This is a genomic window from Kitasatospora sp. NPDC085464, assembly GCF_044541955.1.
GTDB lineage: Bacteria > Actinomycetota > Actinomycetes > Streptomycetales > Streptomycetaceae > Kitasatospora.
Genome location: NZ_JBITTM010000046.1, coordinates 2262 through 59932, shown reverse-complemented (window position 1 = coordinate 59932; position 57671 = coordinate 2262). Strand labels below are relative to the sequence as shown.

Below are 57671 nucleotides of genomic sequence, written 5' to 3'. Positions count from 1 at the left end.
CGGCGGCGCGGCGTGCTGCGCGGCCGGGGCCCGTTCGAGGAGTTCCTCCAGGCCGATCTTCCGCCTCACTCTACGCTGATCTCCTCGAACACGATGGTCACGGTCTCCGACGCGGCGCTGGACTCGCCGGCGGTGAGCGTGGGGCCCTCCCAGCGACTCGCCCAGGCGTTGGTCAGCTGGATGCGCCGCAGGGTGGCACCGGTGGTGTCCTTGACCTCGATGGTGAGGTTCTGCCGCGCGGTGTTGATCGCCCCGTTGTTGAGGGTCTCCTTGATCCAGTTCGAGAACGCGCTGCTCTTGTCGAGGCCGCGGGTGATCGTCACCTCGCCGGGCATGCGGGCGCCCGGCTGCTTGCGGACGATCAGTTTCCCTTCCTGGGTCACCTGCTTGTACTCGACGACCTCCTGGTCGACCGTCAGGTTGCTGATCTCCTTGACGGACTCGACGTTGTAGCCGCCGAGTTGGACGCCGAAGATGTGTGTGGAGAGCGGATCGCCTTCAGCCATGGCTAGTTGTCACCTTCCGATGGGGTCCGACCGGGTGCCGGGTGCGGGTGCCGGTCACTCGTTGACGAGGCTCGTGCTGTCGGAGAACTGGGACAGCCGGAACACCACGAACTCCGCCGGCTTCACCGGCGAGACCCCGATCTCGCAGATCACCTGGCCGAGGTCGATGGACTCCGGCGGGTTGTTGTCGCGGTCGCACTTGACGTAGAAGGCCTCGGCCGCGGTCTGGCCGAACAGCGCCCCGCGCCGCCACTCCTCGGTGAGGAACGCGGTGATGTTCCGGCGGATGCTGGACCAGAGCCGGTCGTCGTTGGGCTCGAAGACGACCCACTGGGTCCCCAGGAGGATGGACTCCTCCAGGTAGTTGAAGAGCCGGCGCACGTTGAGGTAGCGCCAGGCCGGGTCGGAGGAGAGGGTGCGCGCGCCCCAGATCCGGATGCCGCGTCCGGGGAAGGCCCGCACGCAGTTGACGCCGATCGGGTTCAGCAGGTCCTGTTCGCCCTTGCTGAGGCGGATCTCCAGGTCCACCGCCCCGCGGATGACCTCGTTGGCCGGCGCCTTGTGCACGCCGCGCTCGGCGTCGCTGCGCGCCCACACCCCGGCGGCGTGCCCGCTCGGCGGGACCATCACGTTGCGGCCGCTCGCCGGGTCGAAGACCTTGATCCACGGGTAGTACAGGGCGGCGTAGCGGGAGTCGAAGCCCGCCTCGTCGTTGCGCCAGGTGCGCATCTGCTGGGCGTTGAGGCCGGGCGGCGGGTCCAGGACGGCGATCCGGTCGCCCATCTGCTCGCAGTGCGACATCACGGCCAGCTGGACGGTGCGCAGGCCCTCGGCGTCGATGTCGCCGCGCTGGTAGGCGCTCATCAGGTCGGGCACCGCGACCATGGTGATCTCGTCGATCGCCTCCAGGCCCGAGAAGCCGGTCCGGGCGGCGGCGTCGCCGACGTACTCGGCGGGGTCGAGGCGGGCGGCGGCCGCGACCGGCCCGGTGGCGGGCGCGGCGGCGGCGGCGAGGGCGTGGGTCCGGCGCTCGGGGCGGCTCGGCGCGGTGCCGGGCTGCTCGGCGACGGCGACCAGCTTGGACTCCCGCAGCTGGGTGACGACGTAGCCCTTGGTGCTCTTGCGGGTCGAGACGTCGTAGGTCTCGACGACTTCGGCGCCCCGGCGGACCAGGAGGCGGAAGCGGTCCTCGGGGACGTTCTCGCCCTCCACGTCGGCGACCTCGACGGAGACCTCGCCGCCGGCGCCGGGCAGCGCCGAGAAGAGGAAGCCCGAGATCGCGACGGGCGCGGGCGCGCTCACGGCGGGGGCGGCGGCGCCGGACGCCTGCCGGGCCGGGTCGCCGACCCGCACGACGTAGGCGGAACCGCCGCCGTTGGCGAAGAAGCCGTACACCGCGTGGGCGAGGTAGGTGCCCTCGGTGAACCCGCCGAACCGTTGGACGTACTGGTCCCAGTTGGTCACCAGCGTGGGCTCGTGGAAGGGGCCGGTCTCGGCGAAGCCGACGAAGGCGGCGACGGCCGTGCCGACGCCCTCGATCGGCCGGGCACCGGACTGGACCTCCTCCACGTACACGCCCGGGGTGAGGTACGACGGCATTCCTGCTCCTTCGGGTGGCCGGTCAGTCGTCCCCGAGTCTGCTGCCCGGGCACCGTCCGGGGACATGTCCGCAGGTCCCGGAGCGAGGGCAAGAACGACTGCCCCCGGCGGGCACCTCCTCGGTACCCGCCGGTAGGGTCAGCCCCGCCCGGGCTCCCCGAGGACGCCCAGCCACGGCCCGAACTCGCTCTCCAGCACCAGCCGGCCGAGCTTGCGGTACTCGCCGACCACCGCGGCGACCAACTGCGCCATGCCCAGCGGGGTGCCCGTGCCGGCGGCCAGGTAGGCCGCGGAGACCGCGCAGGCCCGGATGGAGCCGCCGGTGAGTTCGAAGTGCCGGGCGCAGAAGTCCAGGTCGAGGTCGTCCCCGCGGGGCAGCCGCGGGCCCAGACAGCGGTCCCAGAGCACCCGCCGCTGTGCCTCGTCGGGCAGCGGGAACTCCGCGATGACGTCGAGCCGGCGGGTGAACGCCTCGTCGAGGTTGGCGCGCAGGTTGGACGTCAGCACCGCGATGCCCTCGAAGGACTCCATCCGCTGCAGCAGGTAGGCCGTCTCCACGTTGGCGTGGCGGTCGTGGGCGTCCTTGACCTGGGAGCGCTTCCCGAACAGCGCGTCCGCCTCGTCGAACAGCAGGACGCCGTTCACCTGCGCGGCCTCGGTGAAGATCCGCTCCAGGTTCTTCTCGGTCTCGCCGATGTACTTGTCCACCACGGTGGAGAGGTCCACGACGTACAACTCCATGCCGAGCTCGGCGGCGACCACCTCGGCCGACATCGTCTTGCCGGTGCCCGACTCCCCCGCGAACAGGGCGATCACGCCGTTCCCGCGACCGCCGCCCGGGCGCATCCGCCACTGCCCGAGCACCTGGTCGCGGTGCCGGGCGCGCAGCACCAGCTCGCGCAGCCGGCCTGCGGTGGGCCCGGGCAGCACCAGGTCGTCCCAGCCGACGGCGGGTTCGATCCGCCGGGCGAGCCGGGCCAGGCCCGCGGCGTTCTGCGCGCGCACGGCGGCCCGTACGTCCTCGGCGCGCACCGGGCGCCGCTCGGCGGCCGCCGTCCTGGCGGCCACGGCGGCGGCCCGTTCCAGCTTCTCCTGGTCCACCCGGTAGGCGGCCACCGCCTCGGCCAGTTCCTCCGTCAGCTCCCCGGCCGGTTCCTCCGTCGGTTCCCCGCCCGGATCCCCACCCGGCTCCCCGCCCGGAGGCGTCCGGGCCCCGGCGAGCGCGCGGGCCCAGCGCTCGGCCCGGGCCTGCGCGTCCGGCGGCGGGACGGTGACCACCACCGGGCTCTCCCGCGACCACGCCGGGTCCCACACCTGCGGGCCGTGCACGATCAGCGGGACACCGGCCAGGGCCGCGCACAGTTCGCGCAACAGGGCTGCCCGCTCGGGCCGTTCGGGTTCCAGCCGGTCCAGCGGCCCGAGCACCACACCGCCCCCGCTCAGCCGGGCCTCGCGGGCGAGCACCCGGACGACGCCCGCCGACGGGTGGGCGGCCAGCGCGGCCGCGTCCACGACCAGGACGGGCCGGCCGCCGGCCGCGAGGGCGGCCGCCGCCGGCGGTCCGGCGTGCCCGTCCCGGTCCAGCAGGTGCACCGGTCCGCCGTCCGCCGCGGCCGCGCGCACCCGGTCGACGAGCTCCGCGAAGGCTCCGCCGGGGGCGACCGCCCCGGGGGCGGCTCGTCGGGCCAGCCCGGTGAGCGCGCCGTCCGGCTCGTGATCGCCGAGCAGATGGGCCGTCACCCGGTCCGGCACCCGCAGGGTGCGGGAGAGCAGCGGGCGCTCGGGCTCGGCGACCTCCAGCAGGCCACCGGCGATCAGCGGGGCCCGGGCGGCGAACCGGAAGCGGCCGGCGCCGGCTCCGGACAGCCCGCAGAGTTCGAGCGCCAGCCCGACGGTCGGCCGACGCCTGGTCAGATCGTCGTTGAGGTAGCCGTAGAACTGTTCGAAGCGGGTGTCGAGGTCGGGGGCGAGGGCCACCAGCAGGAGTTCGAGGTCCACCGGGAGCAGACCGAAGGCCGCGCAGAGCCGGGCGAGCCGCGAGCCTGGCGGCGGCGCCGGCCGGTCCTCGGGGGCATCGCCGCCGCGGAGGGCCGCGCCGGAGGCCGCGAGGATCCGCTCCACCGCCTCAGGGCTGAGGTACTGGCCGCGGTACGGGTCGTCCGGGTCCGGGTCGTCGGCCCGGCGCTCGCGCACCGCGGTCCGGATCCGTTGCTCGATCCGGTGCAGCCGTGCCCAGAGGTGATCGGCGCCGGCCGACGCGTCCGGGCTGTCCTGGCCGGCCGACACATCCGGGCTGTCCGGAACCACCGTGGCCACCGCCGCCACCGCCGCCGGCGCGGCCGGTCCGAGGTCGAGGCTCATCGCGCCCTGCCCCGTGCCCGGCGGCCGGGCGGCAGCTCGCGGTCCCGTGGCGCGGCGAAGCCGTCCGGTCCGGGGTCCGTACCGCCGTGGTAGCGCAGTCGGCGGCCGGGGCCGTCCGCGGGTGCGGTGCCCTCCCGGGGGCCGGCCCCGGCCTCCCGGCCGGTGTCCTCGACGTGCACCACCAGGCCCTCGGTGACCGGCGGCCCCGCGGGGCTGTACCCGCCGGGCAGCGGGGCGAGCGCCCTGAGGTCGATCGACGGCCGCAGCTCCCCGCCGAGCGCGGACCAGACGTCCGAGACCGACGGCAGGCCGGTGTCGCGCCCCGCGATGTCGAGCCCGACGGTGAGTCCGAGCCGGGCGAGCGCGCCGGTGAGCGTCCGGGCGGGCAGCGCGTCCACGGCGGTCAGGCACTGCAGCACCTCGGCCAGCAGCCGGTGCTCGTCCTGCGGCCGGTTGGTCCAGACGGTGACCAGGTAGGCCAGCTCGAACCACCGGGGCGCGGCCCGGTGGCCGACGACCAGGCCGTCCTCGTCGTACTCCGCGACGGCGCCGGCCTGCCGCCGGTCGGTCTCCTCGCGGATCCCGTAGAGGAAGACGCTGACCGTCGGCGCGGTGCGCCGGGCGGCGAAGTCCCGGGTGGGCGCGTCGAAGACCACCTCGACCCCGCGTTCGGGCAGCCCGGCCTCGGCGAGCAGCAGCCGCAGCGCCTCGTCGACCTCGTGGATCACCGTCGCTCCACCTCCCCCGGCGGGCCGATGTTGCCCTCCACCACGAGGAAGGGCGTGGTGACCGGCGAGAATCCGGGGCCGTCGGCGGTGATGGTCCGCGGGCCGGTCTCGTCCTTGGGGAGGATGAGCAGCTGGCCGGCGAAGGTCCCGTCGGCCCGCGGGTAGGTGGGCGCGGCGGCCGCGGTGATGCCGGGCTGCCAGGTGAACCGCACCGGCACACCGGGCGGGAAGTCCACGCCGCGCACGGAGGTGACGAAGCCGGGCTTGCCGATCGGCGGCACCGCGACGATGCGGGGCTGCAGGATGCGCAGCGGGGTGCTCGCCCGGTGCGGTCCGGGGGTGGCGTCGGTGCCGGTGGTGGTCAGCTCCGCGGTGATGGTGGTCTGCAGCGGCGCCTCGGGTGACAGCACCACCCGGACCACCTGGCTGCCGCCGGGCGCCAGGTCGGCCAGGGCGCAGCCCCCGGCACGGCAGCCGGGCGGCAGTGCCTCGGTGGGCACTGCCGCGGGCAGGCCGAGGGTCAGGCGCAGCCCCGTCGCGAGGGCCTGGCCGGTGTTGCGCACGGTGTAGCTGACGGTCACGTGGCCGCCGACGTAGCCGGGGTTCGGCTGGGCGTCGACCGATACGCCGGGGCCGGCCTGCGGCGGTGCCGGGGCGGGCGCAGGTGGTGGTGGCGGCGGTGCGGGCGCAGGCGTGGTGGACGGGGTCGGGGCCGGGGTGGGCGTCGGGGTCGGGGTCGGTGAGGCGGACGGCGACGGCGTGGGCGAGGGGGTCGGCGGGTCGAGCACCGGCAGGAAGGTGCGGGCGGAGTCGTCCCCGGGGTTCGGGTCGGCCACCGTCCCGGTGACGGTCCAGCCGAACTCCTGCGTGCCTGTGCGGGTGCCGATCAGCCGGGCGGTGACCCGGACCACCGCGCCCGGTGCCAGGGTGCCGAGGTCGCAGCGCAGAGCGCCCGCGTCGCACTGCCCGATCGGGGTGGTCAGCGTGCCGAGCCGGGCGCCGGTGGGCACCGAGGCCGTGAGGACGGTGCCGGGTGAGGGCGCCGGGCCCTTGTTGGTGACGGTGATCGTCACGTCGGTGCCGCCGTCGACGGGGACAGCGGGGGTCCGCTCGGGTGCGCTCAGTGCCAGGTCGACGGACTGCTGGACGGCCGGTTCCTTCTGGCGTCCCGGCAGCCGCCGGTCGAGCGGGGTGAGCGTGCCGGCCGCGAGGTCGTAGACGGCCAGCCCCTCCGGCGAGTTGGGCGGCAGGGCGCGGCGGGAGGTGAGCACCAGCTGCGTGCCGTTCGCCGTCCAGGCGACGTCGCGGGGCTGGAAGGGGCCGGCGTCGGAGGTCTCCGGCAGCGGCCGGGTGCAGGCGTCCTTCTGCCCGCGCAGTGCGGCGGGCAGGAGCACGGTGCAGTCGCCGCCGGTGGGCGAGACGACCAGCACGCCGTCCCGATGGTTGTTCCCGCCGTCGCCGGCCTTGCGGTTGAAGGCGATGCGCCGGCCGTCGGGCGAGAACGCGGGGCTGTCGTCGATGACGTTGCAGCTGCCCGGGCAGGCCGTCCGGCTCAGGTCGGACTGCCGGGCGAGGTCGTCGGCGGGGACGGTCCACAGGTGCAGGTTGCCCGGGTTGCCGTTGATCACCTCGCTCCGGGAGAAGACGATCAGCTTGCCGTCGGGGGACCAGAAGGGCTGGCCGTCCGAGGCGCCCGGCTCGCCGGCCGGCGGCTCGACGGTGCCGACGATCGCCCCGGTGGACACCTGGGCGATCAGGATCCGGCCCGGGCGGGCCGGCTCCTGGCCGCCGCCCGGGGAGCTGCGGCTGAACACGACCAGCCGGCCGTCCGGTGAGACGGACGGGTCGGTGTCCCGGTCCAGTGGGCGCCGCCCGGCCAGGTTCGTCGGGTGCGGGTTCGCGCCGTCGGCGTCGGCCAGCCAGATCCGCTGGATCCGCCCGGCCGGCGAGTCCTCGTAGCGGGTGACCACGATCTGCCGGCCGTCGGGCGTGTAGGCCTGCCGCTCGAACCACGGGTCGTAGCCGGGGCGGGGGTGGAAGAGCGGGTCGGCGCCCGGGGCGGGGTCGGTGTTGGTGTCGGCGGCCGGGTCCTCCCTGAGCACGCTGATGCCCAGGTCGCGCGGGTCGGCCCCGTCGGGGCGGACGTCCTGCAGGTCGGCGACGTTGGCGGCGGAGGAGCTGGTCTGCTCCACCACCGGCCCGCCGTCCTTCTGGTTGCCGAGCCAGGTCGGCGCGGCGATCAGCCGGTCGGTGCTGTAGAGCGGCTTGGGGTCGTCGCAGGAGCACGTGGGTGCGCGGTACAGGTTGACCACGGGCGGCGGCGGCGGGTCGGCCGGGGGGTTCTGGGGGAGGCGGTCGGCGCTGAGGAAGAGCACCCCGGTGCCGTCGGCCAGCCAGGCGGCGGAGCCGGTCTTCCAGGTGGAGCCGGTGCGGAGGAAGAACGCCTTGTCCCCGCCGGTGGGCGAGGTGAGCCTGAGAGTCCGGCCCTGGGCGCCCTGGTCCCAGGTGTAGACGATCTGGTTGCGGTGCTCGTCGTCGTTCAGCGGGTTCCAGGTCGGGTCGACGGCGTCACCGTCGGTCACGTCGGTGATCTTGACGGGCGCACCGCCGGCGAACGGCCGCAGGTAGATCTGACGGTGCGCCGGGTCGCCGGTGCAGGAGTACGCGACCCACTTGCCGTCGGGCGAGACGGTCGGGTGCGTCTCGTCGGCCGCGCCGTCGGTCAGCCGGCGCAGCCCGCTGCCGTCCCGGTTGACCACCCACAGGACGCTCTGGGACCTGCCGGGTGTCGCGGTGGGCTCCAGGGCGACGAAGACGACGGCCTTGCCGTCCGGGGCGAGCGCGGGCTGGGAGGTGTCCATGCCGGTGGTGAGCTTGTGCACCGCGCCGGCCGCGTCGCGGAGGTAGACCTGGGGCAGTCGGCCGTCCCGCAGGCTGGTGAAGACCAGCTCGTCGCCGCGGGCCGAGGGGTCCCGGTCGAAGTGGATCGGGCCGGGCCCGAACAGCGGGGTGCTGGCGTCGGCACCGGTCACCCGGCCGAGGCCGCGGTGGTTGGTGCCGGCGTAGACGATCCGTCCGGCGGCCGGATCGACCGCGGCGGCCGGGGCCGCGGGGACGTTCCGCCCTTCGGGCGCGGAGCCCAGGGTCAGCACGGCCGCCGCCAGGGCTAGCAGGAGCGCGACGGCGGCCCGGGCCGGCCGCCGGATGGAGCGGGGAGTGCCGGTGGCGCCGATCACGCTCGACCTCTCAGGATGGCAGGGGCGGTCTGGCCGTCAGTCTCCCCGGCCCGGGCACCCGGGAACAGAGCCCGGACACCCGAGCCGGGGGTAACGACCGGTGTCCCCGAAGGGCAGGCCGCCACGGCCCTCGGCCCCTCAGATCAGGCCGCGCCGCATGGCGTACCCCACCGCGTGCGCCCGGTTGCGCAGTCCCAGCCGCGTGATGATCTCGTGCAGAACGTTCTTGACGGTGCGTTCGGAGTAGGAGGTCTTGGCGGCGATCTCACTCGTGTCGAAGCCCTCGGCGACCAGCCGGAGCATCTCCGCCTCCCGGGCGGTCAGGGTCGACAGGGTCAGGCCCCGGCCGTCGAGCATGGTCCGCTGGAGCATCCCGATCCGGTCGAGCAGTTCGCCGAGCAGGTCCCCGGGCATCACCCCCTCGCCGTTGGCCAGGGCGGTGATGAGGTGCACCAGCCGGTCCTGGTCCGCCTCCGAGCGGCGCAGCACGGCGGCGACCCCGCACTCGACGATCGTCTGCAGCCCGCCGGCCTCGAACTGCCCCACCACCAGGCCTATCGCGCCCGAGGTGGCGAGCCGCAGCCGGCTCAGGTGCTCGGCCACCGTCTCGGTCATGGCGTCGACGACCAGCAGGGAGACCTCGGCCTGCGCCGCCTCGCTCTCGCTCAGCAGCTCCACCTCGGGCCGCTGGCGCAGCTGTTGGACCACGCCGGTCTGCAGGATGAGGTCCTCGGCGTACACCGCGACGCGCACCTGGGCCGGCTTGCCGCGGGGGTGGGAGGCGGCCCCGCCGGCCCCGGAGGTACGGGCGGTGCCGAAGGGCCGGGGGCCGCCGGTCGAACGCAGGCCACTGGTGGACCGGCCGGCGGCGGAGGGCTGCGGCGGCACGGTCCGGCGGGCGGCAACGGTTTCCTCACGGCATGGACGGGAGGTGTCGGTCGACGTCATCGAACTGCTCCAAATCTCAAGGGTAACTGCGCTGGTGACGGCCGCTCGCGGCGGGGCGGGGCCGTCGTCGGTCCGGAGGGGCGGGCGGCCGGCTGCCGCGGGGCGGAGCCGACCGCGGGTCTTCGCGGTCCGTACTCCGCCCGGGCCGGCCGGGTCGACGGGTGCGTCCGGACGGTGCCGGGCAAGGACGGTCGGTCCGTGCGGGCAAGGGGTGTGCCCACAGCTTGCCCGCACGGACCTCTCCTCGGAGCGTGACGCGGCCCTACCGTCACGCTATGACCACATCCGCCGAACTCGGCCTGCCCGCACTGACGGTGGCGCCCGGTGGCGTGGCCACCACGACCCTGACGGTACGCAACGATCTCGACATCGTTGAGGCGTACACGCTGGAGGTGGTCGGCGACTGTGCCGCGTGGACGACCGTGGAGCCGGCCCGGGTCTCGCTGTTCCCGGGGACGTCCGAGACGGTGACGGTGCGCCTGGCCCCGCCGCGTTCGCCCGCAGCGCGGGCCGGCGACTTCCCGCTCGGCATCCGGGTGCTGCCGGCCGAACGCCCCGAGCTGGTGACGGTCCCGGAGGCCACCGTCACCGTGACCCCGTTCCACGAGCTGCAGGCCGCCCTCGCACCACGCCGCCGTCGCGGCTGGCTGCGCGGACGCTACCGGACCTCGGTGCGCAACCTGGGGAACACCCCCGGCGCCGTGGCGCTGACCCCCGGGCAGGACGGCGAGGACCTGAGGTTCCGGGTCACCCCGGAACGGCTCGGCCTGCAGCCCGGTGAGTCCGGCGAGCTGCGCCTGCAGGCGCGCGCCCGCAAGCTGATCTGGTTCGGCAAGCCGACGTCCTGGCCCTTCGAGGTCACGGTCGGCCCGGCGGAGCCCGCGGCCGGCAAGGGCCCGGACGGCGCGGGCACCGGCGGCCGGGGCACGGACGGCAGGGCGGCGAACGGCCAGGGTGCGGACGGCAACGCCACGAGCGGCAGGGACGCCGCCGGGAACGGCCCGGCCGGGGCCGTCGCCCCTCCGGACTATCCGACTGTCACTCAGAAGCCTTTGCTGGACGGCGAGTTCATTCAACTGCCGATCCTCCCCAAGTGGCTGCTCGCTCTCCTGGCAGCGCTGATCGCGCTGCTGCTGGCCTGGTTCGCCCTGGTCCGCCCGGCGGTGCGCAGCTCCGCCAAGCAGGCCGCCGAGAAGGCCGTCGCCCAGCAGAGCGCCTCCCCCGCCCCGGCGCCGTCCGCCGGTGGCCCGGACGGCGGCGCACCGACGGCCCCCTCCGCCGGGAACCCGTCCGCCGGCAGTCCGGGCGGCCAGGCCAAGCCGGGCGGCGGGCAGCCGGCCCCCGGCTCCCGCGGCGGTCCGGGCCTGGCGGTGCCGGGGACGGGACTGCAGAGCTCCGCCACGATCGACGTGCAGACCGCGAACGCCGCGAACGCCGTGGGCACTTACCAGGTGCCGCACGGCAAGGTCTTCGACATCACGGACATCGTGGCCGCCAACTTCCAGGGTGACCAAGGTCTATTGACCATCACGGCGGGCAATCAGACGATCACCACCATCGCGTTGGAGACCTTCCGAAACCAGGACTACCACTGGGTGACTCCCATCCAGGTCCCCGAGGACCAGACCGTGACGGCGAACGTGACCTGCGAGTCCCCGGGCACTCCGGCCTCGGGCAAGCAGGCGTCCACCTGCCACGAACTCCTCAACCTCAGCGGCACGCTGAGCGACATCAGGCAGGGGAACTGATTCGGTGTGCAGGACTACCTTCCCTTCCCGGGCGTCCGGCCCGGGAAGGGCGCGCCGGACGACCCAACGATGTCGACGAATCCCTCACGGCCCGTTCGTCCCCGATCTCTCCCCCTCCTGTATCTCCTCCCACATCCCGTGACCATGTCAACACCCAGCGGGTTCCGTCGCTGGTCCGGGCACCCGCCGACGACCCGCCCGGGCCGCACCAGCTCTGCCCGCCTGTCCCCGTGGGGCAACCGCGCCTGCCCCCGAGGGCAACCGGTCCGTCCCCCGCGGACGGCGAAGTCTGCCCCCGTGCAACGCTGACGGCCCGTCGGGCCGGCCGTGGCGTGGTGCCCTTCCCGCACCGGGCGTCGCCGGCGGCAGCACCTGGGCCGACCAGCAACCGCCGTAACCGCCGTAACCGCCGCCAGGAGGAAGGAACCCGATCGCCGTGCGCGCTCACGAACCCGACCGACGGGCCACCCGGGCCCCCTCCCCCGCCGCCACCCGCGCCGTCCGGTCCGGCGCCGGGGCCGACGCGGCCCTCGCCCTGCAACGGACCATCGGGAACGCCGCGGTGACCCGCCTGGTCCAGCAGCGGCGCGCCACCGGCGGCAGCGCCGACCAGGACGAACTGCCGCTCCAGCGCTCCCTGGTGCACCAGGTGCTGCGGACCGCCGGACGCCCGCTGGACGGGAGCACCCGCCGCGACATGGAGTCCCGCCTCGGCGCGGACTTCTCCGACGTACGGCTGCACACCGGCAGCACGGCCGACGCCTCCGCGGCCGAGATCGGCGCCCGCGCCTTCACTTCGGGCAACCACGTGGTCCTCGGCGCGGGCGGCGGCGACCGCCACACCCTGGCGCACGAACTCACCCACGTCATCCAGCAGCGTCGGGGGCCGGTCGCCGGCACCGACCGCGGCGACGGCCTGCGGGTCTCCGACCCGTCCGACCGCTACGAGCGCGAGGCCGAGGCCAACGCCGTCCGCGTCCTGTCGGCGCCGCCCACCCGCGTGGAGGCGGAGAGCGGTGCGGACGGCGGCCCGGCCGCCCGCGCCGGGGAGGCGGTGCAGCGGATGCCGTCCAAGCGGGACGCGGACACCGCCGAGGTCAGGGGGAGCAGCCCGCCCGCCGGTCGCCGCACCCGGGGCAAGGCCCGCGCGGAGAACCTCGACATCAACCGGCCCACCCTGGAGTTCAGGTCGAGCTACGAAGGGCCGGCGACCCAGAAGCTGCACTCCGCCCAGGACATCGGCTTCCAGCAGGTCGCACGGTTGAAGAACCCGCCGGGCGCCCCGCAGCGGGTCTCCAGCAACTACCACTTCTGGCAGGAGGTCTCCGACTCCAACGTGCAGATCATCGAGTCGGAGGACGGGTACGGCGAACACCCCTCCGCCCGCGGGTGGGTCCAGGACGGCCCCTATCGGCCCAACTACACCAACGCGGTCATCACCGACGCCCAGGACAAGATCGAGTTCAACGACAATCCGGGCTTCTCCACCACGGTGAAGATGACGTCCGGGTACTGGCTGAAGGCCTACAGCGTCTCGTTCCGCTGGAAGGTCGCCCTGAACACGGGCGGCCGCTGGAACAGGAACCTGCCGGCCTGGACCAGCCCCGAGGTCACCCACACCCTGGTCTCGGAGTTCGACCCCGAGAACCCCGACAAGGAAGCACCCATCAACGCCACCCGGGCCGGGGACTTCGACTGGAACGTCGACCTGTCCGCGCTGGGCGACGGAGCGTAGGAGCCGGGCGACGGGCCCTGCGACGGTCCGGCCCCGCCGCGGGCGGTGGGGCCGGAACCGGCGTCGGGGTCAGAGGAACTGCTCGGCCCAGATGATCTTTCCGGCGGGGGTGTAGCGGACGCCCCAGCGTTCGGTGAGCCGGGCGACGAGGAAGAGGCCGCGGCCGCCCTCGTCGTCCTCGACCGCGTAGCGCAGGTGCGGAGCGGTGCTGCTGCTGTCGGAGACCTCGCAGATCAGCGTGCGGTCGTACAGCAGCCGGACCGTGACCGGCTCGGTGCCGTAGCGGATGGCGTTGGTCACCAGCTCGCTGAGCACCAGTTCCGTGACGAAGCCGGCCTCGTCCAGACCCCACGCGGCGAGCTGCCGGGTGGCCTCGGCCCGGACCCGGGCCACCGCCTCCGGAGCCGATTCCACCGCCCACTCGGCGGTCCGGTCCGGCTCCAGCACGCGGGTGCGGGCGACGAGGAGGGCGATGTCGTCGCTCTGGCGGGCGGGCAGCAGGGCGTCGAGCACGGCGTCGCAGAGTTCCTCGGGGGACCGCTCGGAGCCGCTCAGGACGCCCGTGAGGAGGTCCAGCCCGGCCCCGATGTCGCGGGTGCGGTCCTCGACGAGGCCGTCGGTGTAGAGGATCAGGCTGCTGCCCGGCGGCAGTCGCAGTTCCACGGCCTCGAAGGGCATTCCGCCCAGGCCGAGCGGCGGACCGGCGGGGAGGCCGAGCAGTTCCACCGTGCCGTCCGGGTGGACGAGCGCGGGCGGGGGATGGCCCGCCCGGGCCATCGCACAGGTCGCGGTGCTGGGGTCGTAGATCGCGTAGAGGCAGGTGGCGCCGGTGATCGCGAGCTCGCCACCGGCCGCGGCCGCCTCCTGGTCCAGGTGGGCGACCAGTTCGTCCAGGTGCCCGAGGAGCTCGTCCGGCGGCAGGTCGAGCGTGGAGAAGTTCTGGACGGCGGTGCGCAGCCGGCCCATGGTGGCGGCCGCGTGCATGCCGTGGCCGACCACGTCGCCCACGACGAGGGCGACCCTGGCGCCCGGCAGCGGGATGACGTCGAACCAGTCGCCGCCGACCCCGGCCTGGGCGGGCAGGTAGCGGTAGGCGACGTCCAGGGCGCTCTGCTCGGGCAGCGCGCGGGGCAGCAGGCTGTGCTGCAGGGTGACGGCCATGGTGTGCTCGCGGGTGAAGCGGCGGGCGTTGTCGATGGACACGGCGGCCCGGGCGGCCAGCTCCTCGGCCAGCGAGAGCTCGTCCTCCTCGAACCGGACCCGGTCCCGGCCGCGCCAGAAGCAGGCGACGCCCATCAGCACGCCGCGCGCCGTCAGCGGAACGGCGATCATCGACACCAGGCCGAAGTCCAGGACGGCCTGCGTGCGCTCGGCGTCCTGCCGGCGCCACCCGGCGTCGGTCTCCACGTCGGGCACCAGCGCGGAGTGTCCGCTGACGAAGCCGGCCGCGTGCGGGGTGCTCCCGGCCCAGGTGACCAACTCCCCCGGGCGGTACAGCGGCGAGTCCTCGCGGATGCCCGCGACAGCCACGCGCTGCAGTTCCACCGGGGTGCCGACCGTCAGGGTCCGCGGCTCCTCGCCGACCAGGACCTCCTCGGCGAGGTCGACGGTGGCGTAGTCGCAGAACTCCCGGGAGGCCAGTTCGGCGAGCTCCTCGGCGGTGCGCCGGACGTCCAGGGTGGTGCCGATGGCCATGCTCGCGTCGTACAGCAGGCTCAGCCGGCCGCGGGCGACCTCGGCCTTCCCCGCCAGGACGCGCAGCTCGGTGGAGTCCCGCAGGGTGGTGACGCTGCCGGGCGGGCCTCCCCCGCTGTCGGTCGGGCGGTTGTTGACGGCCAGCAGGCGGTCTCCGACGGGCAGCACCTCGTCGGTGACCGCGCTGTCCGACAGCAGCAGCTCGGTCGTCCGGGGATCGAGGCCGAGGTCGGTGACGGCCCGCCCCTCCGCGTCCTCCGGCAGGTCCAGCAGCCGGCGCGCCTCGTCGTTGGCGAGCAGGACCCGGCCGTCGCCGCCGACGATGGCCACGCCCTCGCGCACCGCGTGCAGCACCGCGTCGTGGTGGTCGTACATCCTGGTCATTTCCTCCGGCCCCAGGCCGTGGGTCTGCCGCAGGAGACGTCTGCCCACCAGCGCCGTCCCGGCCGTGGCCAGGCCCAGCGCGAGGGTGCCCGCGCCCAGGACGACGGGCAGCTGGCGGTCGATCGCGCTACTCACGTTGGCGACCTTCATGCCGGCGGACACGATGCCCACGACCCCACCGTGGCCGTCCTCCACCGGGACGACCACCTGGTACTCCAGGCCGAGCGGGCCGTGCACCTGCTCGACGGTGACCAGGCCGTGCAGCGAGGGCCCGATGGTGCCGACGAACTTCTTGCCGATCTGCTCCGGCTCGGGGTGGGTGTAGCGGATGCCGTTCCGGTCGGTCACCACGATGAAGTCGACGTTGGCGTCCTTGCGGGCCGCCTCGGTGAGCGGCTGCAGCACCGCACTGGGGTCGGGCCCCTGCATGGTCGCCACCAGGCCGGGGCTGTGGGCGAACGCCTCGGCCGCGGCGAGCGAGCGGTCGCGCGCCGCCGCGAACCGGTCGCTGCGGGACTCCACCAGGAGCGCCACGACCGCCGCCACCACGAGCAGCAGCACGATCGTCACCTGCAGGAGGAACATCTGACCGGCGACACTGCGGATGCTCAGCACCGACCGCAGACGCCGTACCGAAGGGTCCCCCGGGACCGGGCGTGGATGCTGCCGCCCGCGACGACCAGTCGCGGCGCCCGGAGCCCGGGGGTCGGGATCCGTGTCTTTCGCCATACACCCATGGTCCCGCCCCGGCCGGAACCGGACACGGCTAGCGGGGCACGGCCCGGATCAGCAGCAACGCGACGTCGTCCGTGCGGTACTCGCCGTGGCCGGCCCGGTCGACGAGGGCGTCGGCGAGCCGGTCGAGCGGTTCGCCGCCGTGCCGGGCCAGCGTGGCGGTCAGGTCGGCCAGCGCCCGGTCGAGGTCCGCCCCGGGCGTGTCGATGAGGCCGTCGGTGTACAGGGCCAGGGTGGTGCCGATCGGCAGGCCGATCCGGATCTGCGGGTAGTCGGCGGCGGGGTCCACGTTCAGCACCATGCCGACGAGCGGCTCCAGTGCGCGCGCCCGCCCGTTCGGGCCGTACAGCAGGGGCACGGGGTGGCCGGCGTCGGCCAGCCAGGCCTCGCGGCGGGCGAGGTCGACGCGCAGGTAGGCGCAGCTGGCCAGCAGCGAGGTGTCCAGGTCGGCCACCAGCCGGTTGGTGCGGGAGAGCACCGTGCTCGGATCGGCGTCGGCGGTGGCGAAGGCGCGGACGGCGGTGCGGACCTGGCCCATCAGCGCGGCGGCGTTGACGTTGTGGCCCTGGACGTCGCCGATCACGACGGCGACGCTGTCGGGCCCGACCCGGATGAGGTCGTAGAAGTCGCCGCCGATGTCCATGCCCTCGGTGGCGGGCAGGTAGCGGGCGCTCACTTCCAGGCCCGGGACGTCCGGCAGCGCGCGGGGCAGCAGGCTCTCCTGGAGGCCCTGGGCGAGGCCGAGCTTGGTGTCGTACAGCCGGGCGCGGTCCAGGGCCTGGGCGATCAGCCCGCCGAGCGAGGTGAGGACGGCGCGTTCCTCCAGGTCGAAGTGGTGCGGCTCGGCGAAGGCCAGCACGCAGGTGCCGATCAGCCGGCCCGAGGTCACCAGCGGCAGGTAGGCCCAGGCGGCCATCCCGTCCTGCGTCTCCTCGCGGCCCGGGTAGAGCCGTTCCAGGTCCTCGCGGGTCTCGAAGTAGGCCGGCACCGGGTTGGTGGACGCCTGGACACCGGGGGTGGACTCGGTCAGCGGGGTGCCGTCGAACCGGTCGACCAGCCCGGGCGGGTAGCCGCGGTGGCCCACGATGCGCAGGCGGCCCCCCTCGGCCAGCAGCACCGCCACGGCCTGGCCGCCGAAGGCCGGCACGATCTGCTCGGAGACCATGGTCACCACGTCCTGCACGCTGACGGCCTCGGTGAGTGCCCCGGCCAGGTGGAGGAGGTGGTACAGCGCTCCGGGCCGGGTGTGCGTCGCCCGCTCGGGCGGGGTGCCGGCGGGCCGGGAGCGGCCGGCGGCGTCGGCGGGGACGATCCGCGCGGTCAGTCCGGACGGGTCCGGGTAGAGCTCGAACGACAGCCAGCGGTCCGGCGGGCGCAGCGCGACGAAGGAGGTGGCCTGCCCGCTGATCACCGCCGCCCGGTAGTGGTACTCGTACACCGGGTCCCGCAGCCACGGCAGGACCGTCCACGGCCGAGCGCCCACCAGCCGCTCGACCGGTTCGCCCAGCAGCTCGGCAGCGGTCGGGGTGACCGCGGCCAGCCTGCCGTCCAGGTCGATGCCGCACACGCCCTCCGGGAGCCGCGCCGCCATCGCGGTCAGCGGGGCGGTGGTGCCGCGTTCGGCCGGCTCGGGGCGCGGCCCGGCCCGGGCCGGGCGGCCGGCCGCGGCCTCGTCCGCCAGCACCTCGGCCAGGCGCCCGGCGAACGCGGCGAACCGCTCCCGTTCACCGGCCGACATCTCCGGCGGGTGCATGGCCGGCCAGAGCACGAAGACGACCCCGTACACCGTCCCGCGCGAGACGACCGGAGCGGCCGCCAGGCAGAACGCGTACGGCATGGCGACCGCGACCCTCGGGTACCTGCGCGCCATGTGCGCCGTGCCGCCCACCCAGACGATCCGGCCGCTGCGCGCCGCGTCGGCCACCGGTACGGGCGCGGTCAGGCCGACGCGCTGCCACGGCCTGGTGAACTGCCGGGCGGACCCCAGCGTCACGGCGAGTTCGAGCAGCTGCCCGTCCTCCGACAGCAGGTAGAGCCCGCCGCTGTGCGCGTCGAGCCGGGCCGGCGCCGACCGCAGGACCTCCGCGGCCGCGTCCAGACCGCGTCCGGCCGGTGCCCCGGTGGCCAGGTGTCCGGGCCCCGGCGACCGATCCCGCGGCACGCCCATCACGAGCACCCCATTCGAGCCGACCAGTGGGCCCGTAGGCCCCCTCCCATAGTGGCCCGGCCCGCACCGTACGTCCCGTCGTGCCCGCCGCGTGATGACCGGAGCGGGCGGCTCCGGGCGGGTCAGCCCAGGAGGACCGGGTCCTCGGCGAGCTCGGCGAGCAGGGCGTCCAGCTTGGCGCGGTCGACCGAGGGCATCACGAACACGTGCACGTAGCTGCGCCGGGTCGACTCGTCGCCGGGGACGAGCAGCACGTCCTGCGAGGACAGCGACCACTTCGCGACCAGTTCGGCGCTCGGCTTGCGGAAGCGCACGGTGACGGCGCCCGGGGTGCGGGCCGGCCAGAGCTCGACGCCGAGCTCCTGCTCCATGGCCTGCAGGCGCCGCTCCAGGTAGTCGGCGAGTTCCTGCGCGGTCCGGATCCGGTCGACCTGGTCCTGGTAGGAGTGGCGGGACAGGTGGTCCCAGAGGATCAGCGGCGAGAAGCCGTTGCGGGAGCCGGCGAAGGTGGTGTCGGGCGCGCCCGTGTAGTCCGGCTGGGACGGCGGCGAGATCTGGTACTTCACCTTGGTCATGTAGATGCCGCACGGCCAGGGCGCGCCGGCCCACTTGTGGCCGCTCATCGCGATCGAGGAGACCATGTCGACCTCGCCGTGTCCGGCGGTGGGCAGGGCGAGGCCGAAGTCGAACTCGGGCAGCTCGGTCTCCGGCGTCCAGCCGTACGCCGGGTCCTGGGAGGCCATCCGCAGGAACGGTGCGTAGCCCGCGCCGAGCGCGCCGTCCACGTGGATCCAGAAGCCGCGGCGCACGTCGACCAGCGGCTCGCCGGTGAGCTCGTCCGTGCCGTACACCACCTCGCGCCGCACCAGGCCGTACTTCTCGAAGATCGGCAGCAGGCGCTCGCAGACCGCCCGGACGTCGTCGTGCGCGCCCTTGAAGGTGCTGCCGAGGTTGAGGTTGACGAAGACCGGGTGCCCCTTGGCGGCGAAGAACTCGACCAGCAGGGTGAGCGCGTCGACGTCGATCTCGCCGGTTCCGTCCCACGCGAACCCGGACGGGCCGGGGCGGGAGGGCACCTCGGCCGGCCACTCGCGGCGCCCGGTGGCCGGGTCGACCAGCGGGCACTCGTCCGGGTACAGCTCCAGGCCGACGGCCTGGAAGGTCTCGACGGCCAGCACGCGGACGGCCTTGGCGAAGGAGTAGTGGGTGTCCTCGGAGTAGAACGCGACCGGACGGTGCGCGTTCGGGTTGTGCCGGTCCGGCGCGGCCTGGACGTAGCGCAGCTCGTCCCGGGGGGCGGTCGGCGGGTGGATGAGCGCCTTGCCGCTGAGGTAGTCGCGGGCGTTCCAGAGCGCGTACATGTTGCCCTCGGTCGAGCCCATGGACAGCATGTAGCCCCAGTACGACTCGGGGTCGGCCGGGTCGTGCGGGCGCTCCGCGTGCCACAGCTTCGCGTAGTAGTCCAGGACGGCGCACTCGATGACCTTGGTGTTCGGCTTGTAGCCGCCGCTCTGGAACGGGTCGCCGAGGTTGTTGATGTTGTTCGGCATGAACCGGGCCAGGTCCAGCGCGGTGCCCTGCATGTCCTGGGTGGCCTGGTAGCCGACCAGGTGCTTGCGCTTGCGCGTCAGGTACTCGTCCACCGTGTCCAGGGCGCGCAGCCGCCGCTCGTCGTCCAGCCCGGTCGCGGGGAGCACGAAGTCACCGCAGTCCAGCTCCGGGCCCGGGTCGACGGCGGTCGCCGCGGCGGTCCCGGCGGCGCTGTCGGTGTCGGGTGCGGCGAAGGTGGCGGTCGGGCTCATGGGCGGGGCACTCCGGGCGTGGTGAGAGGTCGAGGAGCGGTCGCCGCTCGCGCCCAGGATGGAACTTTCCGGCGAATCCCGGAAGCTCTCCCGAAGAAGATTCGGTCGAAGCCCGAACAGGTTTGCTCATCGACGGAACCGGCTGGAATCCTGGCGGGTATGCCGAACAATCCGCAGCGCGGGCGGACCCCCATCGACGACACCGACCGGGCGATCATCCGCGCCCTGGCCGACAACGCCCGCCTCCCCAACAACGCCCTCGCCGAGCAGGTGGGCATCGCCCCGTCCACCTGCCTGGCCCGCGTCCGCGCCCTCCAGGAGCGCGACGTCATCCGCGGCTACCGCGCCGAGATCGACCCGGCGGCCATCGGCCTCCCGCTCCAGGCGATGATCTCGGTCCGGCTGCGCGCCCACACCCGCGAGCAGAACGAGAGCTTCCGCGGCACCGCCCCCGACCTGCCCGGCGTCCTGGCCGTCTTCCACATGGCCGGCTCCGACGACTACCTCCTGCACGTCGGCGTCGCCGGCCCCGAGGCCCTGCGCGACTTCGTCGTCGACCACCTCACCACCCACCCGGCGGTGGCCCAGACCCGCACCAACCTGATCTTCGAGCAGATACCGGGGCGCCGCTACCTGGAGCGCGCCTGACCACGGGGGCGCCGTCCGCGGCGGTGATCCGCCGGGTCCGGACCTCGCCGGCGGCCGCTGAACCGGCCGGGACCGCGGCCCGTCAGGCGCCGGTCGCCAGCCAGCGGCCCTCGTCCAGGAACGCCGTGACGCCCGCCACGCCGCCGAGTTCACGGATCGTCCGGGCCGCACCGAACGGCGCGTTCCAGAACCCGCCCTGCCGCGGGGTGTGCGGGCCGACGTACGCGTACGGCTCCGGCCGGGACGCGTCGCCGGGCGAGACACCGTAGTTCACGCCGTCGACGGTCACCCCGATGTCGAAGTGCTCGGGCCAGATGACCGGGTCCACACCGGGGAACAGCCCGTTCATAGCGGCGTCGCCGAGCGCGAAGCAGTGCGCGAGCCACCGGGCGGCGGTCGGGTCCACCTCGATCGTGTGGTCGCCGGCGCCGCCCGACCCCTCCCCGTACAGCCCCGCGGGCGCCCCGACCGTGATCCCGAGGGCCGCGCCGATGACGCTGCAGGTAGTCCGTTCGAGTGAAATGACCTGACCCGACGCGACCAGCTCCGCGCCGACCACCCTCAGCCTCGGCTCGACCGTCGTGGCGAAGCCGCCCGCGCAGGCGCGCAGCCGGATCGTGCCGCCGGCCCGGTACTGCGGCCCGGCCAGCACCAGCTCGGCCACCGCGTGCAGGGCGCGGCGGGTGCGTACGACCGTCTCGGTGTCCATGGGGGCCATGCTCCCCCAGGAAGCCGGTCCGGTCACGGACGCCACGTCGGCGCTCCGCCGGCACCGTGCCGGCGGAGCGCCGACGCCCGCAGGCGGCACCGCGCCGGACGGAAAACGCGTGGACTCCTCCGGCAGTCCCGCGGGAGACTGCGAACCCTTCCCTCTCCGAGCGTTCCTGACGAACAGTCACGGATGCACTCGTGAGGGGAAGTTGATGGCCTTCCGTACGACACCATGGAGTCGGGATGGGATCGTCCGAATCACTCCGGGGAGCGCCGGGCAAGCGCTCGGTCCTCCTCGCACTCCGCTACTACGGCCGGGAGCTGTTCCGGCGCCCGGGCGTGACGCTGCCCGGCATGCTGCTGCCGGCCCTGGGCAACATCGGCATCAACTACCTCGCGCCCCTGGCCGTGGCGAAGCTCGTCGGCCGGATCTCCGGCCGGAGCGGGCCGGACCTCGGCTCGATGCTGCCGTACGTCCTGGGCTTCGCCGCCGCCCTGCTGGCCGGGGAGGCGCTGTGGCGCGTCGGCCTGCACTACCTGAACCGCCTCGACGCCCTCGGGATCGAGCACCTGTACGTGATCGGCATGGACGAACTGCTCGCCAAGGACGCGGCGTTCTTCCACGACAACTTCGCCGGGTCGCTGACCAAACGGGTGCTGAGCTTCGCCTCCCGGTTCGAGGAGTTCGTCGACACGCTGACGTTCTCGGTCGTGGGCAGCCTCGTGCCGCTGCTCTTCGGCTCGGTGGTGCTGTGGCGCTACGAACCGCTCCTCGTGGTCGGGCTGCTGGCGATGATCACGCTGACGGCGCTGTGCGTGGCGCCGCTCGTCCGCCGCCGCCAGGCGCTGGTCGACCGGCGCGAGGAGTCGATCGCCCGGGTCTCCGGCCACGTCGCCGACAGCCTGATGAACATGGACACCGTCCGGGCGTTCGCGGCCGAGGAGGGCGAGGCCGCCGAGCACCGGGCCCGCGTCGCGGAGTCGCGCCGGCTCTCCCTGCGCTCGTGGGACTACGGCAACCTGCGCATCGACACCCTGGTCGCGCCGTTGTCGGTGCTCACCAACGCCCTCGGCCTCCTGCTCGCGGTGGCGCTCGGCGGGGGCGGGCACGGCGTCGAGGCGGTGGTCGTCGCCTTCACCTACTACAGCAACGCGACGCGGATCATGTTCGAGTTCAACCAGATCTACCGACGGCTGGAGCGATCGCTCACGGAGGCCGCGCAGTTCACCGAGCTATTGCTGACTCCGCCCACCGTGCTCGACCCGGCCTCGCCGGAACCGCTGCTGCACCGGGACTCGGGCATCCGCTTCGAGCAGGTGGACTTCGCCCACGCGGGCGCGAACCCGATCTTCCGGGGCCTCGACCTCACGGTGCCGGGCGGGGCGAAGTTCGGGCTCGTCGGCCGCTCCGGCGGCGGGAAGACGACCCTCACCAGGCTGCTGCTGCGGATGACGGACATCGACGGCGGCCGGATCCTGATCGGGGGTCAGGACATCAGCCGCCTGCGTCAGGCCGACCTGCGCAGCCTGATCGCCTACGTCCCGCAGGACCCGGCCATGTTCCACCGGACGCTGCGGGACAACATCGCGTTCGCCCGGCCGGACGCCACCGACGCCGAGGTCCGCCGGGCCGCCGAGGCCGCACACGTCACGGAGTTCACCGACGCCCTGCCGCACGGCTTCGACACCATGGTCGGCGAGCGCGGCATCAAGCTCTCCGGCGGGCAGCGACAGCGGGTCGCCCTCGCCCGGGCCATCCTGCGCGACGCGCCCATCCTGCTGCTCGACGAGGCGACCAGCGCGCTGGACTCGGAGAGCGAACTCCTCGTCCAGGAGGCGCTCTGGGAGCTGATGAAGGGGCGCACCGCGCTCGTGGTGGCGCACCGGCTGAGCACGGTCGCCAGGATGGACCGGCTCGTCGTCCTCGACCGCGGGCGCATCGTCGAGCAGGGCACCCACGAGGAGCTGCTCGCCTCGGAGGGCGCCTACGCCAAGCTCTGGCAGCACCAGTCGGGCGGCTTCCTCGACGACACCCGGGCGCAGGCCGACCTGCACTGACGCGCGCTCCCCGGCGGCGGCCGACCGCACCGTAGGGCGTCGACTCCCCCCGGGGCCGGTCGGCGCCGTACGGCCGTGTCGTGCTTGACTCGTGTGGTCGGCGCCAGCACAGTGCGGATCCATGACCACCGACGCGATCTTCCTGGGTCTGGGGCTGACCGTCGTGCTCGCGGTCGGCTCCCAGCTGCTGGCGAGATGGCTGCGCGTCCCCGCACTGATCGTCCTGCTGCCGGTCGGGTTCACGGCGGGTGCGCTCACCGACGACATCGATCCCGAGCGGCTGCTGGGCGCCACGTTCTCCCCCCTGGTGTCGCTCTCCGTGGCGTTGATCCTCTACGACGCGGGGCTCGGTCTGGACCTGAGACACCTCCGGGGGCACGACCGGCGCGTCGTGGTCAGGCTGCTCCTGCTCGGCGTGGTGCTCACCGGGATCCCGGCCGCCCTGCTCGCGGCGCAGTTCCTGGGGATGTCCTCCCGTGCCGCGCTGATGCTCGGCGCGATCCTCGTGGTGAGCGGTCCGACGGTGGTCGGGCCGCTGCTCAACTTCGTGCGGCCGGTGGAACGGCTCCAGCGGATCCTCACCTGGGAGGGTTCGCTGATCGACCCGATCGGCGCGATCCTGGGCGCCCTGGTCTTCCACTCGATCGTCGCGAGCACCCATGACCACTTCGGCGAGCGGGCCGGCCAGCTGCTGCTGAGCCTGGCGGTCGGATTCGCCGGCGGCCTGGTCGGATCGGTGGTGCTGTGGCTGCTGCTGGGCAGGTTCCGGATTCCCGAGCCGCTCGGTACGTCGGTGCAGCTGGCCACGGTGATCGGCACCGCGGCGGTCTGCGACACCCTCCGCGACGACACCGGACTCATCGCGGCCGTGGTGATGGGCATGGCCGTCGTCAACGTCCCGTCCTTCGACGTCCCGTCCCGCAACCCGTTCTTCGAGACGCTCGTCCAGCTGATCATCGGACTGCTGTTCATCTCCATCTCGGCGACGATCACCCCCGACACGCTCGTCGACGTCGTGCTCCCGACGCTCGGCCTGGTCGCCGTGCTGGTCGTCGTCGTCAGACCGCTGGTGGCGGCGCTGTCCACGCTCGGAACCGACCTCCCGCAGGGCCAGCGCGCGTTCATCGGCTGGATGGCCCCGCGCGGCATCGTCGCGGCCGCCACGGCCTCGACGTTCTCCACGACGCTGGTCGCGGACGGCGTCGGCGGGGCCGCGAAGATCCTTCCGGCGACCTTCCTGGTCATCGTCACCACGGTGGCGGTCTACGGGTTCACCGCGGTGCCGGCCGCGCGGTTGCTGGACGTCAGGCGTTCCGCCCGCTCCCGGCCGTTGCTGGTCGGCGGAGCGCACTGGGTGGTGGAACTCGGCCGGGTGCTCCGGTCGGCGGGCCTGGACGTGCTGATGTGGGCCGGCCTCGAACCGGAGCGCGAACGGATCAGGGAGTCCGGCCTCCAGCTGGCGCCGGGTGAGCTGCTGGCGGCGGCCACCGGGCAGGGCGCGGAACTGGAGGGCATCACGGCCGTCCTGCTGCTGACCGAGGAGGACGACTTCAACGCGCTCGCCTCGACGATCCTGCAGGGCAGCGTCGAGGGCCCCGTCTACCGCCTGGGGCCGCCGCACGGCAGCCACGGGGTGGTGGCCCCGTACACCGGCGGCGAGATCCTGTTCGGCGAAGCCCTGGTCCGGCCGGCGCTGGACCGCCGGTACGCCGACGGGGCGCCGGTGGTGGCGAGGTCCGCCGGCGGGACCGTCCCCGCCGGGTACGACCTGCTGTTCCGGATCCGCTCCGACGGCTCGCTCGCCCCGGTCGTCGGGGGCCGCGCGCCGGCCGAGGAGGCCGGGGACGTCCTGGTCCTGCTCGGCCCGGCCCGGCCTGCCGGGGCCGGGCCGGGCTGAGCCGGGCTGGGCTGGGCCGGGCTGGGCCGGGCGTCAGGCGATCGGGTCGTACCAGGCGTCGCCCGCGGGCAGCAGCGCGTCCGCCTCCCCGGGGCCCCAGCTGCCCCGGGCGTACGGGTGCACCGGGGTGGCGTCCCCCAGCACCGGGTCGACGATCCGCCAGGCGGCCTCCACCGTGTCCTGCCTGGCGAACAGCCAGCGGTCCCCGTCGAGGGCGGCGCCGATGAGCCGGTCGTAGGGGCGCATGTCCGATCCCGGCTGCTGCGCGAAGGAGAGTTCCTCGTGCTGGGCCTCCCAGCCCGCACCGGGGCGCTTCCCGGCGAGCGTGAGCGCCACCTGGGTCTCCGGCCAGACCCGGAACCTCAGGGCATTGGCGGCCGGGTCGGGCCGCAGGCCGAAGACGTCGTGGGGCGCGGCACGGAACGTGATGCGGACCTCGGTGGCGGTGACCGGCAGGCACTTGCCGGCCCGGATGACGATCGGCACGTCCGCCCAGCGCCAGGAGTCGGACGCGAGCCGGACGGCGGCGAAGGTCTCCACGGTCGACCCCGGTTCGACCCCGGGCACCTGCTGGTAACCCTCGTACTGGCCGCGCACGGTGGTCTCGGGAGTGAGCGGGCGCAGTGAGGACACCAGCTGGGCCTTCGCGTCCCGCCACGAGGACAGCCCCGGCCCGGAGGGCGGGTCGGCCAGGACGCTCGCCAGGACCTGGAGCATGTGGTTCTGCACCACGTCGCGGATCGCGCCGGTGCGGTCGTAGAACCGGCCGCGGTCGGAGACGTCGAAGGCCTCGGCCATGGTGATCTGGACGCTCTCCACGTGGGTGCGGTTCAGCAGCGGTTCGACCACCGAGTTGGCGAACCGGGCGAACAGCACGTTCTCCACCGGGTCGAGCCCGAGCCAGTGGTCGACCCGGTAGATCGCGTCCTCCGGGAAGTACTCGTGCAGGGTGGCGTTGAGCCGCCCGGCGCTCTCCAGGTCCGTCCCGAACGGCTTCTCGACCATCACCCGGGCGCCCTTGGCGCGGCCGGCCGTCGCGATGCCCCGGGCGATGCGCCCGAACAGCGGGGGCGGCACCTCCAGGTAGTACAGGGCGCTGCCGCCGGGGCCCATGGCCTCGGACATCGCCGCGTAGGTGGCGTCGTCGTCGAGGTCGCCGTCGACGTACCGCAGCAGTCCCAGCATCTTCTGCGCGGCGGCGGTGTCCGGGTCCATGCCGTTGAGGCGCAGCGAGGCCGCCGCGTAGTCGCGGAACTGCTCCAGGCCCCAGCCGCTCTTGGCCACCCCGACGACGGGGACGTCGAGCACCCCGCGCTCGACCAGGCCGACCAGGGCCGGGAAGGTCTCCAGCTTGGCCAGGTCTCCGGTCGCACCGAAGATCACCAGCGCGTCCATCCGATCGGTCGCCATCTCGGTCTCTCCTGCTCTACTTCAGTCGGGCGGCGATGAGGTCACCGACCCGGAGGGCGTTGGCGATGGCGGTCAGTGACGGATTCACCGCGCCGATGCTGGGGAAGAAGCTGGTGTCCACGACGTAGAGGTTGTCGAGGTCGTGGGCCTTGCAGTCCACGTCGAGGGCGGAGCTGCGGGGGTCGTCACCGAAGCGCACGGTGCCGGCCTGGTGGGCGGTGGCGCCGATGGGCATGCCCTTGTGCAGGTAGATGCTGTGCGGCAGCAGGTGGTGCTCGTGCATGCCGAGGTGGCCGAGCATGCCCTGGAGCTTGTGCCGGAGCCGTTCCAGCCCGGCGGTGTTGTTCTTCTCGTCGAGGGCGAGGTGGATGTCGCCGTCGCGGTCGAGGGTGACCCGGCTCCCGGGCAGCGGGAGGTCCTCCCCGCACAGCCAGAAGTCCACCGAGTGGTGCGCCAGCACCTCGAACGGCAGGTCGGGCGTGACCGTGCCCGCCCAGCGCGGCGCCTCGCCGTGGATCTGGTCGGTGTCGGACTTGCCGAGCATCTGGATGCCGCCGAGCGGGTAGTCCCAGTCGTCGGCGCCCAGGTACCAGTCGTGCAGGGCGAGGGTCTTCTGGAAGCGGGTGGGATTGGGCTCCCTGGAGACCGCCATCAGCGCCAGGTTGTTGTGCCGCATGTAGTGGCGGCCCACCACGTCCGAGCTGTTGGCCAGCCCGCCCGGATGCCGGTCGTTGGCCGAACGCAGCAGCAGAGCAGCGGAGTTGACGGCTCCGCAGGCGACCACCACGATGTCCGCGCGGAAGGTCGTCACCGTCCCGTCCGTCAGCTCGGCGACGACCCCGGTGACGGTGCGTCCGGTCGGGTCGGTCTCCAGCCGCCGTACGTTCGCGCCGGTCACCATCGACACGTTGCCGTGCTCCAGGGCGGGGTCGACGCAGATGACCTGGGCGTCGGACTTGGCGCCCAGCAGGCACGGGAAGCCGTCCACCCGGTCGCAGCGGATGCAGGCGCTGGTGCGGGTGGCGTCGCCGTCGCCGTCCTGGGTGAGGTTCACCCCGATCGGCAGGTGGAACGGGTGCAGGCCCTTCTTCTCCAGGTCGTCGCTGAGCTGCTGGATGCGGGGCTCGTGCTCCACCGGCGGGTGGGCGTACTGGGCGCTGAACGGGCCCTCGGTCGGGTCCTCACCGTGTCGCCCGTGGACCAGGTAGAGGTGCTCGGCCTGCGTGTAGTACGGCTCCAGGTCCTCGTACCGGATCGGCCAGGCGGGTGAGATCCCACCGTGGTGGCGGAGCTCGCCGAAGTCCTCGGGCCGCAGCCGGAACAGCGCGGCCCCGTAGAACTTGGTGTTGCCGCCGACGTAGTAGTTCACCTCGGGCGGGAACCGGTCGCCGTGCTTGTCGTACCAGAACTCGGGGGCGCGGTAGCGGCCCTGGACGAAGACGGCGGTGGAGTCCCAGTTGTCCCGCTCCCGCGGCAGGTAGTCACCGCGTTCCAGGATCAGGACGCGTTTGCCGGTGGGGGCGAGCCGGTGGGCGAGCGTGCCGCCGCCGGCTCCAGTGCCGATCACGATGACGTCGTAGTGCTGATCGTCGGCCACGCGGGGGTCCGCCTCTCACCGGTGGGACATGGGACATCCACTGCAAGACCGGAACGTAACGGGCGCTCGCGCGGTGCACGGCGCGACGGGCTCCAAGCGCGTCCGCGTTCACCTGTTCGTCCCCCGGCGCGGGCTCCGGCCCGGCTCGTGAGCGTGACCGGGACCGGGAGGTCGCCGGTGTGCGGCCCGCTGCGCCATACGGCGGGTGAACCACCGGAGCCCGTCGTGTCACGGCCCGTCTCCCGGGCCCCGGTGCTTGCCTGGACGAATGAGCCAGCTCGACCTCGCCCGGCTGCAGTTCGCGATGACGTCGATCTACCACTTCCTCTTCGTCCCGGTGACGATCGGCCTCGCGTTCCTGATCGCCCTGCTGCAGACCGTCTGGTACCGCACCGGGCGGCCCGACTACCTGCGGCTGACCCGCTTCTTCGGGACGCTCCTGGTGATCAACGTCGCGGTCGGCGTGGTGACCGGCCTGGTCCAGGAGTTCCAGTTCGGCATGGACTGGTCGGGCTACTCGCGCACGGTCGGGGACGTCTTCGGCGCACCGCTGGCGATGGAGGGGCTCGCGGCCTTCTTCCTGGAGTCGACGTTCCTCGGGCTGTGGATCTTCGGGTGGGACAAGCTGCCGAAGCGGGTGCACCTGGCGACGGTCTGGGCCGTGGCGGTCGGCAGCGCGCTGTCGGCGGCGTTCATCATGGCGGCCAACTCCTGGATGCAGCACCCGGTCGGCTACACGATCGACCCGTCCACCGGCCGGCCGCAGCTGAGCGACGTCTGGGCCCTGTTCACCAACCCCGTGTTCCTGCGGGGCTACCTGCACGCCCTGCTGGCCTCACTGGTGACCGGGGCCATGGTCATGCTCGCCGTCTCGGCCTGGCAGCTGCGCAAGGGGGCCGACCCCGGGCTGTTCCGGCCGTCCGCCCGGCTCGCCCTGGTCGCGCTGACGCCCGCCCTGCTGTTCGCCATGCTCGTCGGCAGCGAGCTGGGCGTCACCGAGGGCAAGTACCAGCCGATGAAGATCGCCGCGGCCGAGGCGCAGTGGGACACCTGCCAGCCGTGCGCGTTCTCGGTCTTCCAGATCGGCGGCGGGAAGAACGACGAGGACCCGACGAAGTTCATCGCCATCCCGCACCTGCTGTCGCTGCTGGCCACCAACAGCTGGAACGGCCAGGTGCTCGGGCTCAACACCGTCCAGAGCCAGTACGAGCAGGAGTACGGTCCGGGCGACTACGTGCCCAACGTCTTCATCCAGTACTGGTCCATGCGCGTCATGGCCTACCTCGCCACGCTGGCCCTCCTGGTCGGCCTCTGGGGGCTGTGGCTGCTCAGACGCGGACGACTGGGCTCGTCCCGCCTCTTCCTGCGGGTCGCCCAGTGGGCGGTCCTGCTGCCGTTCCTCATGAACACCGCGGGCTGGCTGCTGACCGAGAGCGGCCGTCAGCCGTGGATCGTGCAGGGCATGCAGCTCACCAGGAACGCCGTCTCCCCGTCCGTGGACACGACCGACGTCGTGATCAGCATCCTGGTGTTCTTCCTGCTCTACGCCGCGCTGGCCGCCGTCGCCGGCGTGCTGCTGGCGCGGTACGCCCGCAAGGAGGCCGCTGTGGCTCCGAACGAGGACCAGCCCGTCCCCGCCGTGACCTACTGAGGTCCCGACTCCCCCCCGAGGTCGTGATGGACGCACTCGCCGTCTTCTGGTTCATCCTGGTCGCCGCGCTGTGGACGGGTTTCTTCGTCCTGGAGGGCTTCGACCTCGGCGTCGGCATGCTGCACGCGCTGCTGGCGCGGGACGAGGCCGGGCGCCGGGCCGCGATCAACACGATCGGGCCGCTGTGGGACGGCAACGAGGTGTGGCTGATCACCGCCGGGGCGGCGATGTTCGCGGCCTTCCCGAGCTGGTACGCGACCATGTTCTCGGGCTTCTACCTGGCCATGGTCCTGCTGCTGGTCGGGCTGATCGTCCGCGGGGTCTCGTTCGAGTTCCGGGGCAAGGTCGACAGCGCCCGCTGGCACTCCACCTGGGACGTCCTGCTGACCGCCGGCAGCCTGATCGTGCCGCTGGTGATCGGGATCGCGCTGGGCGGCCTGCTGTACGGCCTGCCGATCGGGGCCGACCAGGAGTACACCGGCTCGTTCGCCGACCTGTTCACCGGCTACGGGGTCTTCACCGGCATCACCCTGGTCGCACTGTGCGTCCTGCACGGGGCGACGTTCATCGCGCTCAAGAGCACCGACGACCTCCGCCGCCGGGCCAACCTGCTGGCCCGGCGGTCCGCCCCCGTCGTCGGCCTGGTGGTGCTGGCGTTCGTCACCTGGACGCACTCCACCGCCGGCCGCGGCGTCCTGATCAACCTCGCCGAACTCGCCGCGGTCCTGGCCGTGTTCGCCGCCGCCTGGCTGGTCGGCGCCGGACACGAGGGCTGGGCCTTCGCCGCCACCACGGTCGGGATGGCCACCACGGTGATCTCGCTCTTCGTCGAGCTCTACCCCCGGGTCATGGTGTCGAGCACCGACTCCGCGTTCGACCTGACCGTGCAGAACACCGCGTCCGGCCACTACGCGCTCAAGGTGATGACCGTGGTGGTGGCCGTCCTGCTGCCGGTCGTCCTGGCCTACCAGGGCTGGACGTACCACGTGTTCCGGCTGCGGCTGACCACCGCGCACTTCCGGACGTCGGCGGAGTAGCCTCACAGCCCCTCACAGGCCCGGCCCTCACGGCCCTCACAGGACGGCGACCGGGTTGACCGGGGAGCCGGTGGCGCCCGGCAGCCGGAGCGGGGCCACCACGCAGAGGAACGCCCACCGCCCCTCCCGCGCGCAGAGCGGCGCCAGCTCCTCGAAGCACAGGTAGTCCAGCAGGTGCAGCCCCATCGCGTGCACGGCCAGGACGTGCACCGGGAAGTCGACGCCCTCCGTCGGGCTCGGGGCGGTGTCGTTGTTCCCGTCGCCGCCGAGCACGCAGACCCGGCGGTCCGCCAGGAACTCCAGCGCGGACGGGTGGAGCCCGGCCCGCGCCCGCGCGGAGGGCCAGGCCCCGAGCTCGGCGCGGCGCTTGCGGTGGCCGACCCGGACGAGGAGCAGGTCGCCCTCGCCCACCCGGACGCCCTGGGCGGCTTCGGCCGCGGCGAGGTCCTCCGCGCCGACGTGGTCGCCGGGCTCCAGCCACGGCACGCCACGCAGCCTCGGGACGTCGAGCAGGACACCGCGGCCGACGATCCCGTCCCGGGCCGCCTCGACGGACAGCGCCGCGGCCCCGGACGCCGTGACGACGTCCGCCGGCACGCCGCCGTGCAGCGTGCCGTCGTAGACCACGTGGCACAGGGCGTCGAGGTGGCTGTCGGCGTCGCCGTGCACGTTCATGGCGAAACGGTCCATCGCGAAGTCGAGCCCGCCCGTCCCGCCGTCCGGCACCGCCGTCATGCTGTGCTGCGCCGGCTCGGGGTCGTCCGGTCCCGGCCGGGTCTGCACGGGTGCGGCGAGGCCGACCGTACGGCCGGTCCGCACCTCGGCGGCGGCGACCGCCACGCGCGCGGGGGTGAGCGCCACCAGCGCGCCGCGCTCGCCGGCGGCCCACGCCGACCGCGAGCGCAGCGCCCGGTACAGCTCGGCGAAGTCGGCCGCGCTCTGCGCGGGCTGTCCGGGGGTCATCCGCGCCGCTGCTGCTTGTCGAGCGCTTCGTCCAGCGTGGTGGCGGCCATGATCAGCGCGAGGTGGGTGAACGCCTGCGGGAAGTTGCCGAGTTGCTCACCACTGGGCCCGATCTCCTCGGCGAACAGACCGACGTGGTTGGCGTAGGTGTGCATCTTCTCGAAGGTGTAGCGCGCCTGGCGCAGCCGCCCCGCCCTGGCCAGCGCGTCCACGTAAAGGAACGTGCACAGGCTGAACGTGCCCTCCGAGCCGCGCAGGCCGTCCGGCGAGGCGGCCGGGTCGTAGCGGTAGACCAGGCTGTCGGAGACCAGCTTGCGCTCCATGGCGTCCAGCGTGTTCAGCCAGCCCGGACTCCTCGGGGCGATGAACCGGAGCCGGGGGACGAGCAGCAGCGAGGCGTCCAGGACGTCGCCGTCGTAGTGCTGGACGAGTGCCTGTTCGGTCTCGCTCCACCCCTGTTCCATGACCTGTTCGAGGATGGCGTCGCGGGCCGCCGTCCAGCGCGCGGTGTCGGCGGGCCTGCTGTACTGCTGGGCCAGGTGCAGGGCCCGGTCGAACGCGACCCAGCACATCACCCGGCTGTAGGTGAAGTTCTGACGCCCGCCGCGGGTCTCCCAGATGCCCTCGTCGGGCCGGTCCCAGGTCTCGGCCAGCCAGTCCACCGTACGGGCGAGTCCCTTCCAGCCGTGGTAGCCCGACTGGACGCCGAGCTCCTGGCCCTCCGCCAGCGCGTACAGCGCCTCGCCGTAGATGTCGAGCTGCAGCTGGTCGGCGGCGGCGTTGCCGGCGCGCACGGGGTGGGAGCCGCGGTAGCCCTCCAGGTGGCCCAGGATCTCCTCGGTGAGGTTGGGGTCCCCGTCCACGCGGTACATGATCTGCAGCCGCTCCCCGGGGGAGTCCGCGAGGTCGTGCATCCGGTCCCCGAGCCACTTCGTGAACCTGGCCGCCTCCTCGACGAATCCGAGGTCCAGCAACGCCCGGACGGACAGCGCCCCGTCGCGGACCCAGGAGTAGCGGTAGTCCCAGTTGCGCTCACCGCCGACCTGCTCGGGCAGGCCCATGGTGGCGGCCGCGATCGGCGCGCCCGAGGGCGAGTACGTGAGCAGCTTGAGGGTGATCGCCGAGCGGTTCACCATGTCCGGCCAGCGGCCCCGGTAGTGCGAGGTGCGCACCCACTCCTGCCAGAACTCGCCGACCTCCCACATCTGCTCCTGGAGCGCGTCGAGGTCGAGCGGAGCGGGCGCCTCACCGTCCGGTCCGCAGACGGTCAGCACGGCTCCGGCGGACCCACCGGCGTCCAGGATCACCTCACCGCGGACGTCGTCCCCCTCCCGCACCAGGGGGAAGGTGCTCTGCAGGTGCGCGGTGATGCCCGGCGCGCGGAACGAGGCCCCCTCCGGGACGAGCCGGAGCTCGTGGGCGGCCCGCCCGTAGTCGAACCGCGGCCGGCACTCCAGGGTGAAGCGGACCCTGCCGCGCACGGCCCGCACCATCCTGACCAGGGTGTGCCGGTCGGTGGCGCGGTTGGTCCGGTCGGGCGGCATCCAGTCCACCACCTCGCCGACTCCGTCCGGCGACATGAAGCGGGTGACCAGGACGGCCGTGTCCGGGTAGTAGAGCTGCTTGCGGGTGTCCTCGGGATGCTCGGGCGACAGGCGGAAGTAGCCGCCCCGGTCGTGGTCCAGCAACGCCGCGAACACGCTCGGTGAGTCGAATCTCGGGGCCGCGAACCAGTCGATGACGCCCTCCGCGGACACCAGCGCGGTGGTCTGCAGGTCCCCCACGAGGCCGTGGTCGGCGATGAGTGGGTAGCGCTCCATGGCGTTTCTCCGAAGGTCTGCCGGACTCCGTCCGAATGAAAGTCCTTCTGCTGCCACTGTCCGGTATGTTCGGCCCGCGCGCGCGATGTGACCGCCGGACCCGCCCTGAGCAGGCGGCCGTCCGCCATGGGGCCCGGGGGCCCGGGCCCCCGGGCCCACCCGGCGGGATCGCCCTCCTTGCGGCCCGCGGTCGTTTCGTCTTCAACCTCACGGTCGGCGCGGACCACGGGCCGCCGACTCGTCGAACCCCCTTTCCCGCCACGGCTCCCCGACTACCCTTGCCTGCGTCAGGCCAAGATCGAACGAGGGGGACCACCCATGCCGTACGAGACCGGCGCGAAGGTGAAGCTGACCAGGGACGTGCAGGTCACCGCGGACGGCGGAGCAGCCAGGGGCGGCTCCCCCGGTCCGCTGTTCCTGGCCGAGGGCTTGCAGGGCATCGTCACGGGCTCGGCGAAGGAGGCCGGCGGCGGTGCCCAGGGCCACCTCGCGAGCTTCGACCAGCAGATCCGCGGCCAACAGTTCGACCCCTTCGCGGCAAGCCTGATCGACAACCTCCGTCAGCGAGTCATCCAGCACTCGGCGTACGACGGCGGAGCCGGTGCTCGGATCAGGTACCGGGTGCGCTTCGAGAACGGGTTCGTTCTCGACGGTCTCGAAGAAGAGTGGCTGACCGGAGCCTGAGTGTCCGCCTCCGCGGCCCCCGCAGGGCTGCGGAGGCCGGCCGGGCTGCGGCGATCAGCCCGGGTAGGTGATCGAGCCCAGCGGCGGGCAGGGGACGAGCGTGGTGCCGGCGCCGGGGCGTTCGACGAAGGCCCGGGCCTCGGCGGCCCGCCGGCGCCGGGTTTCCAGCTCGTCCGCGTACCAGGCGTCGCGCATCGCACGGGGCTGGTCCCACGAGCCGTCGATCAGATCGAGGCTGGTGTTGCCTGCGCTGCGCTGGAACTCCGCCCTCACGGCGGCCTGTTGGATCGCGGTCTGGGCCGCGGCGACATCGAGGCGGGTGATCAGGACACCCGGGGTGTTCGGTTCGCGGGTCGGCAGGGGGGCCTGCGGGAGCAGCGACACCCCGGTGTCGAGGCGGCCGATGTTGTCGACGGTCGCGTCCTGGGCGTCCCTCACCATGATCTGCATCTCGCGGTGCAGCCAGAAGTACTCGTCGAGGTCGGCCTGGGTGATGCGCATCCGCTCGTACAGGGCCCGGAAGCGGGGGTCCCGGTGCAGCGGCACCATGGGGGCCGTGTGGAGCGCCACGCAGTCGTTGAAGCCCCCGGCCACCGCGGCCTCCAGGTGGAGGACGGTCGTGTCCGCCTGCCCCTGCGCCCACGCCAGCCCGGCGAGGCTCGCGTGGCCCGACGCGGCGAGCCACGCACCCGCGGGGCCCAGCGCCCCGGCACGGGCGACGACGTCGTGGAGACCCCTGGTCCCCACGCCGGGCCCCTTGGTCAGGAACTCCACCAGCACTTCGTGCAGACGGGTGGTCAGCGAGCTGACGGTGTCGACCATGGATCTCCTCGGGCCTCGGCGGTGAAGAGCTGCAGGGGCGTCAAGTCTTCGACGCCCCGCGGGAGATGACGTGCGGGCGGGGCGAGCGGTTCCGGTTCGTCCGGGCCGAGGCCCTCGGGGCACCGGCAGCAGTGGTCGCAGGCCCTCGCCCGCTCCCCCTTCGGGCGGGTCCCGACGGACGGGGGTCGTCGGGGGCCGGGGCCTCCGGGGCCCGCACGTGCGACGCAGCGGCCCGGCCGCGCGGTGGGAGTCCGCGCGGCCGGGCCGCTGTCAGGGCGGTGGGGTCAGTGCTGCCACACCCGCACGTAGTCGACCTGCATGTCGGCCGGGGCGACGGCCGGGTACTTGGAATCGACCGCGTTGTTCAGGATCAGGTACATCGGCGCCGAGGTGATGCCGGTGGTGATCTGCCCGACCTTCACGCCGTCGTAGTAGTAGGTGACCGAGCCCGGCGCCCACTCCGCGCCGTAGGTGTGCCAGCCGCTGAAGTCCCCGTGGGCGCAGCTGCCGGGGCCGCCCGCGTCGGAGTGGAAGTGGTAGCAGGCGTCGCCGCCCAGGCCCTCCATCACGTCCATCTCACCGTCGGTCGGCCAGCTCTGGCCGTCCGTCCAGAAAGCGGGCCAGTTGGCGACCTGCGAGCCGGACGGCGGCAGGTAGATCCGGGCCTCGAACGCACCGTAGGTGAACTGGGCCTTGCCGTTGGTGTTGATCAGACCCGAGGTGTACGGGTAGGTCTTGCCGTTCACGGTGGCCGGCTTCTGGACCGCCGTCAGGTGCAGGCTGCCGCCGTTGACCGCGACCTGGGACGGGGAGTAGGCGGCGGACTCCTGGGAGTTCACCGGCTGGGTCGTGCAGGTGCTGCAGCCGAACCAGTTGGGGTTCCACTTGGCGGCGTCGAGCGAGCTGCCGTTGAACTCGTCCGCGAAGACCTGGTGCCAGGCACCCGGGACCCCGACCGGCCCGGCGGAGGCGCCGCCGGTCGCCGTGGGCGTGGCGGTCGGCGAAGGCGTACCGGTCGCGGTCGCGGTCGGCGACGGCGTGCCCGTCGCGGTGGCGGTGGCGGTGGGCGAGGGCGTACCCGTGGCAGTCGGGGACGGCTTCGCCGTGGCGGTCGCGGTCGCGGTGGGCGGGGGCGTCGCCGTGGCGCTCGCGGTGGCGGTCGGCGACGGCGAGGCGGTGGCCGTCCCGGTGGCCGTGGGCGACGGGCTCGACGCCGGGGCCGAGGGGGCACCCGAGGTGAAGGTGTTCACCGGGCTCAGGTTGTGCCAGCGGTTGGCGCTCTCGTACGCCACGAAGTACGTGTACGTGCCCGCCGGGAAGGTGCGGCTCTCCGGCGTGAACGTGAGCTGCGAGGAGGTCAGGGTGGCCGGGATCGCACCGCGGAAGTCGTAGTGGGCGCCACTGGCCGACCGCACCGCGATGGTCAGCGCCTGGACCGCGGTCTGGCGCGTGGCGTGCAGCTTGGCGGTGGCCGTGACCGGGCTGCCGGCGGCGGAACCGGTCGGCGTGACCGAGATCGAGTCGACCACGACCGGCTCCGTCGAGGTGCTGGGCATGGCCCAGGCGGCTGCGCCGGTTCCGGTGGCGGCCAGCGCGATCCCGAGCGAGAGGAAGCGGCGCCCGCCGGTCGTGCTGCGGCGGTGCTTCGAGTGTTTCGCCATACGAGGAAGGACCCTTTCGTTCCCCCCTCGGCTGTGGACTCGCAGCAGCCTGAAGGAGGGATGGTCCGTATGCAAGCTCGATGCCCCGGCCGGACCGGCGGCATTGATCATGCACCTGGCCAAGTCTCCTGGTCGGGCGGGGTTTCGGGATGCCGCCGTCGGCCGGCTGTGATTCGGCACACAAGCCGTTCCCCGACCGGGCTTGCGGGCCACCACTTTTCGCTCAATACGAACAAATCACACCAAAGCCCCTAGGGGCGCCCGCTCTTGATCCGAATCCGGCCGGGGAACCGGGCGGCCGCGGGTCGCGGCGCGTGGAGTCGCGGCCCGTGTCGCGCCTGATTTGACCGGTTTGCGGCGCAGAGGTCGGGTAGCTTCTCTTCTCCGGCAGCCGTCCACGCGTCCCGGCCGTCCGGTCGAACACCAAGTCGATGCCGTCGCAGGGAGAGCGAGCCCCGCATGTCGAACCTGCTCGGCCGCCATCGCGCGGTCATGCCGAGGTGGATGTCGCTCTACTACGACGAGCCGATCGAGATCGTGAGCGGCCGGGGGCGCCGCGTCACCGACTCCGACGGGCGCAGCTACCTCGACTTCTTCGGCGGCATCCTCACCAACATGCTCGGGTACGACGTGCCCGAGGTCCGGGAGGCCGTCGAACGGCAGCTGCGCACCGGGGTCGCGCACACCTCGACGCTGTACCTCATCCGCCCCCAGGTGGAGCTGGCCGAGCGGATCGCGGAACTGTCGGGCATCCCGAACGCCAAGGTCTTCTTCACCAACTCCGGCACCGAGGCCAACGAGACGGCGCTGCTGATCGCCACCCACGCCCGCCGGTCCGACCAGGTGCTCGCCCTGCGCAACAGCTACCACGGGCGCTCGTACGCGGCCACGGCCGTGACGGGCAACCGCAGCTGGAAGAACTCCTCGCTCTCCCCCGTCAACGTGCACTACCTGCACGGCGCCGACCGCACACGCTTCCCGGACCTGTCCGACGAGGAGTTCCTGGCCTTCTGCGCGGACGACCTGCAGCACGTCCTCGACACGGCCACCGCCACCGACGTCGCCTGCCTGATCGTGGAGCCCGTCCAGGGCGTCGGGGGCTTCACCGCCGCACCGGACGGGCTCCTCGCGAGGTACCGGGAGACCCTGGACCGGTACGGCATCCTGCTGGTCTCGGACGAGGTGCAGACGGGCTGGGGCCGTACCGGAGAGCACTTCTGGGGCATCCAGGCCCACGGCGTGACACCCCACGCCATGACCTTCGCGAAGGGCCTGGGGAACGGCTTCGCGATCGGCGGTGTCGTCGCGGACGGCGCGCTGCTGGACGCACTCCCGGCCAACGGCATCTCCACCTTCGGCGGCAACCCGATCGCGACGGCGGCGGCCGCAGCCACGCTCGACTACCTGCTCACCCACGACCTCCAGGCCAACGCACACCGGCTCGGCCGCCTGCTGATCGACGGCCTGCGGACGGCGGTGGAACGGCTGCCGATCGCGCGGGACGTCCGGGGCAAGGGCCTGATGTTCGCCGTCGACCTGATCGACCCCGGCACGGGATCGCCGAGCCCGTCGCTGGCCGCCAGGGTGCTGGAGCACGCGAAGGAGCGCGGCCTGCTCATCGGCAAGGGCGGCCGCTACGGCCACGCCCTGCGGATGGCCCCCGCGCTCACCCTGACCGAGGACGAGGCCCGGGAAGGGCTCGACATCCTCGTCGACTCGCTCGCCGCCGCCTGCTGACACCACCCCGGGCGGCCGGCACTCCCCGAGCGTGGCCGAAATCCTCGGCGATTACCTTTAGTTGAATTCGAGACATTTCATGTGCGGTTGTCGAATTCTTGACTGAGACGCAGGTCACCATTCCATTCCGGGCGGCCGGAACACCCTGCTGATGAAGCCTCAGTTCGCGTCATCACCAACCCAACGGCAGGCTGCCGACTGGGATCCGAAGGTCCATCAAGGTGCTAGCCTCTCTTCCTGCGAGTAGGAGACCAGTTCCTCCTGACTTCGCCTCAGTGTCGACCGAATGATCTGTGCGCATCCGGATTCGCGATGCCGCACGCTCGGTCTGTTCTCCTCACAGTCTCAGAGCAGGAATTGATGCCCGTTCAACCAATAGCGGAACTCGTACGGTTCGCGCGCCGCAATTCGCCCTTCTACGGGGAGCTGTACGCCGGTCTGCCGGACCGGACCGTGCGGCTGACCGACCTCCCGGTCGTCCCGCAGGCCGACTTCTGGCAGGCCAACACCCCTCGCGACAACCGGCTGCTCACCGGACCGCTGGAGGAGGCGGTGGTGTTCAAGAGCGGCGGCACCACCGGCTCGCCGAAGTTCTCGTTCTACAGCCGGGAGGAGTGGCGGGAGTTCACCACCTCCTTCGGCGCCGGGCTGGTCGATGCCGGACTGCGCCCGGGGCACCGGGTCGCCGACCTCTTCTACGCGGGCGACCTGTACGCCAGCTACACCTTCATCCTCGACGCCCTGCACCGCTCGCCCGTCGCCAACGTCCGGCTGCCGATCGGCGGGGCCGCGCCGCTGGAGTCGACCGCGCAGACCCTGGAGCAGTTCGCGGTCGAGGTGGTGGCCGGCACTCCGACCACGCTGTGCGGACTGGCCGACCACCTGCTGGCCACCGGCCGCGAACTCCCCTCCGTGGAGCTGCTGTTGTTCGGCGGCGAGGGCCTGTACCAGGACCAGCAGCCGCTGCTCGGCAAGGTGTTCCCCAACGCCCGGATCTCCTCGATCGGCTATGCCGCCGTCGACGCCGGACTGGTCGGCCGACCGGTGGCCGGGGAGGACACCCGGGTGCACCGGGTGTTCACCCCGGAGACGGTGGTGGAGATCCTCGACGAGCACACCGGCGAGCCGATCACCCGGGCCGGCGTGCCGGGGCGGGTCGTGGTGACGGACCTGCGGCGACGGCTGATGCCGGTCCTGCGCTACCCCGTGGGGGACCGCGCCGAGTGGACCGACCCCGCCACCGGGCAGTTCCGCATCCTCGGCCGGGCCCAGGAGGGCGTCCGGGTCGGGCCGGTGTCCCTGTACACCCAGGACGTGCTCGACCTCGTCCGGGGGGCCGACCCAGCCGGCCGGGTCACCGGTGTGCAGCTGGTCGTGCGCCGCTGGGACGCCCGGGACGGCCTGGTGCTCCGGCTGGCCTGCGACGGGAACCCGAGCGGCCTCCCCGAGCTGGCCGCCGCCGTCGAGACCGGGATCCACGCGGCGCGACCGCTGTACCCGGAGGCGGTCGCCGCCGGCTACGTCCACCCGCTGTCCGTCAGCTGGGTGCGCCAGCAGGAACTCGCCGTCAACCCGCGGACGGGCAAACTGATCCGCGTCCTCGACGAACGGCCGCACTCGTGACTGCCCACGGAACGGCCCACGGAACGGCCGCCGGGACGGCTCCCGAGATAGCCGCCGGAGCGGCCCCCGCGACGGCCCCCGCGACGGCCCCCGCCGCGGGCGGCCGCCGCCTGCCGCTCGTACTGCGCAACCGGCGGTTCGGCGCCGTCTGGGCCGCCCAGGTCCTCACCCAGGCCGCCGGACGGATGTTCCAGGTCGGCGCGGTGTGGTGGCTGGTGGGATACGCCGGCGGCGCGGACCGCGGCCTGGCGTCCGGCGTCTTCCTCGCCGTCAGCACCCTGCCCGCGGTCGCGCTGGCACCGCTGGTGGCCAGGGTCATCGCCCGCTGCCCGCACCGGACGGTGCTGGGCGGCTCGGCCGCCGCCGCCGGTCTGGTCGCCCTCGGCACGGCCGTGTGGACGTACAGCACGGCGCTGCCGATGACCGTCGCGTACGGCGCAGCGCTGCTGCTGGCCGGCTGCCAGGCCCTCTTCGACCCCTGTCTGACCACCTCCGTGCCGGAGCTGGTCGAGGACGCCGACATCGAGGCCGCGACCGGCTTCGAGCTCGCCACCCAGTCGCTGGCCGGGCTGGCCGGCGGCCTGCTGGGCCCGCTGGTGGTGGACGCCGCCGGGCCGGCGGGGATCATCACCGGGTGCGCCGGCGCCTATCTGCTGGCGGCCGCCCTGATCGGCGCGACCCGCTTCCCCACCGGCCCCCACGCCCACGCCCCGGACCAGGCCAAGGACGCCCACGCCGCGGTGCAGGCAACGGACGCCCGGGCCCCGGACGGCGGCGGACCCGCCGCGCCACGGACACTGCGCCGGATCCTGGCCGAACTCCCGTTCGTCCGAAGGGTGTTGCTCTGCTTCGCCGCGGCGAACCTGTTCACCACGGCGGTGTTCGTGGTGATGCCCCTGTTCACCCGCGCGGTGCTGCACTCCGACGGCTCGACCGTCGCCGCACTGGAGGCGGCCCTCGGCGCCGGCACCCTGGTGGGCTCGTTCACCGGCGGCCGGCTCCCGGGCTCCCCCACCGCGGTCGGCGCCGGATGTCTCGGCCTGCTGGCCGTCGCGCTCGGCCTGCCCGGTCTGCTCGGCAGCCAGGCCGCGGCCGTGGGGTCGATGGCGGTCGCCGGCTGGTGCGTGGGCGTGATCGGTGTCCGGTTCGTCGCGCTGTTCCAGCGGCTGGTGCCGACCGGGGACCGGGCGGGCTTCTTCGCCGTGATGCAGGCGCTGCTGGGTGCCACCTTCCCGGTGTCCTCCCTGGTGTTCGGCCTGCTCGGCGACCACCTCTCGCCGCGCACGCTCTGCCTGGTCCAAGCCCTCGGCGTCCTCCCGGTCGCCGCCGCCCTGTGGTGGACCGGCCGGCGCGAACCGGCCACCCCCGACCCCGCGCCGGCCCCGCAGGGAGCCCCGGCCGCGCAACCGATCGAGGACGCCCGATGACCGTGACGATCGCCCCCGCGGCCCCCCAGGACGTCGCCCAGCTGCGCCAGCTCTACTTCGACGTCTACGGCCACGGCTATCCCGTCGCGCTCGGCAGCGACCCGGCCGAGATGCGCCGCCTGATCGCCGACCCGCACACCCACTGGCTCACCGCACGCCGCGAGGACACCGGCCACCTGGTCGGGTCGGTGGCCGTGCAGACCGACCCCGGCAGCCGGATCGGCAAGCTGGTCGGCCTGGCCGTCCACCCCGAGCAGCGCGGCGGCGGCCTGGCCGGCCGGCTGACCGCCGCGGTCTGCGCGGACGCCTTCGCGACCGGCGCCCAGGACTCGATCTACGCGACCGTGCGGGTGGTCACCCCCGGCCCGCAGCAGGTCTTCGCCCGCAACGGCTTCCGCGCCCTCGGCCTGCTGCCGAACGCCGTCGAGGTGGCGGGCTGCGAGAGCCTGGCGCTGTTCGCCCGGCACGCCGACGGCGTCCTGGCCCGACGCGAGAGCGTCGACCTGGTGCCCGGGGCCGTGCTCCCCCTGCTGGAGGCCGCGCGGCAGAGCACCGGTGTCCACTACGGCGACCCGCAGCCGGTGGACGGCCCGCTCGCCCCCGGCGGGCGCAGCGCCCCGGTGACCGCGCCGATGGAGCTGATCACCGCGCCCGCCTTCGTCCGCCGCCGGTTCCTGGAGCTCTTCCCCGACCCTGCGCAGCGGTTCTTCCCGCTGCACGTCCCGAACGCCGTCCTCACTCCGCCGGACGGCGCGTTCGAGGCGTACGCCGACCTGGACCCGGTCGCGGCGAGCTGCTCGCTGGTGGCGGTGCACCCCTCCCCGGCCGCCGTCACCGGTGCGCTGGAGCCGCTGATGGCGGCCGTGACCCGCGCGGGCGCCGACTACGTCGAGACGCTGCTGCCGCTGTCCGACACCGCCGGTCTGCACGCCTTCCTGGCGGCCGGGTTCATCCCGAGCGCTGTCTACCCGGCGATGCGCCGGATCGGCGAACGCTTCCACGACTACGTCGTGCTGTCCCGCACCAGCCGTCAGATCGACTTCAGGACCACCGCCGTCGGCAGCCCGCTCCAGCCGTACCTGCCGGCCTACCTGACCGCCTGGACCTCGACCTACCTGCCCCTTCCCCTGGCCGAGGTCACCCCATGACCGATCCCGAGGTTGCCCCGTGAACATCCATCTCGCGCCCGTCGAGGTCCCGGACCCCGCCGCGCTCCCGCACGTCCAGCAGCTGTGCGACCTGGCCGCCCCGTACGCGGCGGGGCCGGAGACCGACCGCCTGTTCGCCGCCGCGATGGCGGAGAGCCACGCCTGGCACGCGCAGCGCTCGCCGTTCTACCGCTCCCTGCTGGACGGCCCGGCGGAGGCCGCCGCGCCGACCGTCGGCGAGGACGTCCGCACGCCCCTGGTGCACGCCAACTTCTTCAAGCGGCACGAGGTGCTCTCCATCCCGCGGGAGGAGGTCTTCCTCCACCTGACCTCCTCCGGCACCACCGGCCAGAAGTCGCAGATGTTCTTCGACGCGTGGACGATCCGGTCCGCCCAGCGCATGGTGGCCCGGATCTTCGACCACTACGGCTGGATCACCCCCGACCAGCCGGTCAACTACCTGCTCTACAGCTACGAGCCCGCCCCGCAGCTCAAGCTCGGCACCTCGTTCACCGACAACTACCTCTGCGACTTCGCCCCGGCCCACCACACCACGCACGCCCTGCGGCACACCGGCGGCGGCCACGAGTTCGACGTCCACGGCTGCATCGCCGCACTGCAGCGCTACGCCGAGGACGGCCTGCCGGTCCGGATCCTCGGCTTCCCCGCGTTCCTGCACTTCACCCTGGAACGGATGCGGACCCTCGGCCTGCCGCCGCTGCAGCTGCCGGCCGGCTCGCTGGTCCTGCTCGGCGGCGGCTGGAAGGGGCACACCGACCGGCAGATCGGCAAGGACGAGTTCTACGCCGCGGTCACCGAGCAGCTGGGCGTCCCGTCGGAGCGGATCCGGGACACCTTCGGCTCGGTCGAGCACTGCGTGCCGTACATCGAGTGCGAGCACCACCGTCTGCACGTCCCGGTCTGGTCGCGGGCCGCGGTGCGCGACACCCGCACCCTGCAGCCGCTGCCGTTCGGCGAACGCGGCTTCCTCCACCTGGTCTCCCCGTACATCACCTCGGTGCCGGCGCAGAGCGTCGTCATGGGCGACCTCGCCTCGCTGCACCCGGCGCAGGAGTGCCCCTGCCCGCTTCCCACGCCGTGGTTCACCGTCCACGGGCGTGCCGGCGTCAGCCGCAACCGCACCTGCGCGGCGGCCGCCGCCGAACTCCTGAAGGGACTGTCGTGAACCCGGAAACCATGAACCCCGAGGCCCTGAACCCGAAAGCCGTGAACCGGGAAGCCGTGAACCCCGGGGTCGTGAACCCCGGGGCCGTGGAGTCCGAGGCCGTGAACCCCGAACTCGCGGCGGCCGGAGTGCACTTCTGGCAGGGCTCGTTCGTCGACGACGAGGAGGCCGCCCGCCGGCTCGCCGAGCTCCCGGAGCTCGCCGCCCGTACCCTCGCCGAACCGCTGCCCACCGAACTGGTGCTGAGCGCCTGCCGGCACCTCGCCGACGCCCTCGGCGCGCCGGACGGCCCCGTCCGCGCCCGCCTGCTCGGCGTGCTGACCGACGGCGGCACCGACCCGGAGGAGGCCGCCGCGACCCTCTCCGAGATCGCCGACGCGATCAGCCGCCCGGCCCTGGAGCGCAAGCTCCGGCGCGAACTCGGCGGTCTGCACCCCGAGCGCCTCACCCGGCCCGACGCCCGGGAGACCACCTTCGAGGCCTGGGCACCGGTCGGGCTGCTGGTCCACATCGCCCCCGGCAACGCGGCCGCCGTCGCGCCGTTGAGCGTCATCGAGGGCCTGCTCACCGGCAACCTCAACGTGCTGAAGACCAGCAGCGGCGACACCCTGCTCGCCCAGCACCTGCTCGCCGAGCTGGCCGGCGCCGACCCGACCGGCACCCTGGCCCGCCGCATCGTCGTGCTGCGCTTCTCCTCCGCCCGCACCGCGTGGCTGCGCCTGCTGTGCGCGTCCGCCGACGCGGTGGCGGTCTGGGGCGGCGAGGACGCCGTCCGCTCGGTCGCCGAGCTGGTGCCGGCCGGCTGCCGGCTGATCGAGTGGGGCCACCGGATCTCCTTCGCCTACCTGACCCGTGACGCCTGGTCGGACGGGGCGACGCTGGACGCGCTCGCCGCCGACGTCTGCCGCTTCGAGCAGCAGGCCTGCTCCAGCCCCCAGGTGGTCTACCTCGACACCGAGGACCACGCCGAGGTCTTCGCGTTCGCCGAACGCTTCGCGGCCCACCTCGCCGCCACCTCCGCCGAGCTGCCCCGGCCCGAGCTCGAACCGGCCGAGCACGCCGAGATCACCACCACCGAACTCGTCGCGCGGCTGGAGGAACACCTCGGCCTCACCCGGGTCATCGCCGCCGAGGACGGGTCCTGGCGCGTCCTCGCCGACACCCGCCCGGCCCTGGCGGCCTCACCGCTCAACCGCAGCGTCTGGGTCAAGCCGCTGCCCCGCACCGCCGTGATGACCGTGCTGCGCCCGATGCGCCGCTACCTGCAGACCGCCGCGATCGGCGGCAGCCGCGCCGACGTCGCCCGGCTGTCGCAGGCCGTACTCGCCGCGGGCGCGCTGCGGGTCACCCCGGTCGGCGGGATGCTCGACAGCTACCACGGCGAGCCCCACGACGGCGTCTACGCGCTCCAGCGCTACAGCCGGCGCGTCAGCGTCCGGGCGGACGAGGCCTTCACCACCACCGCCTGCCTGGACGACCTGGCGGCGCCCGCCGTCGTCCCGGCCGCTCCGAGCGGCCCGCTGCTCGACAAGGCCGGCGTGCAGGAGCAGCTGCGCACCCTCGAACCGGCCCACGCCCACCTGTACTTCCGCAGCGGCGGCAGCACCGGCGCCCCGGCCCTGTCGGTGTTCACCAACGCCGACTACGACACCCAGATGCGGGCCGCCGCCGACGGCCTGCTCGCCGCCGGGTTCGACCCGGCCCGGGACCGCGCCGCCAACCTCTTCTACTGCGGCGGCATGTACGGGAGCTTCATCAGCTTCTTCTCGATCCTGGAACGCCTCAACGCCACCCAACTGCCCATCGCCGCCGGCCCCGACCACGCCGCCACCGCCGAGGCGCTGGTGACGCACGGCGCCGACGCGGTGTTCGGCATGCCCTCCTACCTCTGGCAGCTGTTCCACGCCGAGGGCGCGGCACTGCGCGCCTACGGCGGGATCCGCAAGGTGTTCTACGGCGGCGAGCACTTCACGGCGGAGCAACGCCGGGTGCTCACCCAGGAGTTCGGCGTCGAGGTGATCCGCTCGGCGGCGTACGGCAGCACCGACCTGGGGCCGCTCGGCTACCAGTGCACGCACGCCGAGGGCTCGGTCCACCACGTCCTGACCGACCTGCACACGCTGGAGATCCTGGACCCGCAGGCCGACCGCCCGGCCCCCGCCGGTCAGCCGGGCCGCCTGGTGTTCACCAGCCGCACCCGTGCCGGGCAGCGCCTGGAGCGCTACCAGATCGGCGACCTCGGCCGCTCGGTCGAGGGCGTCTGCCCGTGCGGCAGCCACACCCCGCGGATCGAACTCCTCGGCCGGTACGGGGACGTCGTCCGGGTCGGCACGTACTTCCTCAACGTCCGGCGCTTCATCGCGGTGGCGGAGGAGCGCCTCGGCTACCGCGGCGAGCTGCAGCTGATCCTGGACGCCGGCGACGGCCGGGAGCGGGTCACCGTCCGCCTCGACGAGAGGTACGCCCCCGACCCCGCGGCCGCGGCGGCCGCCTTCCCGGCCGCCATCGCCGAGCTCGCCTCCGCCGTGGACGAGGACCTGCTCGACTTCACGGTCGAGACGGCCGGCAGCGGGGCCTTCGAGCGGACGGCCACCAGTGGCAAGCTCCGCACGGTGATCGACCGGCGACAGCTCACCGTGTGATCCGCCGGTAGCACCGCACGCGGCCGGGGCCCGGGACACCGGGCTCCGGCCGCGGTCACGGCCGGTCCTCGGGCGGTGCCAGACCCGCGGTGCGCGCGGCGAGGCGCGCCTGGGCGGTGAAGAGGCGGTCCCGCGCCTCCCGGTCGAGGGAGTCGAAGTGCCCGTGCGCCTCAAGGGTGACGAAGCCGTGCACGGTGGCCCACGCCAGCAGCATCGCCTCCCCGGCGTCGGGCACCAGCGGGCTGCCGAGCCGGCCGCGCTCGGCCGTGTCCGCGACGATCTCGGCCACGTGCTCCATCACCCGCCGGCCGGCCGCCACGGTCGGGCCGTCCTCCGGGGCCGCGTACCCGGGCACCGGGGATCCGAAGATGAGGGCGAAGCGCTCCGGGTTCCGTTGCGCCCACGCGCGGTAGCCCGTGCAGGTGGCCAGGAAGCGACCGTCCAGGTCCTCCGGCGGGACGGTGTCCCGCGTCGCCGCCAGCGCGCCCGACAGGCCGTCGTAGGAATCGGCGACCAGGGCGGTCAGCAGCTCGTCCCGGTCGGCGAAGTAGCGGTACAGCGCGGGCGGGGTCATGCCCATGCTCCGGGCGATGTCGGTGAAGCGGAGGTTGGCGCTGCCGTGCTCGACGATCAGGCCGAGGGCCGCGTGCTTGATCTCCTCCACGGTGCCGGCCCGCACCCGCTCACGGCGGCTCAGCCCGCCGCTCACCCCGTTCGACCCGTTCGTCCTGTTCACCCCGGCCGCCCCGCTCGTCATCGCGTCTCCATCGGCTCCGTGCGGCAGTCACGGCATTGACAATCCGTACCCGTCGCAGGAAACGTTACGCCACATCAGAAGCGTTATGAAGCGTAACGCTCTGCTGGGGCGGAGCCCCGCACGACGTACGGAGGACCCCATGTCCCAGGGACCGCAGGGCGACCGGCGCACGGCCGCCGGTGACGCCGGGCCGCACCGGCCCGGCCCGCTGGGCCGAATAGCCGGCTGGAGCTTCCGCAACCGCGGCCGCACGGTGCTGCTGTGGCTGCTCGCCGCCGGCGTGGCCCTCGGGCTCTCGGTCGGCCTCGGCTCGAAGTACAGCGCGGACTACTCCGCACCCGGTTCGGACTCCAAGCAGGCCCAGGAACTGCTGGCCCAGGACTTCCCGGGGCTGGGCGGCGAAACGATCAGCCTGGTGCTGACCTCCGACAACGGCGTGACCGACGACGCGAGCCGCGCCCGCGTCCAGGGCCTGCTCACCCGGATGTCCGAGGTGCCGCACGTCAGCGGCATCGACGACCCGTACGGTCCGCGCGGCAAGGTGTCGGCCGACGGCCGCACCGCCCTGGGACAGATCCACCTCGACGTCGCCAATGCCCCCGACATGCCCAAGGCGGACACCCGACGGCTGCTCGACCTCGCCCGGCCGGCCGACGGCGGACTGCACGTCCACCTCGGGGGCATGACGGTCCAGCAGGCCGAGCAGGGCTCGATCGGCTCGGAGGGCATCGGCATGGCGGCCGCCGCCCTGATCCTGGTGCTCACCTTCGGCTCGGTCGTGGCCGCCGGCCTGCCGCTGCTCACGGCGCTCGGAGGACTCGCGGTGAGCAGCACCCTGCTGCCGGTCCTCGCGGCGGTCATGCCGGTGCCGGACTGGTCGACCTCGCTCGCCGCGATGCTCGGCATCGGCGTCGGCATCGACTACGCGCTGCTCCTGGTCACCCGGTTCCGCGAGTGGCGCGACGAGGGGCTGGCACCCGAGGCCGCCACGGTCGCCGCGCTGGACACCGCCGGCCGCGCGGTCGTGGTCGCCGGGATGACCGTGGTGGTCAGCATGCTCGGGCTGTTCGCGATGGGCCTGTCGTTCATGCGCGGTGCCGCGGTCTCGGCCATCCTCTCCGTGCTCGTGGTGCTCGCCGCGTCCGCCACCCTCTTCCCCGCCCTGCTCGGCTACCTCGGGCGGCACATCGAGCGCCTGCGGCTGCCGCTGCCCCGGCGCCGCGTCGCGCAGCCCGGGAGCCCGGTCGCCGCCGGCTGGCTGCGCTGGAGCCGACTGGTCGAACGCCACCGCGTCCTCGGTGCCGTCATCGGGGTCGTCGTGCTGCTGGCCCTGGCGGCGCCGTTCCTCGGCGTGCGCTTCGGCTTCCCCGACGCGGGCAACGACCCCGCCGGACGCTCCAACCGGCTGGCGTACGACTCGGTGGCCGCCGGCTTCGGGCCGGGCAGCAACGGGCCGCTGCTGCTGGTCGCCGAGGTGTCGCCGGACGCCCCCGCCGACGCGACGGCCGCGCTGCCCGCCGCGCTGCGGGCGGCGCCCGGCGTCGCGGCCGTCACCCCTCCGGTGCCGGGCTCCGACGGGCGTTCGCTGCTGCTGACCGTCGTACCGGACGGCGGGCCTCAGAGCACGGCGACCAAGGCCCTGGTCCGCGACCTCCGCGAACACGTCATCCCCGCCGCCGGCCCCGGCGTCCGGGTGCACGTCGGCGGGGCGACCGCCACGGCGATCGACAGCACCGACAACATCGCCCGCCGCATCCCGCTGCTCGTCGGCGGCGTGGTCACGGTCTCGATGCTCCTGCTGCTCGTGGCCTTCCGCAGCCTGGCCGTCGCCCTCAAGGCCGCCGTGATGAACCTGCTCTCGGTCGGGGCCGCGTACGGCGTGGTCGCCCTCGTCCTGGAGGGCGGCACCGCCGGGCGGCTGATCGGCATCGACAACCCCACCCCGCTGCCCGCCTTCGTCCCCGTGCTGACCTTCGCCGTCCTGTTCGGCCTCTCGATGGACTACGAGGTGTTCCTGGTCAGTCGCATGCGCGAAGCCTGGCTGCACTCGGGCGACAACGCGGAGTCCATCGTCAGCGGACTGGCGGGCACCGCGCGGGTGATCACCGCAGCGGCGGCCATCATGGTCGCCGTGTTCGCGGCCTTCGTCCCGTCCCCCGACCTGCCGATCAAGGTGATCGGGGTCGGGATGGGATCGGCCATCCTGATCGACGCCACGCTGGTCCGGCTGCTGCTGGTGCCGGCCGTGATGCACCTGCTCGGACGCGGCAACTGGTGGCTGCCGTCCTGGCTGGACCGTCGGCTGCCCCAGCTCCACGTCGAGGGGCACACCGAGCACTACCGGCCGGCAGCCGCGTCCGAGGCACCCCGTTCCCCGGCGGTGGTCGGCTGACGGTAGCCGGCTGACGGTGGTCGGCCGGCCGGTGCGGGCCGGGCTGCGGCGATGCCCGCCCGGCCCGCACCCGCCGGCCACGCACCGGCCCCGCTTGACAGTGGCGTCGGCCGGACGTAGACGGGGAAGCATGAACCGGCACGACCCCGGCGAACGGGCGGGACCGCACGGGAGCACGGCGGCCCGTACGGCCACGGGCGCCGCGGCGGGCACCGGTGCCCCCGAGCGCGCACCCGGGGCAGACGAGTCCGACCGGATGCGGACCGCGTGCGAGGACGCCCTGGTGACGGCCGTGGTCAAGGCCGCCGCGGAGAGCGGCGCCCACTCCGGGAGCGTCTTCCTCCGCTCCCGGGACGGACGGTCCGTCGTACTGGCCGCCGCCTGCGGCACCCCGCCCTCCCTGCTCGGCGGCTGGCGGCTCATCCCGGTGAACAGCCCCATCCCGGTGGCGGTGGCCTACCGCTCGGGCCGGACGGTCCACCTGGCCGACGCCGCCGAAACGGTACGCCGGTACCCCCAGCTCGCGGTGGCCCTGCCGTACGCGTTCGGCTCGGCATCGGTGCCGGTCCGGGCGGGGCAGGAGAGCCTCGGGGCGCTGGCGGTGGTGTGGGCGGCGGCGTCCGGGCACCCGGGACTGTCCCGGACCCAGCTCCGTCACCTGCGGGCCATCGCCGGCCGGCTCGGCGCCACCCTCGCCGACCTCCGGGCCCGCGGGGGCGCCCTCGACTGCGACGCCGGCACCGTCCCCCTCCAGGTGCCGGCTCCCGACGCGCCGTCGGTGCGGGTCGGCCTGTTCGACTGGCGGCTCGACACCGGCACCGTGGTCGCCGACGAGGAGTTGTGCGCCCTGTTCGGCCTCATGCCCGGCACGTTCGACGGCCGCGCCGAGACACTGGCCGCCCGGCTCCATCCCGCCGACCGGCTGTCGCTCCGGGCCGCGGCCCGCACGGCCCGTGCGGACGGCAGGGTGCTCGCCCGGCGACTGCGCGTCCGCACCACCTACGGGTACCGCACGGTGGAGCTGTGGGGGCGCGTACCGGAGGTGCCCGGCGAGGAGGCCCGGTCCCACCTGGTCGGCAGCGTGCTCGACATCGGGGCCGGCGCCGCGGCCGTCACCGCGGTGCAACGGCTCCGGGACGGACTCTTCTCGCTCACCCCGGACGGCCGGGTCGCCTACACCAATCACGGCCTGGAGCAGTTGCTCGGGGTGTCCGGCCCGGAGCTGCTCGGCAGCTGCCTGTGGGAGGTCGTCCCCTGGCTGTCCGATCCCGTCTTCGAGGACCGGCACCGGGCTGCGATGGTCTCCCAGCAGCCCATCACCTTCCGGGTCCGCCGCCCACCCGACCGGTGGCTCGCCTTCACCCTGCACCCGGATGCAAACGGCGTGACCGGCAGGGTGGCGCCCGCCGCCCCTCCGCAGGCCGCGGGCCCGCCCGTGGGGGCTCGGCCGCCGGAAGCGGCGGCGGGGGTGGGGGCGGAGGCGGATACCGAGGACCCACCGACCGACCTGGCGGCACCCGCACGCCTCGGCGCCATCTACCGCATGATGCAGCTGGGCAGCGCGCTGACCGCGGCGGTCACCATGGACGAGGTGTGCGAGGTCGTCTCCGCCCAGCTCCTGCCGGCCTTCGGCGGACAGCAGCTGGCCGTCTACGCCATCGAGGAGGGCCGGCTGCACCTGCTCTTCCGCACCGGCCACCACGACCGCTTCCTGCACCATCTGGAGGGCCGACCGCTCGACGCCCCGCTGCCCGGTACGGAAGCGCCTGCCCTCGGCGTGCCCCTGTTCATCGAGGACCGGCGCGACCCGCCCGACGACCGGCCGCCCCGCAGCGGAGCCGGGGCCGGGGCCGGGGAAGGACCCGGCGAAGCCGTGGGCGCCTGGGCCTACCTGCCGCTCATCGCCTCCAACCGTCCCGTCGGCGCCTGCCTCCTCGGGTTCGACGACGTCCACCACCTCACCACCAAGGACCGCGGCATCCTCACCGCGCTCAGCGGTCTGATCGCCCAGGCACTGGAACGCGCCCGTCTCTACGACGCGAAGAACGCCCTCGCCCACGGCCTGCAGCACGCGCTGCTGCCACACCGCCTGCCCGTCCTGCCGGGCATCCTCACCACCGGCCGGTACCTGCCCGGCACCAGCGGGATGGACATCGGCGGCGACTGGTACGACGTCATCCCCACCGGGGACGGCGTGGCGCTCGTCGTCGGGGACGTCGAGGGCCACAACATCGCGGCCGCCGGCGCCATGGGCCAACTGCGCAGCGCCGTCCGCGCCTTCGCCACCGCCGGCCACTCCCCCGGGGCGGTCCTGGCCGGCACGAACCGGCTCCTGGCCGACCTCGACCCCGGGCTGCTCGCCAGCTGCTGCTACCTCCGCATCGAGCCCGGCAGCGACTGCGTCTACGCCGTCCGGGCCGGGCACTGCCCGCCGCTGCTGCGCCACCCCGACGGCAGCACCGAGGTGCTGGAGCTGGCCGGCGGCCCGCTCCTCGGCGTCGTCGGCACCAGCAGCTATCCCGAGACCCGACTGGACCTGCCCCGCGGCTCCGTCCTCGCCCTCTACACCGACGGCCTCGTCGAGGAACGCGGCCGCGACTTCGACCTGGGCGTCGACGAGCTGCGCGCCGCACTGGCCCACGCCCGCGCCGCGGACCTCGACGAACTCGCCGACCACCTGCTGCGCAAGGCCCGGCGCTCCCCCCACCGCTCCGACGACATCGCCCTGCTGCTCACCGCCTACCACCCCGCCCCGGGCTGACCCCGGCACCGGGACGAGCCCTCGACGGACCCGCCTGGTGGCGCGGATGGCAGGCTCCCCGCAATCGGCCTCCGGGGCGTGCCCGTCACCGTCTGGGCCCTGCTACGGCGTACCCCACGGTGCCGATCGCGAGCAGGACCCACGCGGTCCAGGCCGACGCCGTCGTACCGGGCGGGAAGAGCATCCAGTTCACGACCTCTCCGACGGTGCCGTTCGGGGTCGGGACGAAGAGGGTGAGGCCGAGCCAGCCGGTCGGCAGGGTCCAGGCGAGGTGTGCACCGCACAGCACGGCCCCGAGAGCGGCCAGCCCGACCAGCCCGGCGGCGTCCCGGACGACGACCCCGGTGGGGGCGAGCTTCGTTCCCGCCGCCTGGACCGTCAGCAGCGCCACTGCGGCGACCGCACCGATCAGCAGGACGTGCGCCGCTCGGCGGGGCATCCACCGGATCGCCGCCGTCCGTTCCAGCACGACGTCCGGCCCGCCGAGCCCGACCGAGGCCGACGCCACGTGCGCGGTGAGGACGAGGAGCGCCAGCGCCAGCTCTGCCGGGCCGGGCTCGACAAGAGCCCACACCGTCAGCGTCACGAGTGTGACCGCGGCGGCCGAGGCGGGTACCTGCCGTGACCGGGCGTACAGGGTCAGCCACCTCATCGGGACGCCTCCGCCGCGAGCAGCAGGAGCGGATCGCCCGGCGCGCAGGAGATGGCAGCGGCGCGCAGTCCGAGGATCCGGGAGCGCTGCTCGTCCGGTGATGCCGCCATCAGTTTCCGCCACGCCGTGTCGGCGTCCGCCCAGGTCTTCTGCGCGTAGGCGTCGGCGCCCTTCTCGGTCAGCGGTCGGAGCTGCGGATCGTGCAGGGCCCAGCTCACGGCGATGCTCTGGGACGCGACGTCACTGCTCCCGCCGCCTTCCCGGTCGTTGTTCCCGTGGCAATTCGGCGCCAGCCCCTGGGAGATCAGGGCGCGGGTCAGTGCCTCGCCCTTCGCGTCGGCGAACAGCCGTTCGTCGAAGTCGACGAGCACCACGTCGTCGGAGAGCTCCCGGTCGTCGCCGAGCGCGCGCAGCCTGTTGTCCTCCCGCACCGCGTGCGGTGCCGTATCGCCCAGGACGCCGTGCAGCACGCTCAGCGCCTCCTTGCTGCGCAGCGCGAGCTCGGGCAGGCGTGAACGGTTCGCCTGCGTCGCGCAGACCGGTCCGTCGCAGACCACGGCGGCAGCGGCCTTGTCGACGACGTAGGTGTCGCGCGGAGCGCCGGGCAGGACCGGCAGGGCCAGGGCCGCACCGGCCAGGACCGGGACGATCGCGAGCAGCCGGGCCCGGCGGGTCACGGCCGACAGCAGGGCGAAGCCGGTGGCGAGCAGACCGAGCAGCCAGAGCGTCTGCCCGACGTGCACGGCGCCGGACAGGGTCAGCAGCATCTCCCGGGGCTCCGGGACCGCCGGGGACAGCAGGACGAGCCGGTTCGGCGCCCTGCCCGCCGGCACGAGACCCTCCATGGCCGGTCGGAGGAGGTTCGTCAGCACGAGGAAGCACACCACCAGGGCCGGCGGGGTGAGCACATGGGGCAGGGTCCGCGCGACGCCCATGCCGAACACGGCTCCCGCGACCAGGCCCAGCGCCGCCACCAGCGAGATCGGCAGCCATCCGAGGGTTGTGTAGGTGGTCCGGCCGAGGGCCACCTGGACTCCGCCCACGAGGACCAGCACCCCGAAGCCCGATGCCAACGTGAGCGCCATCGCACCGGCCGGCAGCGCCGCGCGACGCCAGGCCGGCCGCGGCGTGGTCACCAGGAGTTCGGCCACCCGCGAGCGGGAGTCGCGCAGCCCGTACACCGCGCCCACGCCCACCACGAGCGGCCACCAGAGGGCGAGCAGGTAGCGGGTCCACATGGCCATGGGGGTCCACTGGGCCACCCACCCGGCGGTGCCGCTCCACCAGATCCCGTCGATCAGGAAGAAGACCGCCAGGCTGCCGAGAAGGACGAGGACGCCCGCCCACGGGGCGGCGGAGCGCTTCAGTTCGACGCGCAGGAGACGCCCGTTCACCAGATGCCTCCCGGCTGGCCGAAGTCGCGGAGCAGCGCCGAGTAGCCGCGCTCCAGGGGGCTGTCGCCGGGGTGCTCGGGGCCGCCCGCCGCGGCCAGGTCGTCCGGCGTGCCCTGGAAGACGAGGCGGCCGTCGGCGAAGAGCACCACGTCCGAGCAGGCGGCTGCGACGTCCTCGACCAGGTGGGTGGAGACGACCACGCACGTGTCCCGGCCCAGGTCCTGGAGCAGCTCGCGGAAGCGCAGCCGCTGCGCCGGGTCCAGGCCGGCCGTCGGCTCGTCCAGCAGCAGCACCTCGGGGTCGTTGACGATGGCCTGGGCGATGCCGGCCCGCCGCACCATTCCTCCGGACAGGGTCTTCATCCGGTGGTCGGCGCGGTCCGCCAAGCCCACCCGTTCCACGGCCCGCTGGACGGCTGCGGGGACCGCCGCCTTCGGCACCTCCTTCAGCCAGGCCATGTACTCGACGAACTCGCGCACCGTGAAGCGCTTGTAGTAGCCGAACTCCTGCGGCAGGTAGCCGATCCGGCGGCGCAGGGCCCGGTGGTCGCCCATCGCACGCACGGAGGTGCCGAGCAGCTCCAGGTCGCCCTCGGTGGGGCGCAGCACGGTGGCCAGCGTCCGGATCAGGGTGGTCTTCCCCGCTCCGTTGGGCCCCAGGAGGCCGTGGGCGCCGGTGCCGAGGGTGAGGTCGAGGCCGTCGACGGCCATCTTCTTCCGTCCGACGCGCACTCTCAGGCCGCTGGCCCGGATCTCCCAGGCATAGGTCTTCGGCGCGGTGTCAGCCGCGGTCATCAGGGGTGCCATGCGGTGGTCCCTTTCGAGGGTCGACGATGGTGTCACAGCGTTGAGTAGGCGTTTCTGCGGGCGATCACGGCACCGACGCCGAGCGCGAGGAGCAGCCCCCACGCGGGCAGCCCCCCTGGCTGGATGACGAGCTGCAGGGCGAGGGGGACGCGGCCGGTGGCCCACGCGGGTGCCACGGCAACGCCCCACGCGACCACCAGCCCGACGACGGCGCGGGTCACGCCGACCACGCTGCCCAGCGCCAGGGCGGTGGAGGTGAAGGCCAGGGAGGGCAACAACCACTGCGCGGCCGTCATGGTCCCGGTCAGCCATCCCCCGGCGAGGAGAACGGGCAGGACGACCAGGAGCACCGCCGTGGTGCGCCGGAGGAGCAGGGGCAGGCCGGCCCTGGCGGTCGAGGCCGTCAGTTCGTACGCCGGGTCCAGGCCGCGCGACCACGATGCGGCGACACCGCACATCGGCAGCACGGGCGCGATCAGCAACACCGGCGAGGCGTCACCGAAGAGCCTCGACGGAGCGACGGCGTCCAGCAGCAGCGCCGCAAGGGTGACGGCGACGGTCATGGCCAGCCATGGCGCCACGACCGGTGTCAGCCAGGCCGACGCCCACCTCGGGCGGTGCCACCGCGAAGGCGTCCTGACGGCCGCGTCCAGCTGCGGTACCAGACCGGCCCGGACGGTGTCGAGGAGCGCGGCGACGTCGGGCGCCTCGGTGGTCACGGAGGTCGCCAGGTGGCGCCGGCACGGCGCGCACGCCTCCAGGTGGGCCTCCAACGCCCACGCCGTGTCCGCGGCCATGTCCGTGTCACCGCGTGCGTAGTCGTCGATCAACCGCCTCGACGCGTGTTCCCCGCTCATGCCAGCGCCTCCCGCATCGCGATCCGGGCCCGGCGGGCACGGGTCTTGACCGTGCCTTCGGGCAGTCTGAGCAGGACGGCGGTCTCCCGGACTGAGAGCCCGTCGAGCACCGTGGCCTGCAGTACCTCGCGCAGTTCCGGCGCCAGTCGCCGCAGGGCGTCGCCGACGTCGCCGCCGACCGTCCCGGCGAGCGCCTCCTCCTCCGCCGCGGGCACCACCGCCCGCTCGGCGGCGGCCGCCGGCGGTTCGGCGTGGTGGGCACGGCGCCGGAACGCGTCGACGAGGCGCCGCGCCGCGATCGTCCACAGCCACCCGACAGCCGTCCCGCCGACCGCGCTCCCGGCGAACGCACCGGCCGCGCGCCACACTGCCAGATAGGTCTCCTGCATGACCTCGGCGACGATCTGCTCGTCCGCGCAACGGCGGCGCAACCGCACCGCCAGCCACGGCGACGTGCGCCGGTACAACTCGTCGAACGCCCGGCGGTCGCCTCTGGCCACCAGCCGGACGAGGCGTTCCTCGTCCAGCTCGTCCCATGCTCTCCTGCGTGATCTCACACCAGCCAGACGCCCGCTGCGGCGCACAGGTTCTGCCCCGTCGGTGACCTGCGTCACAGTCCGGAATCCCGGCCGGCTGACGGCTCCGATCCGCCTCGTTGCGTGAGCACGCCGCCGAGCAGGCCGTGTGGCGTGGTCGCGAGGGCCCGCCGCCACGCGCGTACGGTGGATGTACGGCCGGGCGGGTAGCCGGTGGCAGGCACTTCCGGCTGCCACCGCGGACGACTGCACGCCGCGATGCGGCGTTCTGCTCCCACAGAGGAGGGAAGGCCATGCCCGAGCACAGGATCGGCACGCAGGAGGAGTTCCAGGCGGCCCGAGAGGAGCTGCTCGCGGAGGAGAAGAGGCTCACCCGACTCGGTGACGAGCTCGCACGGAAGCGGCGGGAGCTTCCCTGGGTGCCGGTCGAGAAGGACTACGGCTTGGAGACCGCCGGCGGGACCAGGTCGCTCGCGGACCTCTTCGACGGGCGCTCGCAACTGCTCGTCTACCACTTCATGTTCGGCCCGTCCTACGAGGCCGGATGCCCGGTCTGTTCATCGATCGCGGACACCCTCAGCCCCAACGCGGTCCACCTGAAAGCCCGCGACGTGACGCTGATCTGCTCCTCGCGCGCGCCGATCGACAAGCTGCGCGCCTACCGCGAACGGATGGGCTGGCGCTTCGACTGGATCTCCGCCGCCGGCAGCGACTTCCACCGCGACCTCGGCTTCCAGTACACCGAGGAGGAGCTGGGGCCGTTCCTCCGGGGTGACATCCCGCCGACCGTGCGTCAGATGGCGCAGGCGTGCGGCACCGACGTGCTCGGGTACGTCACCGAGGGCCCCGGACTGAGCGTCTACGCGCTCTCGAACGGAACCGTCCACCGGACGTACGTCACCACTGCGCGCGGCCTTGAGCCCGCCATGGCCTACTACGGCCTCCTCGACCGGACGCCGAGGGGCCGGCACGAAGAGGGCGAGGAGACCCACTGGCTACGCCGCCACGACGAGTACGGGAACACCTGAGGACCGTCTCCGGCCACGCTGCCCCCCCCCCCCCCCCCCCCCCCCCCCCCCCCCCCCCCCCCCCCCCCCCCCCCCCCCCCCCCCCCCCCCCCCCCCCCGGCCCCCCCCCCCGCCCCGCGCCG

General features: G+C 73.7%; 40 protein-coding genes (1 of these 40 only partly in view). 17 read left to right on the top strand and 23 right to left on the bottom strand.

The window, feature by feature from the left end; all coding sequences use genetic code 11:
- The 7 genes from ACIGG8_RS33220 to ACIGG8_RS33190 all read right to left on the bottom strand — a co-directional run.
- Window positions 1-69 carry the 5' end (the start) of a hypothetical protein gene (locus tag ACIGG8_RS33220; RefSeq protein WP_396552379.1) on the bottom strand. It extends 429 nt beyond the left edge of the window, so only the first 69 of its 498 coding nucleotides appear in the window; the start codon lies at window positions 67-69; the stop codon falls past the left edge of the window.
- Window positions 66-506 (bottom strand): phage tail protein, encoded by a 441-nt coding sequence (locus ACIGG8_RS33215; protein WP_350524442.1) that lies wholly within the window; start codon window positions 504-506, stop codon window positions 66-68. The genes ACIGG8_RS33220 and ACIGG8_RS33215 overlap by 4 nt, the downstream gene beginning before the upstream one ends.
- A 54-nt stretch (window positions 507-560) precedes the next feature.
- Window positions 561-2105, bottom strand: coding sequence for a phage tail sheath family protein (locus ACIGG8_RS33210; protein ID WP_396552378.1), 1545 nt, complete (start codon window positions 2103-2105; stop codon window positions 561-563).
- A gap of 138 nt (window positions 2106-2243) precedes the next feature.
- The gene (locus ACIGG8_RS33205; RefSeq protein WP_396552377.1) at window positions 2244-4466 is read right to left on the bottom strand and encodes an ATP-binding protein; all 2223 of its coding nucleotides are present in this window, start codon (window positions 4464-4466) and stop codon (window positions 2244-2246) included.
- On the bottom strand, window positions 4463-5194 hold the full coding sequence (locus tag ACIGG8_RS33200) for a DUF4255 domain-containing protein (protein ID WP_350524439.1): 732 nt from the start codon (window positions 5192-5194) through the stop codon (window positions 4463-4465). Before ACIGG8_RS33200 ends, ACIGG8_RS33205 begins: the two co-directional genes overlap by 4 nt.
- The gene (locus ACIGG8_RS33195) at window positions 5191-8430 is read right to left on the bottom strand and encodes a hypothetical protein (protein WP_396552376.1); all 3240 of its coding nucleotides are present in this window, start codon (window positions 8428-8430) and stop codon (window positions 5191-5193) included. Before ACIGG8_RS33195 ends, ACIGG8_RS33200 begins: the two co-directional genes overlap by 4 nt.
- 138 nt (window positions 8431-8568) lie before the next feature.
- On the bottom strand, window positions 8569-9378 hold the full coding sequence (locus ACIGG8_RS33190; RefSeq protein WP_396552375.1) for a response regulator transcription factor: 810 nt from the start codon (window positions 9376-9378) through the stop codon (window positions 8569-8571).
- Window positions 9379-9653: 275 nt separating this feature from the next.
- On the opposite strand from ACIGG8_RS33190, the gene ACIGG8_RS33185 reads away from it, so the two are divergent.
- Together ACIGG8_RS33185 and ACIGG8_RS33180 are read left to right on the top strand one after the other, a co-directional pair.
- On the top strand, window positions 9654-11126 hold the full coding sequence (locus ACIGG8_RS33185) for a hydrolytic protein (RefSeq protein WP_396552374.1): 1473 nt from the start codon (window positions 9654-9656) through the stop codon (window positions 11124-11126).
- 436 nt (window positions 11127-11562) lie between these two features.
- Window positions 11563-12861 carry a DUF4157 domain-containing protein gene (locus tag ACIGG8_RS33180; RefSeq protein WP_396552373.1) on the top strand — a complete coding sequence of 433 codons (1299 nt, stop codon included), beginning with the start codon at window positions 11563-11565 and terminating at the stop codon, window positions 12859-12861.
- Window positions 12862-12930: 69 nt separating this feature from the next.
- Here the strand turns inward: ACIGG8_RS33180 and ACIGG8_RS33175 are convergent, their stop codons facing one another.
- From ACIGG8_RS33175 to ACIGG8_RS33165, 3 genes are all read right to left on the bottom strand, one after another.
- Window positions 12931-15525 (bottom strand): SpoIIE family protein phosphatase, encoded by a 2595-nt coding sequence (locus ACIGG8_RS33175; RefSeq protein WP_396552372.1) that lies wholly within the window; start codon window positions 15523-15525, stop codon window positions 12931-12933.
- Window positions 15526-15706: 181 nt separating this feature from the next.
- The gene (locus tag ACIGG8_RS33170) at window positions 15707-17842 is read right to left on the bottom strand and encodes a SpoIIE family protein phosphatase (RefSeq protein WP_396552371.1); all 2136 of its coding nucleotides are present in this window, start codon (window positions 17840-17842) and stop codon (window positions 15707-15709) included.
- A 122-nt stretch (window positions 17843-17964) separates the two neighbouring features.
- On the bottom strand, window positions 17965-19644 hold the full coding sequence (locus ACIGG8_RS33165; protein ID WP_396552370.1) for a histidine decarboxylase: 1680 nt from the start codon (window positions 19642-19644) through the stop codon (window positions 17965-17967).
- Between the two features lie 159 nt (window positions 19645-19803).
- Here ACIGG8_RS33165 and ACIGG8_RS33160 point away from each other — a divergent pair, with 159 nt between their 5' ends.
- The gene (locus ACIGG8_RS33160; protein ID WP_350524432.1) at window positions 19804-20292 is read left to right on the top strand and encodes an Lrp/AsnC family transcriptional regulator; all 489 of its coding nucleotides are present in this window, start codon (window positions 19804-19806) and stop codon (window positions 20290-20292) included.
- 82 nt (window positions 20293-20374) lie between these two features.
- Here ACIGG8_RS33160 and ACIGG8_RS33155 read toward each other — a convergent pair whose 3' ends face one another.
- Window positions 20375-21001, bottom strand: a complete 627-nt coding sequence (locus ACIGG8_RS33155; RefSeq protein ID WP_396552369.1) for a hypothetical protein — start codon at window positions 20999-21001, stop codon at window positions 20375-20377.
- Between the two features lie 245 nt (window positions 21002-21246).
- On the opposite strand from ACIGG8_RS33155, the gene ACIGG8_RS33150 reads away from it, so the two are divergent.
- Complete coding sequence (locus ACIGG8_RS33150) at window positions 21247-23061, top strand: ABC transporter ATP-binding protein (protein ID WP_396552368.1); 1815 nt, start codon at window positions 21247-21249, stop codon at window positions 23059-23061.
- Window positions 23062-23182: 121 nt separating this feature from the next.
- Window positions 23183-24958, top strand: a complete 1776-nt coding sequence (locus ACIGG8_RS33145; protein WP_396552367.1) for a cation:proton antiporter — start codon at window positions 23183-23185, stop codon at window positions 24956-24958.
- A 33-nt stretch (window positions 24959-24991) separates the two neighbouring features.
- Here the strand turns inward: ACIGG8_RS33145 and zwf are convergent, their stop codons facing one another.
- Both zwf and ACIGG8_RS33135 read right to left on the bottom strand, forming a co-directional pair.
- Window positions 24992-26368, bottom strand: coding sequence for a glucose-6-phosphate dehydrogenase (zwf, locus tag ACIGG8_RS33140; protein ID WP_396552366.1), 1377 nt, complete (start codon window positions 26366-26368; stop codon window positions 24992-24994).
- 16 nt (window positions 26369-26384) lie between these two features.
- On the bottom strand, window positions 26385-27965 hold the full coding sequence (locus ACIGG8_RS33135) for a GMC oxidoreductase (RefSeq protein WP_396552365.1): 1581 nt from the start codon (window positions 27963-27965) through the stop codon (window positions 26385-26387).
- A gap of 268 nt (window positions 27966-28233) precedes the next feature.
- On the opposite strand from ACIGG8_RS33135, the gene ACIGG8_RS33130 reads away from it, so the two are divergent.
- Together ACIGG8_RS33130 and cydB are read left to right on the top strand one after the other, a co-directional pair.
- Window positions 28234-29616, top strand: a complete 1383-nt coding sequence (locus tag ACIGG8_RS33130) for a cytochrome ubiquinol oxidase subunit I (protein WP_396552364.1) — start codon at window positions 28234-28236, stop codon at window positions 29614-29616.
- Window positions 29617-29642: 26 nt separating this feature from the next.
- On the top strand, window positions 29643-30653 hold the full coding sequence (gene cydB / locus ACIGG8_RS33125; RefSeq protein ID WP_350524459.1) for a cytochrome d ubiquinol oxidase subunit II: 1011 nt from the start codon (window positions 29643-29645) through the stop codon (window positions 30651-30653).
- 36 nt (window positions 30654-30689) lie between these two features.
- On the opposite strand, the gene ACIGG8_RS33120 is transcribed toward cydB, so the two are convergent.
- Entirely contained in the window at window positions 30690-31616 is a 927-nt protein-coding gene (locus tag ACIGG8_RS33120; RefSeq protein ID WP_396552363.1) for a cyclase family protein, read from the bottom strand.
- Window positions 31613-33436, bottom strand: a complete 1824-nt coding sequence (locus ACIGG8_RS33115; protein WP_396552362.1) for a glycoside hydrolase family 15 protein — start codon at window positions 33434-33436, stop codon at window positions 31613-31615. The genes ACIGG8_RS33120 and ACIGG8_RS33115 overlap by 4 nt, the downstream gene beginning before the upstream one ends.
- Window positions 33437-33754: 318 nt before the next feature.
- On the opposite strand from ACIGG8_RS33115, the gene ACIGG8_RS33110 reads away from it, so the two are divergent.
- Complete coding sequence (locus ACIGG8_RS33110) at window positions 33755-34120, top strand: hypothetical protein (RefSeq protein ID WP_396552361.1); 366 nt, start codon at window positions 33755-33757, stop codon at window positions 34118-34120.
- A gap of 54 nt (window positions 34121-34174) precedes the next feature.
- On the opposite strand, the gene ACIGG8_RS33105 is transcribed toward ACIGG8_RS33110, so the two are convergent.
- A complete protein-coding gene (locus ACIGG8_RS33105) occupies window positions 34175-34942 on the bottom strand; it encodes a hypothetical protein (RefSeq protein ID WP_396552360.1) in 768 nt (255 codons plus the stop codon).
- Window positions 34943-35226: 284 nt separating this feature from the next.
- Complete coding sequence (locus tag ACIGG8_RS33100) at window positions 35227-36603, bottom strand: family 16 glycosylhydrolase (RefSeq protein WP_396552359.1); 1377 nt, start codon at window positions 36601-36603, stop codon at window positions 35227-35229.
- 459 nt (window positions 36604-37062) lie between these two features.
- On the opposite strand from ACIGG8_RS33100, the gene ACIGG8_RS33095 reads away from it, so the two are divergent.
- The 6 genes from ACIGG8_RS33095 to ACIGG8_RS33070 all read left to right on the top strand — a co-directional run bounded on the left by ACIGG8_RS33095 (window position 37063) and on the right by ACIGG8_RS33070 (window position 46366).
- Complete coding sequence (locus ACIGG8_RS33095; RefSeq protein ID WP_396552358.1) at window positions 37063-38340, top strand: aspartate aminotransferase family protein; 1278 nt, start codon at window positions 37063-37065, stop codon at window positions 38338-38340.
- Between the two features lie 360 nt (window positions 38341-38700).
- Window positions 38701-39963 carry a phenylacetate--CoA ligase family protein gene (locus ACIGG8_RS33090; protein WP_396552357.1) on the top strand — a complete coding sequence of 421 codons (1263 nt, stop codon included), beginning with the start codon at window positions 38701-38703 and terminating at the stop codon, window positions 39961-39963.
- Entirely contained in the window at window positions 39960-41390 is a 1431-nt protein-coding gene (locus ACIGG8_RS33085; protein ID WP_396552356.1) for an MFS transporter, read from the top strand. Before ACIGG8_RS33090 ends, ACIGG8_RS33085 begins: the two co-directional genes overlap by 4 nt.
- Entirely contained in the window at window positions 41387-42538 is a 1152-nt protein-coding gene (locus ACIGG8_RS33080; RefSeq protein ID WP_396552355.1) for a GNAT family N-acetyltransferase, read from the top strand. The genes ACIGG8_RS33085 and ACIGG8_RS33080 overlap by 4 nt, the downstream gene beginning before the upstream one ends.
- 19 nt (window positions 42539-42557) lie before the next feature.
- Complete coding sequence (locus ACIGG8_RS33075; RefSeq protein ID WP_350524416.1) at window positions 42558-43724, top strand: acyl-protein synthase; 1167 nt, start codon at window positions 42558-42560, stop codon at window positions 43722-43724.
- Complete coding sequence (locus ACIGG8_RS33070; RefSeq protein ID WP_396552354.1) at window positions 43721-46366, top strand: acyl-CoA reductase; 2646 nt, start codon at window positions 43721-43723, stop codon at window positions 46364-46366. The genes ACIGG8_RS33075 and ACIGG8_RS33070 overlap by 4 nt, the downstream gene beginning before the upstream one ends.
- A gap of 55 nt (window positions 46367-46421) precedes the next feature.
- On the opposite strand, the gene ACIGG8_RS33065 is transcribed toward ACIGG8_RS33070, so the two are convergent.
- Window positions 46422-47123: a TetR/AcrR family transcriptional regulator gene (locus ACIGG8_RS33065; protein ID WP_396552353.1), complete on the bottom strand. Its 702-nt coding sequence runs from the start codon at window positions 47121-47123 to the stop codon at window positions 46422-46424.
- Window positions 47124-47262: 139 nt separating this feature from the next.
- On the opposite strand from ACIGG8_RS33065, the gene ACIGG8_RS33060 reads away from it, so the two are divergent.
- The gene (locus ACIGG8_RS33060; RefSeq protein WP_396552352.1) at window positions 47263-49515 is read left to right on the top strand and encodes an MMPL family transporter; all 2253 of its coding nucleotides are present in this window, start codon (window positions 47263-47265) and stop codon (window positions 49513-49515) included.
- 130 nt (window positions 49516-49645) lie between these two features.
- Window positions 49646-52276, top strand: a complete 2631-nt coding sequence (locus ACIGG8_RS33055) for a SpoIIE family protein phosphatase (protein WP_396552351.1) — start codon at window positions 49646-49648, stop codon at window positions 52274-52276.
- 85 nt (window positions 52277-52361) lie between these two features.
- Here ACIGG8_RS33055 and ACIGG8_RS33050 read toward each other — a convergent pair whose 3' ends face one another.
- The 5 genes from ACIGG8_RS33050 to ACIGG8_RS33030 are packed head-to-tail and all read right to left on the bottom strand — an operon-like array spanning window position 52362 to window position 56542.
- Window positions 52362-52928 (bottom strand): hypothetical protein, encoded by a 567-nt coding sequence (locus ACIGG8_RS33050; RefSeq protein WP_396552350.1) that lies wholly within the window; start codon window positions 52926-52928, stop codon window positions 52362-52364.
- Window positions 52925-54322 carry a hypothetical protein gene (locus ACIGG8_RS33045; protein ID WP_396552349.1) on the bottom strand — a complete coding sequence of 466 codons (1398 nt, stop codon included), beginning with the start codon at window positions 54320-54322 and terminating at the stop codon, window positions 52925-52927. The genes ACIGG8_RS33050 and ACIGG8_RS33045 overlap by 4 nt, the downstream gene beginning before the upstream one ends.
- A complete protein-coding gene (locus tag ACIGG8_RS33040; RefSeq protein WP_396552348.1) occupies window positions 54319-55128 on the bottom strand; it encodes an ABC transporter ATP-binding protein in 810 nt (269 codons plus the stop codon). Before ACIGG8_RS33040 ends, ACIGG8_RS33045 begins: the two co-directional genes overlap by 4 nt.
- A 32-nt stretch (window positions 55129-55160) precedes the next feature.
- A complete protein-coding gene (locus ACIGG8_RS33035) occupies window positions 55161-55985 on the bottom strand; it encodes a zf-HC2 domain-containing protein (protein ID WP_396552347.1) in 825 nt (274 codons plus the stop codon).
- Window positions 55982-56542, bottom strand: a complete 561-nt coding sequence (locus ACIGG8_RS33030; protein WP_350524407.1) for an RNA polymerase sigma factor — start codon at window positions 56540-56542, stop codon at window positions 55982-55984. Before ACIGG8_RS33030 ends, ACIGG8_RS33035 begins: the two co-directional genes overlap by 4 nt.
- 272 nt (window positions 56543-56814) lie before the next feature.
- Here ACIGG8_RS33030 and ACIGG8_RS33025 point away from each other — a divergent pair, with 272 nt between their 5' ends.
- Window positions 56815-57549 carry a DUF899 domain-containing protein gene (locus ACIGG8_RS33025; RefSeq protein ID WP_396552346.1) on the top strand — a complete coding sequence of 245 codons (735 nt, stop codon included), beginning with the start codon at window positions 56815-56817 and terminating at the stop codon, window positions 57547-57549.
- Window positions 57550-57671 lie beyond the last annotated feature (122 nt).

Excerpts from the sequence above, each read along its gene's own strand:
- ACIGG8_RS33210 (WP_396552378.1), bottom strand. The coding sequence starts at position 2,105 with ATGCCGTCGTACCTCACCCCGGGCGTGTACGTGGAGGAGGTCCAGTCC.
- ACIGG8_RS33165 (WP_396552370.1), bottom strand. The coding sequence starts at position 19,644 with ATGAGCCCGACCGCCACCTTCGCCGCACCCGACACCGACAGCGCCGCC.
- ACIGG8_RS33215 (WP_350524442.1), bottom strand. The coding sequence starts at position 506 with ATGGCTGAAGGCGATCCGCTCTCCACACACATCTTCGGCGTCCAACTC.
- ACIGG8_RS33155 (WP_396552369.1), bottom strand. The coding sequence starts at position 21,001 with ATGGACACCGAGACGGTCGTACGCACCCGCCGCGCCCTGCACGCGGTG.
- ACIGG8_RS33205 (WP_396552377.1), bottom strand. The coding sequence starts at position 4,466 with ATGAGCCTCGACCTCGGACCGGCCGCGCCGGCGGCGGTGGCGGCGGTG.
- ACIGG8_RS33170 (WP_396552371.1), bottom strand. The coding sequence starts at position 17,842 with ATGGGCGTGCCGCGGGATCGGTCGCCGGGGCCCGGACACCTGGCCACC.
- ACIGG8_RS33190 (WP_396552375.1), bottom strand. The coding sequence starts at position 9,378 with ATGACGTCGACCGACACCTCCCGTCCATGCCGTGAGGAAACCGTTGCC.
- ACIGG8_RS33065 (WP_396552353.1), bottom strand. The coding sequence starts at position 47,123 with ATGACGAGCGGGGCGGCCGGGGTGAACAGGACGAACGGGTCGAACGGG.
- ACIGG8_RS33025 (WP_396552346.1), top strand. The coding sequence starts at position 56,815 with ATGCCCGAGCACAGGATCGGCACGCAGGAGGAGTTCCAGGCGGCCCGA.
- ACIGG8_RS33050 (WP_396552350.1), bottom strand. The coding sequence starts at position 52,928 with ATGAGGTGGCTGACCCTGTACGCCCGGTCACGGCAGGTACCCGCCTCG.
- ACIGG8_RS33110 (WP_396552361.1), top strand. The coding sequence starts at position 33,755 with ATGCCGTACGAGACCGGCGCGAAGGTGAAGCTGACCAGGGACGTGCAG.
- ACIGG8_RS33150 (WP_396552368.1), top strand. The coding sequence starts at position 21,247 with ATGGGATCGTCCGAATCACTCCGGGGAGCGCCGGGCAAGCGCTCGGTC.
- ACIGG8_RS33055 (WP_396552351.1), top strand. The coding sequence starts at position 49,646 with ATGAACCGGCACGACCCCGGCGAACGGGCGGGACCGCACGGGAGCACG.
- ACIGG8_RS33145 (WP_396552367.1), top strand. The coding sequence starts at position 23,183 with ATGACCACCGACGCGATCTTCCTGGGTCTGGGGCTGACCGTCGTGCTC.
- ACIGG8_RS33160 (WP_350524432.1), top strand. The coding sequence starts at position 19,804 with ATGCCGAACAATCCGCAGCGCGGGCGGACCCCCATCGACGACACCGAC.
- ACIGG8_RS33185 (WP_396552374.1), top strand. The coding sequence starts at position 9,654 with ATGACCACATCCGCCGAACTCGGCCTGCCCGCACTGACGGTGGCGCCC.
- zwf (WP_396552366.1), bottom strand. The coding sequence starts at position 26,368 with ATGGCGACCGATCGGATGGACGCGCTGGTGATCTTCGGTGCGACCGGA.
- ACIGG8_RS33095 (WP_396552358.1), top strand. The coding sequence starts at position 37,063 with ATGTCGAACCTGCTCGGCCGCCATCGCGCGGTCATGCCGAGGTGGATG.
- ACIGG8_RS33035 (WP_396552347.1), bottom strand. The coding sequence starts at position 55,985 with ATGAGCGGGGAACACGCGTCGAGGCGGTTGATCGACGACTACGCACGC.
- ACIGG8_RS33060 (WP_396552352.1), top strand. The coding sequence starts at position 47,263 with ATGTCCCAGGGACCGCAGGGCGACCGGCGCACGGCCGCCGGTGACGCC.
- ACIGG8_RS33080 (WP_396552355.1), top strand. The coding sequence starts at position 41,387 with ATGACCGTGACGATCGCCCCCGCGGCCCCCCAGGACGTCGCCCAGCTG.
- ACIGG8_RS33105 (WP_396552360.1), bottom strand. The coding sequence starts at position 34,942 with ATGGTCGACACCGTCAGCTCGCTGACCACCCGTCTGCACGAAGTGCTG.
- ACIGG8_RS33115 (WP_396552362.1), bottom strand. The coding sequence starts at position 33,436 with ATGGAGCGCTACCCACTCATCGCCGACCACGGCCTCGTGGGGGACCTG.
- ACIGG8_RS33100 (WP_396552359.1), bottom strand. The coding sequence starts at position 36,603 with ATGGCGAAACACTCGAAGCACCGCCGCAGCACGACCGGCGGGCGCCGC.
- ACIGG8_RS33175 (WP_396552372.1), bottom strand. The coding sequence starts at position 15,525 with ATGTTCCTCCTGCAGGTGACGATCGTGCTGCTGCTCGTGGTGGCGGCG.
- ACIGG8_RS33090 (WP_396552357.1), top strand. The coding sequence starts at position 38,701 with ATGCCCGTTCAACCAATAGCGGAACTCGTACGGTTCGCGCGCCGCAAT.
- ACIGG8_RS33130 (WP_396552364.1), top strand. The coding sequence starts at position 28,234 with ATGAGCCAGCTCGACCTCGCCCGGCTGCAGTTCGCGATGACGTCGATC.
- ACIGG8_RS33040 (WP_396552348.1), bottom strand. The coding sequence starts at position 55,128 with ATGGCACCCCTGATGACCGCGGCTGACACCGCGCCGAAGACCTATGCC.
- ACIGG8_RS33120 (WP_396552363.1), bottom strand. The coding sequence starts at position 31,616 with ATGACCCCCGGACAGCCCGCGCAGAGCGCGGCCGACTTCGCCGAGCTG.
- cydB (WP_350524459.1), top strand. The coding sequence starts at position 29,643 with ATGGACGCACTCGCCGTCTTCTGGTTCATCCTGGTCGCCGCGCTGTGG.